This window comes from Streptomyces sp. NPDC001194 (assembly GCF_042896985.1).
Lineage (GTDB): Bacteria > Actinomycetota > Actinomycetes > Streptomycetales > Streptomycetaceae > Streptomyces.
On record NZ_JBIAXU010000019.1, the window covers coordinates 56,688 to 114,358 of the forward strand.

At 72.5% G+C, this 57,671-nt stretch carries 40 protein-coding genes (1 of these 40 only partly in view); 33 read left to right on the plus strand and 7 right to left on the minus strand.

The window, feature by feature from the left end:
• The 4 genes from dapF to hflX all read left to right on the plus strand — a co-directional run.
• Positions 1-79, plus strand: the 3' portion of a protein-coding gene (gene dapF / locus ACFY1T_RS29155) for a diaminopimelate epimerase (RefSeq protein ID WP_390790796.1). Its footprint begins 797 nt before the window's first position; 79 of the gene's 876 nt are visible here — the last part of the coding sequence; the start codon falls outside the window, past its left edge; it ends in the stop codon at positions 77-79.
• 140 nt (positions 80-219) lie between these two features.
• Positions 220-2,313 (plus strand): RelA/SpoT family protein, encoded by a 2,094-nt coding sequence (locus ACFY1T_RS29160; RefSeq protein WP_390790797.1) that lies wholly within the window; start codon positions 220-222, stop codon positions 2,311-2,313.
• A 132-nt stretch (positions 2,314-2,445) separates the two neighbouring features.
• Positions 2,446-3,891, plus strand: a complete 1,446-nt coding sequence (locus ACFY1T_RS29165) for a M1 family metallopeptidase (RefSeq protein ID WP_390790798.1) — start codon at positions 2,446-2,448, stop codon at positions 3,889-3,891.
• Between the two features lie 168 nt (positions 3,892-4,059).
• Complete coding sequence (hflX, locus tag ACFY1T_RS29170) at positions 4,060-5,565, plus strand: GTPase HflX (RefSeq protein ID WP_030859634.1); 1,506 nt, start codon at positions 4,060-4,062, stop codon at positions 5,563-5,565.
• 95 nt (positions 5,566-5,660) lie between these two features.
• Here the strand turns inward: hflX and ACFY1T_RS29175 are convergent, their stop codons facing one another.
• Positions 5,661-6,839 (minus strand): hypothetical protein, encoded by a 1,179-nt coding sequence (locus ACFY1T_RS29175; RefSeq protein ID WP_390790799.1) that lies wholly within the window; start codon positions 6,837-6,839, stop codon positions 5,661-5,663.
• A 395-nt stretch (positions 6,840-7,234) separates the two neighbouring features.
• On the opposite strand from ACFY1T_RS29175, the gene ACFY1T_RS29180 reads away from it, so the two are divergent.
• From ACFY1T_RS29180 to ACFY1T_RS29200, 5 genes are all read left to right on the plus strand, one after another.
• Positions 7,235-8,539: a diaminobutyrate--2-oxoglutarate transaminase family protein gene (locus ACFY1T_RS29180; protein ID WP_390790800.1), complete on the plus strand. Its 1,305-nt coding sequence runs from the start codon at positions 7,235-7,237 to the stop codon at positions 8,537-8,539.
• Between the two features lie 16 nt (positions 8,540-8,555).
• On the plus strand, positions 8,556-10,448 hold the full coding sequence (locus ACFY1T_RS29185) for an IucA/IucC family protein (RefSeq protein ID WP_390790801.1): 1,893 nt from the start codon (positions 8,556-8,558) through the stop codon (positions 10,446-10,448).
• Positions 10,449-10,454: 6 nt separating this feature from the next.
• Positions 10,455-11,228, plus strand: a complete 774-nt coding sequence (locus tag ACFY1T_RS29190) for a GNAT family N-acetyltransferase (RefSeq protein WP_390790802.1) — start codon at positions 10,455-10,457, stop codon at positions 11,226-11,228.
• An 81-nt stretch (positions 11,229-11,309) separates the two neighbouring features.
• Positions 11,310-13,190 (plus strand): IucA/IucC family protein, encoded by a 1,881-nt coding sequence (locus ACFY1T_RS29195; protein ID WP_390790803.1) that lies wholly within the window; start codon positions 11,310-11,312, stop codon positions 13,188-13,190.
• Between the two features lie 52 nt (positions 13,191-13,242).
• Positions 13,243-15,213 (plus strand): ATP-dependent DNA helicase, encoded by a 1,971-nt coding sequence (locus ACFY1T_RS29200; RefSeq protein WP_030859622.1) that lies wholly within the window; start codon positions 13,243-13,245, stop codon positions 15,211-15,213.
• A gap of 165 nt (positions 15,214-15,378) precedes the next feature.
• On the opposite strand, the gene lexA is transcribed toward ACFY1T_RS29200, so the two are convergent.
• On the minus strand, positions 15,379-16,170 hold the full coding sequence (lexA, locus tag ACFY1T_RS29205; protein ID WP_030859621.1) for a transcriptional repressor LexA: 792 nt from the start codon (positions 16,168-16,170) through the stop codon (positions 15,379-15,381).
• Between the two features lie 472 nt (positions 16,171-16,642).
• On the opposite strand from lexA, the gene nrdR reads away from it, so the two are divergent.
• From nrdR to ACFY1T_RS29245, 8 genes are all read left to right on the plus strand, one after another.
• Positions 16,643-17,155, plus strand: a complete 513-nt coding sequence (gene nrdR, locus ACFY1T_RS29210; RefSeq protein ID WP_030859618.1) for a transcriptional regulator NrdR — start codon at positions 16,643-16,645, stop codon at positions 17,153-17,155.
• A 132-nt stretch (positions 17,156-17,287) separates the two neighbouring features.
• On the plus strand, positions 17,288-20,176 hold the full coding sequence (locus ACFY1T_RS29215) for a vitamin B12-dependent ribonucleotide reductase (RefSeq protein WP_390790804.1): 2,889 nt from the start codon (positions 17,288-17,290) through the stop codon (positions 20,174-20,176).
• A gap of 230 nt (positions 20,177-20,406) precedes the next feature.
• A complete protein-coding gene (locus ACFY1T_RS29220) occupies positions 20,407-21,510 on the plus strand; it encodes a hypothetical protein (protein WP_390790805.1) in 1,104 nt (367 codons plus the stop codon).
• A gap of 147 nt (positions 21,511-21,657) precedes the next feature.
• Positions 21,658-22,509, plus strand: coding sequence for an arylamine N-acetyltransferase (locus ACFY1T_RS29225; protein WP_390790806.1), 852 nt, complete (start codon positions 21,658-21,660; stop codon positions 22,507-22,509).
• 32 nt (positions 22,510-22,541) lie between these two features.
• Positions 22,542-23,147 (plus strand): YdbC family protein, encoded by a 606-nt coding sequence (locus tag ACFY1T_RS29230; protein WP_030859610.1) that lies wholly within the window; start codon positions 22,542-22,544, stop codon positions 23,145-23,147.
• Positions 23,148-23,219: 72 nt separating this feature from the next.
• Positions 23,220-23,879, plus strand: coding sequence for a histidine phosphatase family protein (locus ACFY1T_RS29235; RefSeq protein WP_030859608.1), 660 nt, complete (start codon positions 23,220-23,222; stop codon positions 23,877-23,879).
• A gap of 11 nt (positions 23,880-23,890) precedes the next feature.
• Positions 23,891-24,808, plus strand: a complete 918-nt coding sequence (locus ACFY1T_RS29240) for an ADP-ribosylglycohydrolase family protein (protein WP_030859607.1) — start codon at positions 23,891-23,893, stop codon at positions 24,806-24,808.
• Positions 24,809-25,014: 206 nt separating this feature from the next.
• Positions 25,015-26,775, plus strand: coding sequence for a DUF4173 domain-containing protein (locus ACFY1T_RS29245; RefSeq protein WP_390790807.1), 1,761 nt, complete (start codon positions 25,015-25,017; stop codon positions 26,773-26,775).
• A 93-nt stretch (positions 26,776-26,868) separates the two neighbouring features.
• Here ACFY1T_RS29245 and ACFY1T_RS29250 read toward each other — a convergent pair whose 3' ends face one another.
• Complete coding sequence (locus ACFY1T_RS29250; protein ID WP_390790808.1) at positions 26,869-28,422, minus strand: MFS transporter; 1,554 nt, start codon at positions 28,420-28,422, stop codon at positions 26,869-26,871.
• A gap of 141 nt (positions 28,423-28,563) precedes the next feature.
• Between ACFY1T_RS29250 and ACFY1T_RS29255 the strand changes: the two genes are divergently transcribed.
• The 3 genes from ACFY1T_RS29255 to ACFY1T_RS29265 all read left to right on the plus strand — a co-directional run bounded on the left by ACFY1T_RS29255 (position 28,564) and on the right by ACFY1T_RS29265 (position 30,659).
• On the plus strand, positions 28,564-29,166 hold the full coding sequence (locus ACFY1T_RS29255; protein ID WP_390790856.1) for a TetR/AcrR family transcriptional regulator: 603 nt from the start codon (positions 28,564-28,566) through the stop codon (positions 29,164-29,166).
• A 69-nt stretch (positions 29,167-29,235) separates the two neighbouring features.
• The gene (locus ACFY1T_RS29260) at positions 29,236-29,946 is read left to right on the plus strand and encodes a ribonuclease HII (RefSeq protein ID WP_030859599.1); all 711 of its coding nucleotides are present in this window, start codon (positions 29,236-29,238) and stop codon (positions 29,944-29,946) included.
• 59 nt (positions 29,947-30,005) lie between these two features.
• Positions 30,006-30,659 carry a hypothetical protein gene (locus tag ACFY1T_RS29265; RefSeq protein ID WP_390790809.1) on the plus strand — a complete coding sequence of 218 codons (654 nt, stop codon included), beginning with the start codon at positions 30,006-30,008 and terminating at the stop codon, positions 30,657-30,659.
• Positions 30,660-30,893: 234 nt separating this feature from the next.
• Here the strand turns inward: ACFY1T_RS29265 and ACFY1T_RS29270 are convergent, their stop codons facing one another.
• On the minus strand, positions 30,894-31,526 hold the full coding sequence (locus ACFY1T_RS29270) for a hypothetical protein (RefSeq protein WP_030859595.1): 633 nt from the start codon (positions 31,524-31,526) through the stop codon (positions 30,894-30,896).
• Positions 31,527-31,894: 368 nt separating this feature from the next.
• Between ACFY1T_RS29270 and ACFY1T_RS29275 the strand changes: the two genes are divergently transcribed.
• From ACFY1T_RS29275 to ACFY1T_RS29310, 8 genes are all read left to right on the plus strand, one after another.
• Positions 31,895-34,054, plus strand: a complete 2,160-nt coding sequence (locus ACFY1T_RS29275) for a RecQ family ATP-dependent DNA helicase (protein WP_390790810.1) — start codon at positions 31,895-31,897, stop codon at positions 34,052-34,054.
• Positions 34,055-34,219: 165 nt separating this feature from the next.
• Positions 34,220-35,482, plus strand: coding sequence for a DUF4192 domain-containing protein (locus ACFY1T_RS29280; protein WP_390790811.1), 1,263 nt, complete (start codon positions 34,220-34,222; stop codon positions 35,480-35,482).
• Between the two features lie 233 nt (positions 35,483-35,715).
• The gene (locus ACFY1T_RS29285) at positions 35,716-37,683 is read left to right on the plus strand and encodes a glycogen debranching N-terminal domain-containing protein (protein ID WP_390790812.1); all 1,968 of its coding nucleotides are present in this window, start codon (positions 35,716-35,718) and stop codon (positions 37,681-37,683) included.
• Positions 37,684-37,752: 69 nt separating this feature from the next.
• Positions 37,753-38,499: an NUDIX domain-containing protein gene (locus ACFY1T_RS29290; RefSeq protein WP_030859587.1), complete on the plus strand. Its 747-nt coding sequence runs from the start codon at positions 37,753-37,755 to the stop codon at positions 38,497-38,499.
• Positions 38,500-38,615: 116 nt separating this feature from the next.
• Entirely contained in the window at positions 38,616-40,376 is a 1,761-nt protein-coding gene (locus tag ACFY1T_RS29295) for an ATP-binding cassette domain-containing protein (RefSeq protein ID WP_390790813.1), read from the plus strand.
• A 151-nt stretch (positions 40,377-40,527) separates the two neighbouring features.
• On the plus strand, positions 40,528-41,469 hold the full coding sequence (locus tag ACFY1T_RS29300) for a FadR/GntR family transcriptional regulator (protein WP_390790814.1): 942 nt from the start codon (positions 40,528-40,530) through the stop codon (positions 41,467-41,469).
• A 273-nt stretch (positions 41,470-41,742) separates the two neighbouring features.
• A complete protein-coding gene (locus ACFY1T_RS29305; RefSeq protein ID WP_390790815.1) occupies positions 41,743-43,317 on the plus strand; it encodes an RNA polymerase sigma factor in 1,575 nt (524 codons plus the stop codon).
• A gap of 122 nt (positions 43,318-43,439) precedes the next feature.
• Entirely contained in the window at positions 43,440-44,417 is a 978-nt protein-coding gene (locus ACFY1T_RS29310) for a serine protease (RefSeq protein WP_390790816.1), read from the plus strand.
• A 126-nt stretch (positions 44,418-44,543) separates the two neighbouring features.
• Here ACFY1T_RS29310 and ACFY1T_RS29315 read toward each other — a convergent pair whose 3' ends face one another.
• Positions 44,544-44,777 carry a hypothetical protein gene (locus ACFY1T_RS29315; protein ID WP_030154305.1) on the minus strand — a complete coding sequence of 78 codons (234 nt, stop codon included), beginning with the start codon at positions 44,775-44,777 and terminating at the stop codon, positions 44,544-44,546.
• Positions 44,778-45,222: 445 nt separating this feature from the next.
• Here ACFY1T_RS29315 and ACFY1T_RS29320 point away from each other — a divergent pair, with 445 nt between their 5' ends.
• The 3 genes from ACFY1T_RS29320 (at position 45,223) to ACFY1T_RS29330 (ending at position 49,580) form a co-directional block, all read left to right on the plus strand.
• A complete protein-coding gene (locus ACFY1T_RS29320) occupies positions 45,223-47,343 on the plus strand; it encodes a type IIA DNA topoisomerase subunit B (RefSeq protein ID WP_030859577.1) in 2,121 nt (706 codons plus the stop codon).
• 150 nt (positions 47,344-47,493) lie between these two features.
• Positions 47,494-47,991, plus strand: coding sequence for a DUF485 domain-containing protein (locus ACFY1T_RS29325; RefSeq protein WP_037845350.1), 498 nt, complete (start codon positions 47,494-47,496; stop codon positions 47,989-47,991).
• On the plus strand, positions 47,988-49,580 hold the full coding sequence (locus ACFY1T_RS29330; RefSeq protein WP_390790817.1) for a cation acetate symporter: 1,593 nt from the start codon (positions 47,988-47,990) through the stop codon (positions 49,578-49,580). Before ACFY1T_RS29325 ends, ACFY1T_RS29330 begins: the two co-directional genes overlap by 4 nt.
• A gap of 27 nt (positions 49,581-49,607) precedes the next feature.
• Here the strand turns inward: ACFY1T_RS29330 and ACFY1T_RS29335 are convergent, their stop codons facing one another.
• Together ACFY1T_RS29335 and ACFY1T_RS29340 are read right to left on the minus strand one after the other, a co-directional pair.
• Positions 49,608-50,315 carry a response regulator gene (locus ACFY1T_RS29335; RefSeq protein ID WP_390790818.1) on the minus strand — a complete coding sequence of 236 codons (708 nt, stop codon included), beginning with the start codon at positions 50,313-50,315 and terminating at the stop codon, positions 49,608-49,610.
• The gene (locus tag ACFY1T_RS29340; RefSeq protein ID WP_390790819.1) at positions 50,312-51,913 is read right to left on the minus strand and encodes an ATP-binding protein; all 1,602 of its coding nucleotides are present in this window, start codon (positions 51,911-51,913) and stop codon (positions 50,312-50,314) included. Before ACFY1T_RS29340 ends, ACFY1T_RS29335 begins: the two co-directional genes overlap by 4 nt.
• A gap of 230 nt (positions 51,914-52,143) precedes the next feature.
• On the opposite strand from ACFY1T_RS29340, the gene ACFY1T_RS29345 reads away from it, so the two are divergent.
• Both ACFY1T_RS29345 and ACFY1T_RS29350 read left to right on the plus strand, forming a co-directional pair.
• Positions 52,144-56,436, plus strand: a complete 4,293-nt coding sequence (locus ACFY1T_RS29345; RefSeq protein WP_390790820.1) for a discoidin domain-containing protein — start codon at positions 52,144-52,146, stop codon at positions 56,434-56,436.
• A 102-nt stretch (positions 56,437-56,538) separates the two neighbouring features.
• Positions 56,539-57,549, plus strand: coding sequence for a LacI family DNA-binding transcriptional regulator (locus ACFY1T_RS29350; RefSeq protein ID WP_390790821.1), 1,011 nt, complete (start codon positions 56,539-56,541; stop codon positions 57,547-57,549).
• Positions 57,550-57,671: the final 122 nt, after the last annotated feature.

Genomic DNA, 57,671 nt, shown 5'->3' on the forward strand with positions numbered 1-57,671 from the left:
CGACATGACGGGACCCGCCGTCATCGTCGCCGCGGGCGAGTTCGACACGGCCTGGCTCACCGAAACGGCTTTCGGCTGAGGGTTCCCTCTAATGGGTGATCCGTTTCACGCTGAGCGAGAGGCGGACTGCGCCACGTGGTGGGGTCGGTAGCATCAGGCACCGGCCCTGAGGGCTCACCCCATGCCCGCCACCGCCGGTCGAAGCCGCCGGAGGTGCCCATGAGTGCAGAGGCCACGAACCCCGAAGCACGTCCCGAAGCGCGCCCCGAACTCAGCAGACGGGGCCGAACCCGCCTTGACCTGCGACGACTCGGGCGCGCTGCCCTTCTCGGACCCGCATCCCGAGACCGGCTCCCCGATGCCATCGGCCACGTGGCCGAGGCGCACCGCGCCCACCACCCGGACGCGGACCTGTCCCTCCTGCGCCGCGCGTACGTGCTCGCGGAGTCCTCGCACCGCGGCCAGATGCGCAAAAGCGGTGAGCCGTACATCACACATCCGCTCGCCGTCACCCTGATCCTCGCCGAACTCGGCGCCGAGACAACGACCTTGACGGCCTCTCTGCTGCACGACACGGTCGAGGACACCGAAGTGACCCTCGATCAGGTCCGCGCGGAATTCGGCGACGAAGTCTGCTTCATCGTCGACGGCGTCACCAAGGTCGAGAAGATCGACTACGGCGCCGCCGCCGAGCCCGAGACCTTCCGCAAGATGCTCGTCGCCACCGGCAACGACGTCCGCGTCATGTCCATCAAACTCGCCGACCGGCTGCACAACATGCGCACCCTCGGCGTGATGCGCCCCGAGAAACAGGCGCGCATCGCCAAGGTCACCCGCGACGTCCTCATCCCGCTCGCCGAACGGCTCGGCGTACAGGCCCTCAAGACCGAGCTGGAAGACCTCGTCTTCGCGATCCTGCACCCCGAGGAGTACGAGCACACCCGCGCGCTCATCGCGGCCCACGCCGGCGAGCGCGACCCGCTCCCCGCCATCGCCGAGTCCGTACGCACCGTACTGCGGGAGGCCGGCATCGCCGCCGAGGTGGTCGTACGCCCCCGGCACTTCGTCTCCGTCCACCGGATCGCCCGGGGCCGCGGTGAGCTGCGCGGCTCCGACTTCGGCCGCATCCTGGTCCTCGTCGGCGAGAACGCCGACTGCTACGCCGTGCTGGGCGAGCTGCACACCTGCTTCACCCCGGTCGTCTCGGAGTTCAAGGACTTCATCGCCGCCCCCAAGTTCAACCTCTACCAGTCGCTGCACACCGCCGTCGCCACGCCCGAGGGGTACGTGGCCGAAGTCATCGTCCGCACCCGCCAGATGCACCGGGTCGCCGAAGCCGGCGTCGTCGCCCTCGGCAATCCGTACGCCACCGCCCCGGCCGCGGAGCCCGCCCCGGACTGCGACGAGGAGCGGGTCGACCCGACCCGGCCCGGCTGGCTCTCGCGGCTCCTCGACTGGCAGCAGTCCGCGCCCGACCCCGACACCTTCTGGAGCGTGCTCCGCGCCGAGCTGGCACAGGACCGGGAGATCACGGTGTTCCACGAGGACGGCAGGTCCTCCGGCACGCTGAGCCTGCCCGCCGGGGCCAGCTGCATCGACGCCGCCTACGCGCAGTACGGCGAGGCGGCCCACGGCTGTATCGGCGCCCGGGTCAACGGGCGCCTCACCTCCCTGGCCTCGCGGCTCTCCGACGGGGACACCGTCCAGCTGCTGCTCGCGCAGGACGCCTCCTCGGGGCCCGGCGCCGACTGGCTGGAGCACGCCAGGACCCCGGCCGCCCGGATCGCCATCGGCAGCTGGCTCCAGGCACACCCCGACATCGCGAAGCCCGCCGCCACCCCCGCCCGGGCGCCGCTGTCCGTGGTCGGCGCCCGGGGCGGCGGCGGCAATGCCGTCGCCGATCTGCCGGACGCCACCGTACGGCTGGCCGGCTGCTGTACGCCCGTGCCGCCGGACGCCGTGGCCGGGTTCGTCGTACGGGGCGGGGCCGTCACCGTCCACCGCATCCACTGCGCGGCGGTGGCCCAGATGCGCGCGCTGGGGCGGACCTCCGTCGCCGTGCACTGGCGGGCCACGGCGGACTGCCGGGTCACCCTGCTCGCCGAATCGTTCGGCCGCCCCCACCTCCTGGCCGACCTGACCGAAGCCATCGCCCGCGAGGGGGTCGAGGTGGTCTCCGCGACCGTGGAACCGCCCGTCGAGCAGCGGGTACGGCACACGTACACCCTGCAGCTGCCCGACGCGACGGGACTGCCGGCCCTGATGCGGGCGATGCGGGATGTACCCGGGGTCTACGACGTGCGCCGGGCGTAGGCCGGGCCCGCGCCGACCGTCCGGCCGCGAAGGGCCCGGGACCGGGCCGGGACCACGGCGGAAGGTCCCGTTCGGGTGGACCCGTCGCGCGTCGTGCCCGGCCGCGCGGCGGGCGCTGGTAAGCGATGGGGGATGCAGCTCTCCTCCCCGCGCCTGCGCGCCGCCCTGCTGGCCGCGGCCTCCCTCACCCTCGTCGCCGCCGTGCTGCCCCCGCCGAAGCCGCTGGGCATCGGCGACGTGCTGTTCCCGGAGCTCGGGAACCCCGGGTACGACGTCCTCTCGTACGACCTGTCCTTCACGTACAAGGACAACAAGAGCCCACTCGACGCGATCACCGTCATCGACGCCCGCGCGCTGGAGCCGCTGGAGCGGATCAACCTGGACTTCAGCCACGGCACGGTGGCCTCCGCCCGGGTCAACGGCGAGCCGGCGCACTTCGAGAGCGCCGGCGAGGACCTCGTGCTCACGCCGGCACGCCCGGTCACGGAGAACGTGCCGCTCCACATCGAGATCCGGCACACCAGCGATCCGCGCGGCATCGCCGACGGAGGCTGGCTGCCCACCGAGGACGGCCTGGCCATGGCCAACCAGGCCGACGCCGCCCACCGGGTCTTCCCGTGCAACGACCACCCCGCGGACAAGGCGTACTTCACCTTCCGGATCACCGCCCCGGCCGGCCTGACCGCCGTCGCCAACGGGGTGGCCGGCGCCCTCCCGGCCCGCCGGGCGGCGGGCGCGACCACCTGGACGTACCGGACCCTGCACCCCATGGCCACCGAGCTCGCGCAGGTCTCCATCGGCGAGTCGGCCGTGGTCGGGGCCACCGGTCCGCACGGGCTGCCGCTGCGCAGCGTGGTCCCGGCCGCTGACCGCAAGAGGCTGGAGCCCTGGCTGCGGAAGACCGCCGGGCACGTGCAGTGGATGGAGCAGCGCGTCGGCAGCTACCCGTTCGAGAACTACGGGGTGCTGATCGCCAAGGCGAAGACCGGGTTCGAGCTGGAGACCCAGACGCTCTCGCTCTTCGAGAACGGCCTGTTCTCCGGGGCGGGCTACCCCGCCTGGTACGTCGAGGCCGTGATGGTCCACGAGCTCGCCCACCAGTGGTTCGGCGACAGCGTCACCCCGCGGACCTGGTCCGACCTGTGGCTCAACGAGGGGCACGCCACCTGGTACGAGGCCCTGTACGCGGACGGCCTCGGCAAGTACTCCATGGAGCGGCGCATGCGCGAGGCGTACCAGCGCTCCGACCAGTGGCGGGCGGCGGGCGGGCCCCCGGCCGCGCCGAAGCCCCCGGCCGCCGGCGAGAAGGTCGGGCTGTTCCGGCCGGCGGTCTACGACGGGGCCGCGCTGATCCTGTACGCGCTGCGGCAGGAGATCGGGGAGAAGGCCTTCGACCGGGTCGAGCGGCGCTGGGTGGCGGAGAACAAGGACGCGACCGCCGGCACGGAGGACTTCGTACGCCTGGCCTCGGAGGTGGCCGGACGGGACCTCACGGCCTTCCTGAAGCCGTGGCTGTACGGGAAGACGACGCCGGCGATGCCCGGGCACCCGGAGTGGGGCGGCCCGAAAAGCGTGTGACCCCCGGGGAACGGGCATGTCACCATCGACAGGGCCGGTCGACGGAGCCGCACGCCGGGGGAATCTCCCGGCGACGTGACACGTTGGACGTGACAGAGTTAGGCCTCTCTCGCGCACGGCCAGGGCCGTGCGCGGCAGTGCCGCATTCGATATCGACGTAAGGATCCAATGACCTCCTCTTCTTCCCCTTCCCAGGACGCGCGGGACGCACGGGACGTGCCGGACTCGCAGAGCTTCACCGAGAGCCTTCGGGCCGACGCCCTGATGGAAGAGGACGTCGCCTGGAGCCACGAGGTCGACGGAGACCGGGACGGCGCGCAGTTCGAGCGCTCCGAGCGCGCGGCACTGCGCCGCGTGGCCGGCCTCTCCACCGAGCTCGAAGACGTCACCGAGGTCGAGTACCGGCAGCTGCGCCTGGAGCGCGTGGTGCTGGTGGGCGTGTGGACCTCCGGAACGGTGCAGGACGCCGAGAACTCCCTCGCGGAGCTCGCCGCCCTCGCCGAGACGGCGGGCGCCCTCGTACTCGACGGTGTGATCCAGCGCCGTGACAAGCCGGACCCGGCCACCTTCATCGGCTCGGGCAAGGCCCGCGAACTGCGCGACATCGTGATGGAGAGCGGAGCCGACACCGTCGTCTGCGACGGCGAGCTCAGCCCCGGCCAGCTCATCGCCCTCGAGGACGTCGTCAAGGTCAAGGTGGTCGACCGGACCGCCCTGATCCTCGACATCTTCGCCCAGCACGCCAAGTCCCGAGAGGGCAAGGCACAGGTCGCCCTCGCGCAGATGCAGTACATGCTGCCTCGACTGCGCGGCTGGGGTGCCTCGCTGTCCCGGCAGATGGGTGGCGGCGGCGGTGGCGGCATGGCCACCCGAGGCCCCGGTGAGACCAAGATCGAGACCGACCGGCGCCGGATCCGCGAGAAGATGGCGAAGATGCGCCGGGAGATCGCGGAGATGAAGACCGGCCGCGACATCAAGCGGCAGGAACGGCGCCGCAACAAGGTGCCCTCGGTCGCCATCGCCGGCTACACCAACGCGGGCAAGTCCTCGCTGCTCAACCGCCTCACGGGCGCGGGCGTGCTGGTGGAGAACGCACTGTTCGCCACCCTCGACCCGACCGTGCGCCGGGCCGAGACCCCCTCCGGCCGGATCTACACCCTGGCCGACACGGTCGGCTTCGTCCGGCACCTGCCCCACCACCTGGTCGAGGCGTTCCGCTCCACGATGGAGGAGGTCGGCGACTCCGACCTCATCCTGCACATCGTGGACGGCTCGCACCCGGCCCCGGAGGAGCAGCTGGCGGCGGTCCGCGAGGTCATCCGCGAGGTCGGCGCGGTCAACGTGCCCGAGATCGTGGTGATCAACAAGGCCGATGCCGCGGACCCGCTCGTACTGCAGCGGCTGCTGCGCATCGAGCGGCACTCCATCGCCGTCTCGGCGCGCACGGGGCAGGGCATCGCGGAGCTCCTCGCGCTGATCGACTCCGAGCTGCCGCGGCCCGAGGTCGAGGTCGAGGCGCTGGTGCCGTACACGCGCGGCTCGCTGGTCGCCCGGGCGCACGCCGAGGGCGAGGTGATCTCCGAGGAGCACACCCCGGAGGGCACCCTGCTGAAGGCGCGCGTCCACCAGGAGCTGGCGGCGGACCTGGCGCCGTACGTGCCGGCGAAGCAGTGAGCGACAGGCCGTAGCCGGCAAGCCGCGCACGAACGACGGAGGGCCCCCTGCGGTGCAGGGGGCCCTCCGTCGTTCGTGCGTGCGCCCGGGCAGGGCTACTTGAACTTGGAGCTCACCGCGTCGAAGATCCCCTTGGCTTCCGGGCCGAGCCGGGGTCCGGCCAGCCAGCCCGCCTTGGCGGGGCCGATCGAGGTGTTCGACACCAGCGCCGGCTTGCCGTCACTGCCGGCGGCCACCCAGCCGCCGCCGGAGGAGCCACCGGTCATCGTGCAGCCGATCCGGTACATCACCGGGGAGTTCGCGACCAGCGACAGCCGGCCCGGCTTGTCGGTGCACTGGAAGGCCTTCTGGCCGTCGAACGGAGCCGCCGCCGGGTAGCCGGTCGCCGTGATGCCCGCGACCTTCGACACCGCCGGGGCGTTGAACTCCACCGGGAGCGCCGCGCCGACGGTCTCCTCCAGCGACTTCCCGGTGCTCTTCTCCGGGGTCACGTGCAGTACCGCGAAGTCGTACGGGGCGCCCGCGCCACCGGTCGGGCCGCCGTTCGCGATCCACTGGTCCGAGGTCTGCGCCCAGTCGCTCCACCACACGCCGTACGGGGCCACCTGCTCGCGCGGGGCGCCCTTGAGCTGGGCGGCCGGCTTGCCCGCGTTGTTGTACGACGGGACGAAGGCGATGTTGCGGTACCAGCCGCCGGACTTGCCCGCGTGCACGCAGTGGCCGGCCGTCCAGACCATGTTGGACTTGCCCGGGTGGGCCGGGTCCTTCACCACGGTTGCCGAGCAGACCATGGAGCCCTCGGGGCCGTCGAAGAACACCTTGCCGGACACCGGAACACTGGTGTGGTACGGCGCGTTGGCGGCCTTGGCCTGCACCGGAGCCGGGGTCGGGTCGGTGACGCCCTGGTCCTTGCCGGCGTCCTGGTCGACGGCCGGGGGCTGCGGGGTCTTGTCGGCCTCACGCATCCGGTCCGGGTTCCACAGGTCCTCGATGATCGGGTTGACGTAGTCGCCCGCCTCGCGGAGCCAGTCCTCCTGCTTCCAGTTCTTCCACGCACCCCCCTTCCACTTGTCCAGGTCGAAGCCGTGCTCCTTGAGCCTCTCCTTGAGCTGGTCCGGGATCTTGACGGTCCCGTCGGCCTCGGTGGGGAGGCTCGCCGCCACGGTCGGCTTGGCGTCGCCGCCGGCCTCCCCGTCGCCGGGTCCGCAGGCCGCGGCGGTCATGGTGAGTGCCGCCGCGCACAGGATCGCGGTGACCGGTCGGTTCGGGCGCATGTCGTGAATCCCCCTGGTGATTCCGGATGTCAATCGCGGTGCAGTTGAGGTACTAGGGACACGCGGGGTGCGCGTCCCGAGTTCAGCACCCCACTATGCCGCTGCCGTTGGGGACGGCACAGCCCGGGGCCGCGGTTCCGGAAGCGGGGGACGCGGCGCGCCCGGGCACAACCGAAGCGAAGCCGCGGCGGACAAGGATCTTGCGGCCACCCGTGATCCGCCGCCGCCCCCGTCGTTGGTACGTACGGGGGACGGCGTTCATGTTCGAGGCGCAATCCGATGGAGCACTCCGTGCGGGAGGTCCGAGAGTCGTGGCTTTGACCGAGCAGGGCGCGGCTGCCGCGCAAGTGCCGCCGCAAGTACAGCCGCAGGTGCCGCCGCAGGGGAGCCGGGCAGTGGGGCCCGGCGCGGTGGAGGGCATCCTGCGCAGGCAGGCGATGCGGGAGTCCGCAGCCCGGACGTACGCCCGCTCGCTGCCCATCGTGCCGGTGCGCGCGCGGGGGCTGACCATCGAGGGCGCGGACGGGCGGCGCTACCTGGACTGCCTCTCCGGCGCCGGCACCCTCGCCCTGGGGCACAACCACCCCGTGGTGCTCGAAGCCGTACGGGACGTCCTGGACTCGGGGGCCCCGCTGCACGTCCTGGACCTCGCGACCCCGGTCAAGGACGCCTTCACCACGGAGCTGTTCGCCTGCCTCCCGCCGGAACTGGCCGCCGACGCCCGGATCCAGTTCTGCGGCCCCGCCGGCACCGACGCGGTCGAGGCCGCGCTCAAGCTGGTCCGGACCGCCACCGGGCGATCGGGACTGCTGGCCTTCACGGGGGCCTACCACGGGATGACCGCGGGGGCCCTCGGCGCCTCGGGGGGAGCGCCGGACGTACGGGTGACCCGGCTTCCCTTCCCCCAGGACTTCCGCTGCCCGTTCGGGGTCGGCGGCCCCGAGGGCGCGCGGCTCGGTGCCCGCTGGACCGAGAGCCTGCTGGACGACCCCAAGGGCGGGGTGCCGGCGCCCGCGGCGATGATCGTCGAGCCGGTGCAGGGGGAGGGCGGGGTTTTCCCGGCCCCCGACGCGTGGCTGCGCCGCATGCGCGACATCACACGGGCCCGGGACATCCCGCTGATCGCGGACGAGGTGCAGACGGGCGTGGGCCGCACCGGTGCCTTCTGGGGCGTCGACCATGCCGGGGTGGTGCCGGACGTGATGGTCCTGTCCAAGGCGATCGGCGGCAGCCTCCCGCTGGCGGTGATCGTCTACCGGTCGGGCCTGGACGTCTGGGCTCCGGGAGCCCATGCGGGCACCTTCCGGGGCAACCAATTGGCGATGGCGGCCGGGACGGCCACCTTGGCGTACGTACGGAAGAACCGTCTCGCCGAGCGCGCCGCGACCCTGGGTGAGCGGATGCTGACCGCGCTGCGCGGTCTGGCCTCCGCGCACCCCTGCATCGGGGAGGTCCGCGGCCGCGGACTCATGATCGGCATCGAACTCGTCGACCCGGAGACCGGGGCCGCGGCTCAGGCCCTCGCCGCGGCGGTCCGCCAGGAGTGCCTGAACCGCGGCCTGATCGTCGAACTCGGCGGCCGCGACTCCAGCGTCGTACGCCTGCTGCCCCCGCTGACCCTGACCGACGACCAGGCCGCGGCGGTCCTGGACCGCCTGTCGGACGCCATCCCGGCGGCCGCCTCCCGCCACCCCCACTGACCACAAGGACCCCGCCATGCCCGAAGCCACCCACCCCGCCACGACGCCGGTGAACTCCGCGGCCGCCCACTGGCCCGCACCCGGTTCCGGCGCTCCGAGCAGAGCCGGCGGCGTGCTGCGGCAGCTGGACGGACTGCCGCGGGCCGGGATCGGCGGCGGGTCCGGGGCGATGGCCGAGGTACTGGACCACCCGGATCCGGGAGTCGCCGCCGAAGGCGCCGCCGTGGAGAACCTGTTGAGGTGCTGGGTCCGGGAGAGCGGAACCCCGCACCCGGGCGCCGCTGCCGGGAGCAAGCTGCGCATCCCCCTGCCCGCATCGGGGACCGCCCTGCTCGTCGTCGTCCGGTACTGGTCCGCCACCGGCTGGCACCGCTTCGGCCCCGCCCGGCTCGAAGGCGCGCCCGCCTACGCCCCCTCCCTCGACGCCGTCACCCTCGCCTCGCTGCTCGCCCGCGAGGGCGACGCCCACGGCCGCGGTGGCGCCGACCTCGTCGGCCGGGTCGCCGACTCGGTGCGCCGCACAGCCGAGTTCATCGCCGACCGGCGCGAGCGGCCCACCCCTCCCGCACGCGTCGCCGGTGACCTCTTCCTCACCGCCGAACAGTCCCTCCTCCTGGGCCACCCCCTTCAGCCGGACCCGAAGAGCCGCGAAGGACTCTCCGAAGCCGAGGTCCGCCACTACTCACCCGAACTCCACGGCTCCTTCCCCCTGCACTGGCTCGCCGTCGCCCCTTCCGTCCTCGCCACCGACTCCGCCTGGACCGAACGCGGCCGCCCCGTCTCCGCCGCACGGCTCCTCGGCCGGCTCACCCCCGGACTCCCGCTGCCCGACGGCACGACCCCCCTTCCCCTGCACCCCTGGCAGGCCCGCGACCTGCTCCAGCGGCCCGCCGTCGCCGCCCTCCGCGACGCGGGACTCCTGCACGACCTGGGCCCCTTCGGCGAGCCCTGGCACCCCACCTCCTCCGTCCGCACCGTCCACCGCCCCGGCGCACCCGCGATGCTCAAGCTCTCCCTGGGCCTGCGCATCACCAACTCCCGCCGCGAGAACCTGCGCAAGGAACTCCACCGCGGCGTCGAGGTGCACCGGCTGCTCCGCACCGGCCTCGCGGAACAGTGGCAGGCGGCCCACCCCGGCTTCGACATCGTGCGCGACCCCGCCTGGATCGCCGTCGACGCCCCGGACGGCACCCCCGCCCCCGGACTCGACGCCGTGCTCCGGCACAACCCCTTCCGCTCCCACGACGACGCCGTCTGCATCGCCGCACTCACCTCGCCCCGCCCGTGGCCGGGCCGGACCACCATGCGTTCCCGGCTCGCCGAGACCGTCTCCCGGCTCGCCGCCGCCACCGGGCGCCCGACCGCCGCCGTCGCCGCCGAGTGGTTCCTGCGCTACCTCGACCACGTCGTCCTGCCGATCCTCGCCTTCGACGCGCTCGCCGGCATCGCCCTCGAAGCGCACCAGCAGAACACGCTGGTCCTCCTCGACCCGGCCGGCTGGCCGGTCGGCGGCCGCTACCGCGACAACCAGGGCTACTACTTCCGCGCCTCCCGCCGCGTGGAACTGGAGCGCCGGCTCCCCGGCATCGGCAGCGCCAGCGACACCTTCGTCTCCGACGCCGTCACCGACGAACGCTTCGCCTACTACCTCGGCATCAACAACGTGCTCGGCCTCATCGGCGCCTTCGGATCCCAGCAACTCGCCGACGAGCGCGTCCTGCTCGCCGCCTTCCGCCGGTTCCTCGGCAAGGCCTCCGGTCTCGGCCCGCTCCCCGCGCGACTGCTCGACTCACCCACCCTGAGGTGCAAGGCGAACCTGCTGACCCGCCTGGGCGGCCTCGACGAGCTCGTCGGCCCCGTGGACTCCCAGTCCGTCTACGTCACCATCGCCAACCCCCTTCACGATTGAGTGCCGATGCCCTCCACCGACACACCCACCTACGCGGCCACCTCGGCCTACGCGGCCACCTCCGCTTATGCGGCGACCTCCGCCTACGCGGCCACCTCCGCCTACGCGTCGACCGCCACTGCCACCGCCACCGTCGACTCCGCCACCACCGGCGCGCGCATCCCCGGCCGGCGGCTCACCGCCCGGGTGCTGCCGCTGCTCGCCGAGGCGGAACTGCTCGATTCCCCGGCCGGCTGGGGCGCCGCCGCCACCCCGGCCGGGTCCTTCCGCCTCGAACCCGTACGGCTCGGCCGCGACCTGGAGCTGCTGGCCGGCTGGATGAACGATCCCGAGGTGGCCACGTACTGGGAGCTCGCCGGTCCCGCCGCCGTCACCGCGGCCCACGTGCGGTCCCAGCTCGACGGAAACGGCCACAGCATCCCCTGCCTGGGCCTCCTCGACGGCACGCCGATGAGCTACTGGGAGATCTACCGGGCCGATCTCGACCCGCTCTCCCGCCACTACACCGCGCGCCCCCACGACACGGGTATCCACCTGCTCATCGGGGACGGCCCGAACCGCGGCCGCGGTCTGGGCACGGTCCTGCTGCGCGCCGTCGCCGACCTGGTGCTCGACAACCGCCCCCGCTGCACCCGCGTCATCGCCGAACCGGACATCCGCAACACCCCCTCCGTATCAGCCTTCCTCAACTCCGGATTCCGCTGTTCCGCGGAGATCGACCTCCCCGGGAAGCGGGCCGCACTGATGATCCGCGAGCGGGCCCTGCGCAATCTCATCTGATCCATCCGAGCCTCCCCGTCCACGCCTCACCCTTCGAAAACTCTGCGTCGCGCAGCAAAGTTCCCGATCCCGAGGAGTCCCGTGCCGAATTTCCCCGCCACCCCCGACTCCGCCGGCGCCCAGTTCACGGAAGCTTTCATTCCGTCATCACCCCAGCACCCCTGCACGCCGCCCGAACTCACCACCGCCACCTGGGAGTCCGCCGCCCGCCGGCTGCTCGCCAAGATGCTGGCCGAGTTCGCCTACGAGGAGATCATCAGCCCCCTCCAGGCCCCCGCACCGGCCACCGCCGCCGGTGACGCCTGGCAGCTGACCCTCGACGACGGCAGCAGCCTCGGCTTCCGGGCCCGCCGCCGCGCCTACGGCAGCTGGCACGTCGCCCCCGACACCATCGTGCTCACGCCGCCGCCCCCGTCCACGGAACCCCCGACCGCCTTCGGCGACCCGTACGCCTTCCTCCTGCGCACCCGGACCCTCCTCGGCCTCGACGGCTCCACCCTCGGCCACCTCGTCCGCGAGCTCAGCGCCACCCTCGCCGCCGACGCCCGCATCGACCACACCGCCCTCACCGCCGACGTCCTCGCCGATCTCGACCACTGCGAACTCGAAGGCCACCAGACCGGCCACCCCTGGCTCGTCCTCAACAAGGGCCGCATGGGACTGTCCGCCGCCGACACCGCCTCCTGGGCCCCCGAGGCCCGCACCCGCCAGCGACTGCCCTGGCTCGCCGTCCACACCTCCCTCGCGGCCTACCGCGGCACGGCCGGCCTGGAGGACCCGGCCCGCCTCTACGCCCAGGAGCTCGACCCCGTCACCCGCGCCGCCTTCGACCGGACCCTGCGCGCCCGCGGCCTCGACCCGATCGGCTACCTCTACCTCCCGGTCCACCCCTGGCAGTGGGACGAGGTCGTGCTCCCCCTCTTCGCCCCGGCCCTGGCCTCGGGCGCCCTGGTCCCGCTCCCCGCCGACCCCGACCTGCGCATCCCGCAGCAGTCGATCCGCACCTTCCTCAACCTCACCCGCCCCGACCGGCACAGCGTCAAACTGCCGCTCTCCGTCTTCAACACCCTCGTCTGGCGCGGCCTGCCCTCCGACCAGTCCGCCGCCGCCCCCGCCGTCACCGCATGGATCCGCTCGCTCCACGACGCGGACCCCTTCCTCCACGAGGAGTGCCGCGTGGTCCTCCTCGGCGAGGTCGCCTCGGTCACCGTGCGCCACCCCGTCTACGACGAGCTCCCCGAGGCCCCGTACCAGTACAGGGAGCTCCTCGGGGCGATCTGGCGCGAACCGCTGACCGGCCGCCTCGACCCCGGTGAGCGGGCCCGTACGCTCGCCTCGCTCCTCCACGTCGACCCGCGCGGCCGGTCCTTCACCGCCGAGCTCGTCGCCCGGTCAGGCCTCACCGCGGCCGCCTGGCTCCAGCGGCTCTTCTCCGCCCTGCTGCCCCCGCTGCTCCACTTCCTCTACCGCTACGGCACCGTCTTCTCCCCGCACGGCGAGAACACCACGGTGATCTTCGACGAGCGCGAGGTACCGGTCAGACTCGCCCTCAAGGACTTCGTGGGCGAGGTCAACATCTGCCGCGAGCCGCTGCCCGAGCTCGCCGCCGTTCCCGCCGAGGTGCGCGCCGCGCTGCGCGACAAGCCCGCGGACTTCCTGCCCCAGTACATCCACTCCGGTCTCTTCGTCGGCGTCTTCCGGTACCTCTCCGCCCTCTGCGAGGACCGCCTGGGTGTCCCGGAGCCGGAGTTCTGGTCGCTCGTACGGGCGGAGATCCTGCGGCACCAGGCGCGCTTCCCCGAGCTCAAGGAGCGCCACGAGCTCTTCGACCTGCTCGGGGAGCGGATCGGACGGCTCTGCCTGAACCGGAACCGGCTGTACGAGGACGGTTACCGCGACCGTCCCGACCGCCCGCACGCGGTGGAGTACGGCAGTGTGCCCAATCCCTTGTACCGGCCATGAATCACCGTCGTGGCGGTCACTGTCGGTGGCGCCCCGTAGGGTTGTCATTGCTATGACGAAGCCCTCCCTCCCCGACCTCCTGCACGCCGCCGTCTCCGCCGTCGGCGGCTCGGAGCGGCCCGGCCAGGTGGCCATGGCCGAAGCCGTCGCCGAAGCGATCGACGACAACACGCACCGGCTCATCCAGGCCGGCACCGGCACCGGAAAGTCCCTCGGCTACCTGGTGCCGGCCCTCGCGCACGGCGAGCGCGTGGTCGTGGCCACCGCCACCCTCGCCCTCCAGCGGCAGCTCGTCGAGCGCGACCTGCCCCGGACGGTGGACGCACTGCATCCGCAGCTGCGCCGCCGGCCGCAGTTCGCCATGCTCAAGGGCCGGTCCAACTACCTCTGCCTGCACCGGCTGCACGAAGGCGCGCCGCAGGACGAGGAGGAGGGCCTCTTCGACCAGTTCGAGGCCGCCGCCCCCACCAGCAAGCTGGGCCAGGACCTGCTGCGCCTGCGCGACTGGGCCGACGAGACGGAGACCGGCGACCGGGACGACCTGACGCCCGGCGTCTCCGACAAGGCCTGGGCGCAGATCTCCGTCTCCTCCCGGGAGTGCCTGGGCGCGACGAAGTGCGCCTACGGCGCCGAGTGCTTCGCCGAGGCCGCGCGCGAGCGGGCCAAGCTGGCCGACGTGGTCGTCACCAACCACGCGCTGCTCGCCATCGACGCCATCGAGGGCGCCCCGGTGCTGCCGCAGCACGAGGTGCTGATCGTGGACGAGGCGCACGAGCTGGTCTCCCGGGTGACCGGCGTCGCCACCGGTGAGCTCACCCCCGGCCAGGTCAACCGCGCCGTGAAGCGCGCGGCCAAGCTGGTCGACGAGAAGACGGCGGACTCGCTCCAGACGGCGTCCGAATCGTTCGAGCGGGTCATGGAGCTGGCCCTTCCGGGCCGGCTGGTGGAGGTCCCCGAGGACCTCGGCTACGCGCTGGCGGCCCTGCGGGACGCCGCGCGCAACGTCATCTCCGCCATGGGGGCGACCCGTGACAAGTCCGTCCACGACGAGGACGCCGTCCGCAAGCAGGCCCTGGCCGCGGTGGAGAGCGTCCACGGAGTGGCCGAGCGGATCCTGCTCGGCTCCGAGTACGACGTCGTCTGGTACGAGCGGCACGACCGCTTCGGGGCCACCCTGCGGGTCGCCCCGCTGTCGGTGTCCGGGCTGCTGCGCGAGAAGCTCTTCGAGGACCGCTCGGTGGTCCTGACCTCGGCGACCCTGAAGCTGGGCGGGGACTTCAACGGGGTCGCGGCCTCGCTGGGCCTGTCTCCCGAAGGGGTCGAGGCGGAGGACGCCCCGGTCTGGAAGGGCCTGGACGTGGGCTCGCCGTTCGACTACCCCAAGCAGGGCATCCTCTACGTCGCGAAGCACCTGGCCACGCCCGGCCGGGAGGGCACCCGGGGCGACATGATGGACGAGCTCGCCGAACTGATCGAGGCCGCCGGCGGCCGCACGCTCGGCCTGTTCTCCTCGATGCGGGGTGCCAAGGCGGCCGCCGAGGAGCTGCGCGGCCGGCTCGACAACCCGATCCTGCTCCAGGGCGAGGAGACGCTGGGTGAGCTGATCAAGGCGTTCGCGGCGGACCCGAAGACCTGCCTGTTCGGGACGCTGTCGCTCTGGCAGGGCGTGGACGTGCCCGGTCCGAGCTGTCAGCTCGTGGTGATGGACCGCATCCCGTTCCCGCGCCCGGACGATCCGCTGATGAGCGCCCGGCAGAAGTCGGTCGAGGAGCACGGGGGCAACGGCTTCATGGCCGTGGCGGCCACGCACGCCGCGCTGCTGATGGCCCAGGGTGCGGGCCGGCTCGTACGGGCCTCCGGCGATCGGGGTGTCGTCGCGGTCCTGGACCCCCGGCTGGCCACGGCCCGGTACGGGAGCTTCCTGCGGGCCACGTTGCCGGACTTCTGGTACACCACGGACCGCAACCAGGCCCGCCGCTCACTGGCCGCGATCGACGCGAAGGCCACGGCCGACGGCAAGTAGCCCGACGGCAAGCAGTCGGTCGACAAGCAGCCCGTCGGCAGGCGGTCCGCCGCCAAGTGGTCCGGAAGCAGTCCGAGAGGTCCCGCCGCTGGTCCCCGGAGGTACAAAAACAACCCCCGGGACCGGCGCAGTGGATCCCGGGGGCTGGCTAGGAAGCGGCGAGGGTCAGACTCGGCGCAGTACCGCGACGACCTTGCCGAGGATGGTCGCCTCGTCACCGGGGATCGGCTGGTAGGCGGCGTTGTGCGGGAGCAGCCAGACGTGCCCGTCCTCGCGCTTGAAGCGCTTGACCGTGGCCTCGCCGTCGAGCATCGCGGCCACGATGTCGCCGTTCTCCGCGACGGGCTGGCGGCGGACCGTGACCCAGTCCCCGTCACAGATGGCGGCCTCGATCATCGAGTCGCCGACGACCTTGAGGACGAAGAGCTCGCCGTCGCCGACGAGCTGGCGGGGGAGCGGGAACACGTCCTCCACCGACTCCTCGGCGAGGATCGGGCCGCCGGCCGCGATCCGGCCGACCAGGGGCACGTACGAGGCGGCGGGCTTGCCGGTGGTGTCCGTGGGCTGCGAGCTGGGCTGGTCGGAGCCGCGGACCTCGTACGCCCGGGGGCGGTGCGGGTCACGGCGCAGGAAGCCCTTGCGCTCCAGGGCCATCAGCTGGTGGGCCACCGACGACGTGCTGGACAGGCCGACCGCCTGGCCGATCTCCCGCATCGACGGCGGGTAGCCGCGCCGCTGCACCGAGTCGCGGATGACCTCGATGACCCTCCGCTGCCTGTCCGTGAGCCCGGAGCTGTCGGCGCGGATGCCTGGAGGTCGGCCGGGCAGCGAGCGCGCGGGGCGCGCGGGCTCCGGCTCCGGGTTCAGACTTGCGTCGTTCATGGGATGCACCGGCTCGAGTCGGCTCTGGGAGCGGTTCTGGGCAGTGATGGTGGCACTGTCTGCGGTGGTGGTCACGTCGGCGGCCCCTCTCGAAATGTTCTCCCTAGCTGGACAACGGTAGTTGCTTTCGAAAGGTTGCGCCAAACACACGTTCGAGTGAAAAATCGCGGATCGTCCAACCTGGGCACAACAAGGGGTGTATGGACGATCGGTCCGCCGAACGCGGGTTCGGTCCGGCGTCCGCTGTTTACGGTACCCTTCCCGCTCGGATCGCCACCTTCCGGTCCTGTGCCCAGTGTGGCACCGGGAAGGCCTCCGTCCGGGCATCGCGTGCGACGACACGCGGAACGAAGTAAATCCACCACAACCCAAGATCTAGTGGTTGGATGAGCGCTGCCGCCCAGAAGTTGTGGTCCCCGGTCCTCCGAGGCCCTCGGCATCGCATATGCTGGTGGCTGCTTCGCGAGCCCCCGACCGAGACCCGTCCCGGTCGCTCAGGGGCCCCGCGGGGTGATTCAGTCGTGCCAAGAGGGAGGGTGAGGGAACCATGCACTGCCCCTTCTGCAGGCACCCCGACAGCCGCGTCGTCGACAGCCGCACAACGGACGACGGCACGTCGATCCGCAGGCGCCGCCAGTGCCCCGACTGCTCCCGTCGTTTCACGACGGTGGAGACGGCCTCGCTGATGGTGATCAAGCGCAGCGGGGTGACCGAACCCTTCAGCCGTACCAAGGTCATCTCCGGCGTGCGCAAGGCGTGCCAGGGACGGCCGGTCACCGAGGACGCCCTCGCCAAGCTCGGCCAGCGGGTCGAGGAGGCGGTGCGCGCCACCGGGAGCGCCGAGCTGACCACCCACGACGTGGGTCTGGCCATACTCGGCCCGTTGCAGGAACTCGACCTGGTCGCATACCTGCGGTTCGCGTCCGTTTACAAGGCGTTCGACACGCTCGAAGACTTCGAGACCGCCATCGCGGAACTCCGCGTGCCGCGGCCTCACCCCCAAGAGTGCGAGCCCGGGGGGACCGTTCCGGTCCCCGTGCCCGCCTCCGCCGCCGACTGACCGGGCGGCCGCAGCGCAGCGCGGCCGCAGTCCGGGACAGCCAGGCGAGGAAACGTAGATACAAGACAGGCCGTGCCGCGGAATAACGCTGGCACTTTAGGGCGTTTTTGCCCGCATATGGGAGGAAGCGGCATGACAGAGACGGCGAGCGGCTCGGCACGAGGTTCCCGCGCCAAGGGGACCAAGACTGCCAAGGGCGGCCTTCGGATCGAGCGCATCCACACCACCCCCGGAGTGCACCCGTACGACGAGGTGAGCTGGGAGCGCCGTGACGTCGTCATGACCAACTGGCGTGACGGGTCGGTGAACTTCGAGCAGCGTGGCGTCGAGTTCCCCGACTTCTGGTCGGTCAATGCGGTCAACATCGTCACCAGCAAGTACTTCCGCGGCGCCGTCGGCACCCCGCAGCGCGAGACCGGTCTCAAGCAGCTCATCGACCGCATCGTGAAGACGTACACGAAGGCCGGCGAGGACTACGACTACTTCGCGTCCCCCGCCGACGCGGAGATCTTCGAGCACGAGCTGACCTACGCCCTCCTGCACCAGATCTTCAGCTTCAACTCCCCGGTGTGGTTCAACGTCGGCACGCCCCAGCCGCAGCAGGTCTCCGCCTGCTTCATCCTCGCCGTCGACGACTCCATGGAGTCGATCCTCGACTGGTACAAGGAAGAGGGCATGATCTTCAAGGGCGGCTCCGGCGCCGGCCTGAACCTCTCCCGCATCCGCTCCTCCAAGGAGCTCCTCTCCTCCGGCGGCAACGCCTCCGGTCCGGTCTCCTTCATGCGCGGCGCCGACGCGTCCGCCGGAACGATCAAGTCGGGCGGCGCCACCCGCCGCGCGGCCAAGATGGTCGTCCTGGACGTGGACCACCCGGACGTCGAGGACTTCATCGCCACCAAGGTGAAGGAAGAGGAGAAGATCCGCGCCCTGCGCGACGCGGGCTTCGACATGGACCTGGGCGGCGACGACATCACGTCCGTCCAGTACCAGAACGCCAACAACTCCGTCCGCGTGAACGACGAGTTCATGACGGCCGTCGAGAACGGCACCGAGTTCGGCCTGCGCGCCCGCATGACCGGCGAGGTCATCGAGAAGGTCGACGCCAAGGCGCTCTTCCGCAAGCTGGCCGAGGCCGCGTGGGCCTGCGCCGACCCGGGCATCCAGTACGACGGTGTGATCAACAACTGGCACACCTGCCCCGAGTCCGGCCGCATCACCGCGTCGAACCCGTGCAGCGAGTACATGCACCTGGACAACACGTCCTGCAACCTCGCCTCGCTGAACCTGATGAAGTTCCTGAACGACGACGGCAAGGGCGACCAGTCCTTCGACGCCGAGCGCTTCGCCAAGGTCGTCGAGCTCGTCATCACCGCGATGGACATCTCCATCTGCTTCGCGGACTTCCCGACGCAGAAGATCGGCGAGAACACCCGCGCCTTCCGCCAGCTGGGCATCGGCTACGCCAACCTCGGCGCCCTGCTGATGGCGACCGGCCACGCGTACGACTCGGACGGCGGCCGCACCCTCGCCGCGTCGATCACCTCGCTGATGACCGGCACCGCGTACAAGCGCTCCGCCGAGCTGGCCGCCATCGTCGGCCCGTACGACGGCTACGCCCGCAACGCCGAGGCGCACAAGCGCGTCATGAAGCAGCACGCCGACGCCAACGCCGTCGCGCCGCGCACCGACGACCTGGACAACTCGATCTGGGCCGCGGCCACCGAGGCCTGGCAGGACGTCCTGCGCCTCGGCGAGAAGAACGGCTTCCGCAACTCCCAGGCCTCCGTCCTCGCGCCGACCGGCACCATCGGTCTCGCGATGTCCTGCGACACCACCGGTGTCGAGCCGGACCTGGCCCTGGTCAAGTTCAAGAAGCTCGTCGGCGGCGGCTCGATGCAGATCGTCAACGGCACCGTCCCGCAGGCCCTGCGCCGCCTGGGCTACCAGGAGGAGCAGATCGAGGCGATCGTCGCCCACATCGCCGAGCACGGCGTGGTCGTCGACGCCCCCGGTCTGAAGACCGAGCACTACTCGGTCTTCGACTGTGCGATGGGCGAGCGTTCCATCTCCGCGATGGGCCACGTCCGCATGATGGCCGCGATCCAGCCCTGGATCTCCGGCGCGATCTCGAAGACGGTCAACATGCCGGAGACGGCGACCGTCGAGGAGATCGAGGAGATCTACTTCGAGGCGTGGAAGATGGGCGTCAAGGCGCTCGCGATCTACCGCGACAACTGCAAGGTCGGCCAGCCCCTCTCCGCGAAGAAGAAGGAAGAGGAGAAGGTGGAGGTCACCGCCAAGGCGGAGGACACCATCCGCGCGGCGGTCGAGAAGGTCATCGAGTACCGCCCCGTCCGCAAGCGACTCCCCAAGGGCCGCCCGGGCATCACCACCTCCTTCACCGTGGGTGGCGCCGAGGGCTACATGACCGCGAACTCCTACCCGGACGACGGCCTGGGCGAGGTCTTCCTGAAGATGTCCAAGCAGGGTTCGACCCTCGCGGGCATGATGGACGCCTTCTCGATCGCCGTCTCGGTCGGTCTGCAGTACGGCGTCCCGCTGGAGACGTACGTCTCGAAGTTCACGAACATGCGCTTCGAGCCGGCCGGCATGACGGACGACCCGGACGTGCGGATGGCGCAGTCGATCGTCGACTACATCTTCCGTCGCCTCGCGCTGGACTTCCTGCCCTTCGAGACCCGCTCCGCGCTCGGCATCCACACCGCCGAGGAGCGTCAGCGCCACCTGGACACCGGCTCGTACGAGCCGCTCGAGGAGGACCTCGACACGGAGTCCCTGGCCCAGTCCGCCCCGCTGGCCGCCGTCCCGACGGCGCCGAAGCCGGTCGCGGTCGTCGAGATCCAGGCCCCGAAGACGGCGCACTCCAACGCCGAACTGGTCGAGATGCAGCTCGGCGTCTCCGCCGACGCCCCGCTCTGCTTCTCGTGCGGTACGAAGATGCAGCGCGCCGGCTCCTGCTACATCTGCGAGGGCTGCGGCTCGACCAGCGGCTGCAGCTGACCCCGGGCGCGGTCGCGTCGGATGCGGCATCCGCCGTAGGCCGTGCGCGTGGCTGACCGGCAGCTCACGGAGGGGACCGACCACGGGTCGGTCCCCTTCGCCGTGCCCCGGCCCGGGCGGCGCACGGATCCGGAGCGGCAGCGCCGACGAAGGAAAACGCCTTGTGGCGCCGGGTCGGGTGGTGGCATGCTCCGGGCCATGATCAAGAGAATCGAGTCCTCCGTCCGCCGGTGAGCGAGACCACCGGGACGAACCCGCCCGGATCGCGGACGGCCCTGTTCGAGCACGCGCTGCGGCTCCACCGGCTTGCCGCGGCCGAGCCACTGCCGCGAGACGGGGAACCGTATCCCGACGAGGCCTCGCACCGAGGCCGGTCCGAGCCGAAGGCCCCGCGGGACCGGCGCTCCGCCGGCAGGGACGCGGCCCGCGTCCTGGACGCGTATTTCGCGCGCACCACGTCCCCTCCGGACGCATGGGCCGACGCCTTCCACGATGTCCACGTTCCGATCCACCCCGACGAGCACATCGCTGCCGCTGCCGCGCGGGCGCACGGGGAACACGTCCGCGAGACCGGCCGGCGGCTGGTCCGGCACGGAACCGATCGCTGCTCGGTCACCGTGGGCCTCGCCCTGATCGCCGCCACGGGCGAGGCAGAGGACATTCCCCTGATCCGGACGATCGGATTGCTGTCCGACCACTTCGGTCCCCTCGCGGCACACGCCTTGGAACGACTGCCCGGAGGCACCGAGGCACTTGTCTGGCTCGCTGACCGGGTCACCGGCTGGGGTCGGGTCTACGTCGTGGAAGCCCTCTGCCGACTCGGCGGACCCACGGCCCGGCACTGGCTCCTGCGCAGGGCCTGCGACGGTGATTTCCTCAACGGCTACTTCGCCGGCCGCGTCGCCCGGAGCACGGTCCTTCACGAGGCGGTCACCGGGCCCTGCATGGATGACGAGACGGCCGACCACACCGGCCGGCTGCTCCTGGTGATGACCTACAGCCAAGGCATGGGCACGACCCTCTCGGGCTATCCCCATGCCGAGGCGGTGCTGGCCGCGCACCTGCGCCACATCGAGCGTTCGGGGCCCTCCGCCGGTCGCTACTGCACCGCCGCGTGGCTGGCGAGCAGCCTCGGTGAGCGCGGCGACGCGGGTTCGATCGGGCCCGTTCAGCGATGGGAGCCCCATCGAAAGGGCTATCTGGCACTACTCGAGCGCGAGGACTGGTGCGTGGTCGCGAGGAACGCCCTCGCGGTGAAGGACCCCGGGATCGTCGGTCTCGCCGAGACGGCGTCAGGCCGTCGGCTGCGGGCGTTCGCCGAGGGACCGCCATAGGGCGGGCAACGGCGCCGTCGTGCGTGGCCGAAGGGCGGGTTGGTCTGCGGGGCGGTCACGGGGATCATGGTGTGGGGCGGGCAGGCGCCGTCGCCCGGGATGTGCCGGGAGCCGAGAGGCGGCCGGGGCGGATGGAGCGGGGGAGACATGTGGAGCGGTGAGCTGCTGGATCTGGATGCCTATCTGGCACGGATCGGATACGACGGACCGGTCGGGGAGGACGGGGAACTCCGGCCGGACCTCGAGACGTTGTACGCAGTGCACCGGGCCCACACCGGTGCCATCACCTTCGAGAACCTGGACGTGCTGCTCGGCCGCCCCGTCGAGCTGGGAGTCAAGGCTCTGGAGGACAAGCTCGTGCACGGCCGCCGCGGCGGCTACTGCTACGAGCAGAACTCGCTGCTGGCAGCCGCCCTGGAGCGGATCGGCTTCGAGGTCTCCGGGCGCGGCGCCCGCAACCGCACCCGGGGGGACACCCTGCTCGCGGTGACGCACGCCGTCCTCGTCGTCACCGTCGAGGGCGAACCCTGGCTGTGCGACGCCGGGTTCGGCCACCAGGGGCCGCGCGAGCCCGTCCCGCTCGCGCGGCCCGGAGCCGAAGTGGTGCAGGGGGAGTGGACGTACGCCGTCCGCGAGGAGGACGAGGGGATCCTCGCCCTGTCCATCCTGCGCGAGGGCATCTGGCGGGACCTGTACGCGTTCTCCCCGCAGCGCTACCACCCCGTCGACTACGTCCTGCTGAACCACTACAGCTCCACCCACCCCCGGTCCGTCTTCGTCGGGCGGGTGATCGTCCAGCACCCGGGCGACTTCGCCCACCACCCCGTCCGCCGGGCGCTCGTGGGCCGGGAGCTCAACCGGCTGCACGCGGACGGGCGGGCCGAGCGGCGCTCGGTGGACCCCGACGAGCTGCTCGCCCTGCTCGACCGGGAGTTCGGGCTTCGGCTGTCCGGGCGGGATGCGGAGGAACTGGTGCGGATCAACCGCGCTGAGGACTGACCGGGGCCGCGCCGGGCCCGTACGATGGCGCGGTGCTGGTCAAGTGGATTCGCTGCACGGTGACGGACCGACGCGGGTTCGAGCGCGGGCAGCGTAAATGGGCGGGGCTGCCTGGCGAGCCGGGATTCCGGGGACAGGGCGGCGGTTGGAGCCGGGGGCGACAGGGGGTCGCGCATGTCTTCGCGTTCTGGGAGAGCCGTTCCTTCTACGATTCCTTCATGGCCCGTTCGCACGACCGGCTGGCCGCGTCCCAGACCGGGACGTACACGAACGCGCGGGTCACGCTCTTCGACCACCGCTTCGACGTGAAGACCGGCTTCGAGCCGCGCTTCACCGACGCGGACGTCGTGCGGGTCGCCCACACCCGGGTGCGGGAAGGCCGCGTGGACCACTTCGCCCTCATGCAGGAGAAGGTGTGGAACCCGGCGATGGCCGGCTCACCCGGAATGATCCGGGGCCTGTTCGGTGAGGCCCCGGGCCGGGAGTTCCTGGTGCTCTCGATGTGGCATGCCGCCGCCGAACACGGCAAGTACCGGCAGGAACGGGTCGAGCGGCTCTCGCTGCGCGCCCAGACGGAGGCCGATGTGGAAGCCCTCACCGGTGACGTCGTCGACCTCGAACCCTCCTGGACGGTATGACCGTACGACGATCGGCGGGCCGACCGGCGAGCCCGGGTGCTCGGCCCGCCGGCCGCCGCATAGGGTCGGGGGATGGCACGACCACGGCGCATCGTCCTTGTCCGGCACGGGGAATCGGAGGGCAATGCCGATGACACGGTGTACGAACGGGAACCCGACCACGCCCTGCGGCTGACCCACCAGGGCCGCGGGCAGGCCGCGGAAGCGGGCGAACGGCTGCGCGAGCTGTTCGGCGACGAGGCCATCAGCGCGTACGTCTCCCCCTACCGCCGGACCCTCCAGACCTTCCGGGAACTGCGGCTGGACCCGGGGCGGGTCCGGATGCGCGAGGAGCCGAGACTGCGCGAGCAGGACTGGGGCAACTGGCAGGACCGCGACGACGTACGGCTGCAGAAGGCGTACCGCGACGCGTACGGGCACTTCTTCTACCGCTTCGCGCAGGGGGAGTCCGGCGCGGACGTCTACGACCGGGTCGGATCCTTCCTGGAGAGCCTCTACCGCAGCTTCGAGGCCCCGGACCACCCGCCGAACGTGCTGCTGGTGACGCACGGGCTGACGATGCGGCTCTTCTGCATGCGCTGGTTCCACTGGTCGGTGTCCGAGTTCGAAGCCCTGTCCAACCCCGGGAACGGTGAATTCAGGGTGCTCCTGCTGGGTCCGGACGGCCGCTACCGCATGGACCGCCCGTTTGAGAGGTGGACCACACCGGAGCCTTATGACCTGGACGGCTAAACTGACGCGGGATGACCGCTGACTCCGCTTCCGAACGGCGCTACGCACGCGCCATGGCCAGCCTCCGCGGGCTGGCTCTGGGTGACGCCCTGGGCTCCCAGTACTTCGTCCCCGTGAACTACCCCCTCCTCAAGCGCCGCGAGCTGCCCGTCGGCGGCGAGACCTGGCAGTGGACCGACGACACCGAGATGGCCTGCTCGGTGGTCGCCGTCCTCGCCTCGCACGGGCGCATCGACCAGGACGCCCTGGCGAGCTCCTTCGCCCACCACCACGACTTCGACCGCGGCTACGGTCCCGCCGTCAACCGGATGCTCCGCCTCGTCCGCGAGGGTGAGGACTGGCGCACGCTGGCCGCCGAGCTGTTCAACGGGCAGGGCTCCTGGGGCAACGGCGCGGCCATGCGGATCGCGCCGCTTGGCGCTTGGTACGCCGACGATCCGGAGCAGGCCACGCACCAGGCGGAGATCTCCGCTTACACCACGCACCAGCACCGCGAGGCGGTGTGCGGGGCCATGGCCGTGGCGGCGGCGGCCGCGCTCGCGGCGGATCCGGCCGGTCCGCCCAAGGCCGGCGACCTGCTGGACGGAGTGATCGCGCTGGTGCCGCGCAGTGCCGTGGGAGCGGGGCTGCGGCGGGCGCGGGACATGCTGGACTACGGCGATGCCACGACGGTCGCGGCCGTGCTGGGGTGCGGGCGGCGGACGAGCGCGCACGACACCGTGCCGTTCGCCCTGTGGTCGGCGGCCCGCTCGCTGGACGACTACGAGCGGGCGTTCTGGACCACCGCGCAGGTGGGCGGGGACGTGGACACGACCTGCGCCATCGTCGGCGGGGTGCTGGGGGCACGCGGCGACGCGGTGCTGCCGGCCGCTTGGCTGGCCCGTACGGAGGCCCTGCCGGCCTGGCTGCCGGAGACGGCGGCGCACTAGCCGGGCTCCCGGCGCCCGGGCGGCCTGGATGGCCGGGATGGCATGGATGGCCGGTCGGCGGGCCGGCGACAGGAGCCGTTCCGATTGTCACGGTCCTGCCACAGCGGCCTTCCGGCCGGGCTGACACCGCACGTCACGGGCCTAACCTGTCGGCGCTGCCGCCTCCGTCGTGACGACGAGGGCGGCCGACAGGGGAGGGGAACCCGATGCCAGAGAACACCGACGGCGAGCCCGGCGACGCGACCGGCGGTTCGCCTGCCGATCCCGAGCAGTCGGCCCAGTCGGCCCAGTCGGCCCAGTCGACCCAGCCGCCCGGCGAGCCGGAGGCCGCCGCCGACGGGCCCGCCGTCCCGGCGCAGGCCGCCGGCCGGCACGCGGGTGGGGCCGGCGCGGGACCGCCGCCCGGGTGGGACCCCAAGGCGTGGCAGGCCTACCAGGTCCGCCGGCAGCGGGCCACGTCCGGGGCGTGGTCCATCGTGCCGCTGGCCTGGGCCGAAGCCGCGCGGCCGGCTCCGGCCGGGCCCGTACCCACCGCCGTGCTGCTCGCCGCCGCGGCGGCCGGCCTCGCCTCGGGGCTGTTCCTCGGCGACGGCCTGGGCCTCGGGCTGCTGCTCGCCGTCGTGCCCGCCGCGGTCGGAGCGTACTTCGCCGCCCGGGCGGCCCGGCGCCGCGCGCGGCCCTGGAGCGTGGCCTGGGCGGTGGGCTGCGTCGCCCTCCTCGCCGTACCCGCCCTCCGCGACGCCGACTGGCCGTCCGCCCTGGCACTGCTCGCCGCCGTCCTGCTCGGCGCGCTGTCCCTGCACGGCAGCCGTACCTGGCCCGGTGTCCTGCTCAGCCCGTTCGGCTTCGTCGACTCCGCCGTGCTCGGGATCCGCTGGGCCTGGAGCGGGCTGCGCTCGCGCGGCAGCGGGGTCGACCGCGCCCGCTGGCTGCCCGTGGTCAAGGCCGCCGCCGTGGCCCTCGTCCTGCTGGTGCTGTTCGGCACCCTGTTCGCCTCCGCCGACGCCGCCTTCGCCGACCTCCTGGACGGGCTCACCCCGGAGATCTCCCTCGGCGACGGACCCGTACGCCTCGTGCTCTTCCTGCTCGGCGCCGTCCTCGCGCTCGCCGCCGCCCGCGCCGCCGCCGCGCCCTCGCGCTGGGACCGCATCCGGATCGCCCCCGGAAAGGCCCGCTCCCGCGTCGAATGGGCGCTTCCGCTCATCGTGCTCGACCTGCTCTTCGCCGGCTTCAACGCCGTCCAACTGGCGGTGCTGTTCGGCGGTTACGACAAGGTCCTGCGCAGCACCGGGCTCAGCTACGCCGAGTACGCCCGCCAGGGCTTCTGGCAGCTGCTCTGGGCCACCCTGCTCACCCTCGCCGTGATCGCGATCGCCCTGCGGTGGGCCCCTCGTTCCGGAGCCGGAGACCGCCGCTTCGTCCGCGTCGTGCTCGGCACGCTGTGCGTCCTGACCCTGGTCGTGGTCGCCTCCGCGCTGCGCCGCATGGACCTTTACGTGGACGCGTACGGGCTGACCCGGCTGCGCGTGTCGGTGGCGGCGATGGAGCTCTGGCTGGGACTGGTCATCGTACTGATCATGGCCGCCGGGGTGCTCGGCGCCCGCCGGCTGCCGCGCGCGTTCGCGGCCGGTGCGGCCGCCGCCGTCCTGGCCTTCGGGCTGCTGTCCCCGGACGGCATGGTCGCCGAGAGGAACGCGGCCCGCTTCGAGCAGACCGGCAAGCTCGACCTGGCGTACTTCCAATCCCTGTCGGCGGACGCCGTGCCCGCGCTGGACCGGCTGCCCGAACCCCGCCGCTCCTGTGCCCTGCGCGGGATCAACAACGACCTGTCGAGCCGCGGCCGGGTGCCCTGGTACGCGATGAGCCTCGGCGAGTACCGGGCCCGCCGGATCCTGCGCGAGCGTCCGGTGACGGCCTCGTACGAGGTGTGCCGCACCCTGGGCACCTTCCACAGCCGCACCGAGTAGCCGCCGCGGACGTACGGGGACCCCGGCGCGGAACCAGCTCCCGCGCCGGGGTCCCCGTACGCCGCGCCGCAGCGCTCGGGCGCGTCGCAGGGCTCAGGCCGCCGGACCGGCCTCCGCCACGGCGCCGTTCAGGGCTTCCAGGTCGCTCTTGCGCACCCGGATCACCAGCAGCGCGGTGGCCAGGGCGATTGCGGCCATGGCGACCGCGGCGGTGAACGCGGTGGAGATGCCCTGGGTGAGGACGAGGTCCCCCCAGGGGTCGGGAAGCCGCCCGGTCTCCTTGAACGCGGCCATCTGATCGGGGTCCGCGTGGGCCATGAAGTCCGGCACCTGGTTCGCGCCCTCGTTCCGGCTGGCCGTGCCGAAGACGGTGACCAGGATGGAGAGGCCGAGCGAGCCTCCCACCTGCTGGCTGGCGTTGAGCAGCCCGGAAGCCGCGCCCGCCTCCCGCTGGGCGACCCCGGAGACGGCGGTGAGGGTGAGCGTCACGAAGTTCAGGCCCATGCCGAAGCCGAAGAGCAGCATCGGCCCGAGCACCCCGGACACGTACGAGCTGTCGGTGCGGATGAGGGTCAGCCAGGCGAGGCCGATGCCGGTGAGGGCGGATCCGGCGACCATGAACGGTTTGGGGCCGAAGCGGGGCAGGAAGCGCTGCGAGAGTCCGGCGGCGGTGACGATCGCGACGGTCACCGGCAGGAAGCCGAGCCCGGACCGGATGGGGGAGAAGTCCAGCACGTTCTGGACGAACTGGACGATGAAGAAGAACATCCCGAACATCGCGGCGGCGAGACCGAGCATGATCAGGTAGGTGCCGGCGCGGTTGCGGTCGGCGAACATCCGCAGCGGGATGATCGGCTCGTGGGCCCGCGACTCGACGGCCACGAAGAGTCCCAGCAGGACGACGGCCACGGCGAAGGAGACGAGGGTGCCCCCGTCGCGCCAGCCGTCCTCGGACGCGCGGATGAATCCGTAGACCAGGGAGGCCATGCCGCCGGTGGAGGTGAGGGCCCCCGCGATGTCGAAGCGGCCCGGGTGCCGCTCGGACTCGGTGATGTAGAGCGGCGTGAGCACGGCGATCAGCAGGCCGATCGGCACGTTGACGAAGAACACCCAGCGCCAGTCGAGCCATTCGGTGAGCATGCCGCCCGTCAGCAGGCCGATCGCGCCGCCGCCCGCGGAGACGGCGGCGAACACGCCGAACGCGCGGTTGCGCTCCGGGCCTTCGGCGAACGTCGTGGTGATCAGGGCCAGCGAGGTCGGCGAGGCGATCGCGCCGCCGACCCCCTGGAGGGCCCGGGCGGCCAGCAGTTGCCAGGGCTCCTCGGCGAAGCCGCCGAGCAGGGAGGCCAGGGTGAAGAGCAGGATGCCGGTCAGGAACACGCGGCGCCGGCCGAGGATGTCGCCGGCCCGGCCGCCGAGCAGCAGGAGGCCGCCGAAGGCCAGGGTGTAGGCGCTGATCACCCAGGACAGGTCGGTGGTGGAGAAGGCGAGGGCGGTCTGGATGTGCGGGAGCGCGATGTTCACGATCGTCGCGTCGAGGACGACCATGAGCTGACAGGCGGCGATGACCGCGAGTGCCACGCCGGGCCGCCCTTCCCGGCGGGCCGCGCCCGGTATCCGGGGCGTGGCGAGTGGAGAGCTTTTCACCGAGGATCCCCCCATAGTGAAATAGTGAACGCAGCCGTTCACTGCGGCCCCACGGTAGGAGCCCCCGGTTAGTGAACGCAACCGTTCACTAAGGCTGAAAATGCGTACGAGGGGCGCGTGGGCGGGTCGAAGGTGGAGGTGATGGTGGGTTCGCGCTGGTCAGTGACGTCACCGGGGCGCAGGCGGGGTCCGGAGCTCGAACGGGCGATTCTCGACGCGGCGTTGGAGCAGCTGAGCACGGTCGGCTGGAACGGGCTCACCATGGAGGGGGTGGCGGCCCGCGCGCACACCGGCAAGGCGGCGGTGTACCGGCGGTGGCCCTCCAAGGCGGACCTGGTGGCCGAGGTGCTGCGGGCCGGGCTGCCGCCGATCGGTGAGATCGCCGACGGCGGATCGGTCCGGGGGGACCTCCTCCGGTTGTGTGTGCGGATGCGTGACGTGATGGAGTCGCGCGCTGGTCAGGCGCTGCGTGCGGTCCTTCACGAATGCGACCACACCCATGCGGGCCGGTTCCACGACGTCGTCCGGGCCGGGCTGCACGAGCCGGCCCATCGCCTGATCAGGGAGCTTGTGCAGCGCGGGATCGAGCGTGGCGACGTCCGACCGGACGCGACGACTCCGTTCGTCGCCGACGTCATTCCGGCCATGATGATGTACCGCGCGAAGGTGTGCGGGAGCGAATGGACGGATGCGGACATCACGGAAATGATCGATCAGGTGATGGTGCCGCTGCTCAGGGTGTGAGACGCCGTACGGACTCCACCCGGGGCGGGGTGTGCAGGCGGCGCGGGGCGGCGTACCCTTGCTGGCGCCATGCCGTACGAAGCACCCACCCACACCGTCGAACGCTCCCTCCGTGCAACCACCGGCGCCAAGGTCATCGCCGGGGTCGACGAAGTCGGACGAGGGGCCTGGGCCGGTCCCGTCACCGTGTGCGCGGCGATCACCGGTCTGCGCCGGCCGCCCGCAGGCCTCACCGACTCCAAACTGCTCACCCAGAAACGCCGCGACGCGCTCCTCGGCGTCCTGGAGGACTGGGTCACCGCGTACGCGCTGGGACACGCCTCCCCGGAGGAGATCGACGCACTCGGGATGACGGCCGCCCTGCGGCTCGCCGCGGAGCGCGCCCTGGAGGCGCTGCCCGTGCGGCCCGACGCGGTGATCCTCGACGGCAAGCACGACTACCTCGGCGCGCCCTGGCGGGTCCGTACGGTGATCAAGGGCGACCAGTCCTGCGTCGCCGTCGCCGCCGCCTCGGTGATCGCCAAGGTCAGGCGCGACCGGATGATGGCCGAGCTCGGCCAACAGGGCGGCGGATGCGCCGAGTTCGCCTTCGGCGACAACGCCGGATACCCCTCGCCGGTGCACCGGGCCGCGCTCGAGGAGCTGGGGCCCACCCCGTACCACCGGCTCTCGTGGTCGTACCTCGACGGGCTGCCCAAGTGGCGGCACCTCAAGAAGGTGCGGCGCAGCGAGGAAGCGACGGAGCTGGAAAACGGAGGCCAACTCGGCTTCGATTTCTGATCGCACCCACGTGCCACCCGCCGGTACGTTTCGTACCGGTGTTTGATAGACATCAACTCATGCCTCTCACCCCCGAGGAGCCTCAGATTCACGAGAGTGCCCAGGGTCCCCGCGTCACGCCGGCCGCGAGCCGCACCGCGCAGACCCCCCGCCCCGTACCTGGTCCGCGTCCCGCCGCCGTCCCGCGGCCCGGACGCCCCGGTCCCTCCCCCGCGGCGGCGAGCCGTGCGGGCGGGGCTCCCAGGCCCGTACCGCCCGCGCAGCGTGCGCCGCAGGCCACCCCCGGACCCGTAGCCCCCACCGCACCGTCCGTCTCCGCGGCGGTGCCCCAGATCCAGCTGATCCCGGCCTCCGCCGAGGGTGCGCTGGACGCGGCCGAAGAGGCCGTCGACCTGCTGCTCGACACCGGGCGCGCGCCCGGCGACATCCTGGTGCTCACCACCGGCGACCCGCACCCGTGGGCCGCGCACGAGCTGTCCTTCGGCGAGGCCGCGTACTGGGCCCTGCACGACGCCCGGGACGACGTCTTCTACGCGGACGCGGCGCAGGTCCAGCGCGCCGCGGGCCGTCCCGTCGTGGTCTTCGCGGCCAACGGCGGACCGGTCGGGGCGACCGCCGCCGCCCTGCCGACCGCGCTCGCGCGGGCCGGCGCCCTGCTGATCGTGTGCGGCGACGCACAGCAGATCAACTCCGTGCTGGGCACGGGCGTCTGACGCCCCGTACCCGGCGCGGGCAAGGGGCGGGGCCGGCCGGACCGGCCCCGCTGAAGCCCGAGGCCTGACCAGCCGTACGCCCGATCCAGGGTGTACGGCCCCGTGAGGGCTGCCCGCGTACGGAACGGCGCGCGGGCGGCTTCTCGGCGCGCGGCGGGCTTCGGCGCGCGGGTGGCTCCGGACGCACCGCGCGGGCTCCGGCGTCGGCAGGGCTTCGGCGTGCGGCGCGCGTCCTCAGCGTGCGGCGGTACGGCTCCGCATGACCTCGCTCGCGCCGCCGCCGGTGCGCAGGGTCACCGCGGGGAATTCGGCCACGCTGTCGCCGAGGCGCTCGGGCCGCGAGTCGGAGCTGGGATGCCTGCCGCCCCGGCCCTCGCCCAGCACCTGCCAGCCGCCGCGGGTCAGCGTGATGTACGCGCCGCAGCGCAGCCCGTGCAGGGTGCAGGCGTCCCGCAGCCCCCACATCCAGGCGCCGTCCTCCTCCGTCCACCGCTCGTCGCCCTCGCGGCAGTACAGCAGGACCGCGGTGCGCACCGGGGTCCGGCGCCGCAGGTCGTGCGGGATGACCCGGCGCAGCGCAGCGAGCAGGGCGTTGCGGTACTCCCAGCCGTCGGCCGAGGCCGAGCGGCGGGCGAAGGAGGCGCTCGCGACGAGCCGCTCCTCGGGGCCGAGCACGGCGATCACCGCGGTCGAGGGCGCCGGGCCGTGCCGGGAGTGCAGTCCGTGGACGACCTCGCGCGGATTGCGCAGCAGGGGGATGCCCGCCGCGGTCCACTCGGAGGGCTCCAGCAGTCTGCCGTGCCGGCTGGTGCCGCCGGCTGCCGTTGTCAGTGACGACGTCGAGGGCGGGGCGAATCCGAAGGCCACGGTCCTCCCTTCGGGTACACGCCCGCGGACGGGCACAGCTGTCGTGCGGGCGCGCCGCGGCGCGGCCTGTGGGAGCGCCGTCCGGCCGAGCGGGAGCATGCCAATTCTCGCGTGGCCCGTGAGCCTGCGGCAACGAGCAATTGGCGTCGCCGACCGGAATTCGCCGGTATGCCGTTCATATCCTTGCCCCGCCAAGCCGAAGATGACTCATCCGACCACGGCTGAAGCCCCAGTACCAGCGGAAACACCCCTTTGGGGACAGGATCGAGCCCGGGTGGAGCGTGCGTCCGACAGGTGGACGGTCCGCGACGCTCTTCTCACGCTGGGTGAATTGGCCGATTGTCCGTGCCATCCGGTTGCATGGGGGCATGGACAACCTGGAGCTCCGCACCGAAGCAGACGCCATCCTCGCTGAGCTCATCGGCGCCCCGGGGAGCGGGGCGAGGCTGCGGGAGGACCAGTGGCAGGCCGTGGCCGCCCTGGTGGAGGAGCGCCGGCGGGCCCTGGTGGTGCAGCGCACCGGTTGGGGCAAGTCGGCGGTGTACTTCGTCGCCACCGCACTGCTGCGCCGCCGCGGCTCCGGCCCCACGGTGATCATCTCGCCGCTGCTCGCGCTGATGCGCAACCAGGTCGAGGCGGCGGCCCGGGCCGGCATCCAGGCGCGCACCATCAACTCGGCCAACCCCGAGGAGTGGGACGCCATCTACGGGGAGGTGGAGCGCGGCGAGACGGACGTGCTCCTCGTCAGCCCCGAGCGCCTCAACTCCGTGGACTTCCGCGAGCAGGTGCTGCCCAAGCTCGCGGCCACGACCGGTCTGCTCGTGGTCGACGAGGCCCACTGCATCTCCGACTGGGGCCACGACTTCCGCCCCGACTACCGCCGGCTGCGGGCGATGCTCGCCGAGCTCGCCCCCGGTGTGCCGGTCCTGGCCACCACCGCGACCGCCAACGCCCGGGTCACCGCGGACGTCGCGGAGCAGCTGGGCACGGGTGCCGGCGAGGCCCTGGTGCTGCGCGGTCCGCTGGACCGGGAGAGCCTGCGCCTCGGCGTGGTCGAGCTGCCGGACGCCGCGCACCGGCTGGCGTGGCTCGCCGAGCACCTGGAGGAGCTGCCCGGCTCGGGGATCATCTACACGCTGACGGTGGCCGCGGCCGAGGAGGCCGCCGCCTTCCTGCGCCAGCGCGGTTTCCCGGTCGCCTCGTACACGGGCAAGACGGAGAACGCCGACCGGCTGCAGGCCGAGGACGACCTCCAGGCGAACCGGGTCAAGGCGCTGGTCGCGACCTCGGCGCTGGGCATGGGCTTCGACAAGCCCGACCTCGGCTTCGTGATCCACCTCGGCTCGCCGTCCTCGCCGATCGCCTACTACCAGCAGGTGGGCCGCGCCGGGCGCGGGGTGGAGCACGCAGAGGTCCTGCTGCTGCCGGGCATGGAGGACGAGGCCATCTGGCGCTACTTCGCCGACACCGCCTTCCCGCCCGAGGCCCAGGTGCGGCAGACCCTGTCGGCCCTCGCCGACGCGGGGCGGCCGCTGTCGGTGCCGGCCCTGGAGGCGGCGGTGGAGCTCCGGCGAACCCGGCTGGAGACGATGCTCAAGGTGCTCGACGTCGACGGAGCCGTGAAGCGGGTCAAGGGCGGCTGGACCTCCACCGGCCGGGAGTGGACGTACGACTCCGAGCGGTACGCCTGGGTCGCCCGCCAGCGGGCCGCCGAACAGCAGGCCATGCGCGACTACGTGGGCACCTCCGGATGCCGGATGGAGTTCCTGCGCCGGCAACTTGACGACGAGGGGGCGGCCCCCTGCGGCAGGTGCGACAACTGCGCGGGCGCCTGGGCCGATTCCTCCGTGTCGGCGGAGACCCTGACCGGCGCGGCGAAGGAACTGGAGCGCCCGGGCGTGGAGGTGGAGCCGCGCCGGATGTGGCCGACCGGCATGGCCGCCCTCGGCGTCAACGTCAAGGGACGCATCCCGGCCGGGGAGCAGTGCTCCACGGGGCGGGCCCTGGGCCGGCTCTCGGACATCGGCTGGGGCAACCGGCTGCGCCCGCTGCTCGCCGAGAACGCCCCCGACGGGCCGGTCCCCGAGGACGTCCTGCACGCCGCGGTGGCCGTGCTCGCCGACTGGGCGCGCTCCGCGGGCGGCTGGGCCCCCGGTGTCGCGGACGCCTCCGACCGGCCCGTGGGCGTCGTCGCCGTACCGTCCCTGGCCCGCCCGCAGCTCGTGGGCTCCCTCGCGGAGGGGATCGCGCGCATCGGCCGCCTCCCGTACCTGGGGACCCTGACGTACACCGGGCCGGACGGCGCGCACGCGGCGCGGCGCAGCAACTCCGCCCAGCGCCTCAGGGCCCTGTCCGGCACGTTCGCCGTCTCGCAGGAGCTGGCCGCGGCGCTGGCGCAGTCGCCCGGGCCGGTCCTCCTCGTCGACGACTACTCCGACTCCGGCTGGACCCTGGCCGTCGCCGCCCGGCTGATCCGCCAGGCGGGCGGCGGCCGGGTCCTCCCGCTGATCCTCGCGACGGCGGGCTGACCACCGGCCGGGCCGGAGACGGCGTGCGCGGCGACTCCGGCTTCGTGTCAAGGGCACGGGAAAGCCGGCACCGTGTCAAGGGCACGGAAATGCCTGTGGATGTTGAGCAATCAACAGTTATCCACAGGGCTTTCGGGATCTGATCGTCCGCGGGACCGTCGGGGCATGACGAACGACCGAGAATCACGCACCCCGTCCGACCGGCCCGCCATCGGCCCGTCCGAGCAGGCCCTCGCCCCCCGGATCACCTTGCGCAGCCCGGCCGAACTCGCCGACGCGCTGCCGTACATGCTCGGATTCCATCCGACCGACTCCCTCGTCATGGTCACCGTGCACGGCGAGGGCGGGCGCTTCGGCGGCCGGCTCCGCGTCGGCATCCCCACGGCCCCGGCCGAATGGGAGGACACCGCCCGGCAGGTGGCCGACTGCCTGGTCCGCGGCAGTGAACGGCGCGGCGCCAAGCCCGACGGCATCGTCGTCTTCCTCTGCCAGGATCCGGCGGACGGCGAGAGCGGCCAGCGGGTCATGACCCGGCTGCGGCCGCTGGCCCAGCGCATCCGGGTGGCCTGCGGCGCGCTCGACGTGCCCGTGATGGAGGCACTGTGCCTCTCCGCCGGCCGGTACTGGTCCTACTGCTGCCCCGACGAGCGGTGCTGCCCCGCGGAGGGCAGCCCGCTGGCCGCGACCGGCACCTCGGTGACGGCGGCGACGGCCACCTTCGCCGGACTCCGGGTCCGGGGCTCCCTCCGGGAGATCGAGGGCCGGATGGTCCCCCTGCGCGGCGGCGTCGCGGCGGAGATGGAACGGGCCCTGGACCGGGCGGCAGCCGCCCTCGTGCCGAAGATCCTCGACGGCGCCACCCGCGGGGAGGTGGGCGCGGAGACGGTCGCGCTGGCCCGCACCCTGATGCAGCGGATGACCCTCGCCCCACCCGTCGAGGGGGGACCGGGAGCCGACGACTGGGACGACGCGCTGCTGGGGCACGACGAGGCCGCCACCGTGATCCTCGGCCTCCAGGACCGCGAGATCCGCGACGTCGCCGCCGAGTGGATGGAGGGTGAGGAGGCGGCCCCCGCCCTGCGGCTGTGGCGGGCACTGGCCCGCCGTTGCGTCGGCGCCTACGGCGAGCACGCGGCGGCCCCGCTCACCCTCGCGGGCTGGGTCTCGTGGTCCACCGGGGACGAGCCGACGGCCCGCATCGCCCTCGGACTGGCCCTGCGGGCCGACGCCGAGTACCGCTTCGCCCAACTGCTCCACCACGCCTGCAACGAGGGCATCGACCCGGAGGGGCTGCGGGCCTGCCTGCGGGAGGAGCGACGGCGACGGGAACCGCGCCGCAGGCGCGTCGCGGCCACCACCCGCCCTCCGGGCCGCCGGGAGGCGAAGCCCCGCCGGGAGCCCCGCCGCGCCGCGGGGAGCGACCGGTGAGCCGGGACCGGGGCCGGGGTGCGGGGAGTTCCGTACGGCGGATCAGGGGCGCGGCCGCGGCCGTCCTGCGGCGCGGGCTCCGTCACCGGCACGGCCCGGTACGGGCGCAGCCGCCACCGGGGCCCGTGACCCGGGCGGGGGCCGGGCCGTTCAGCTGGAGGGTGGCGGGGGCCCGGCCGCGCCGCCGCCCAGCGAAACAGGCCGGAGCGCAGACAGCCCAGACAAGGCGACCCATGGCCCCCTCCGTACCGCCCGCCCGCAGGACCGAGTTGCCGCCCGTGCACGGCGCCATCATCTGCGTCGCCGCACCCTGCCTGGTCATCTCGCCGGAACACGGCCAGTTGACCGGGCGGGGGATCGACGGGATCTACCGCTCCGGGCGCAGGCTGCTCTCCCGCTGCGTGCTCCGCGTCGGCGGCCGGGACCCGGTCGCCGTCCAGGGGCGCAGCCTCGGCCCCGACCGGGCCTCCTTCACCGCCACCGTCCGCACCGGGGCCGACGGTGGCCCCGATCCCGACATCGGGGTGGAGAGGGTCCGGCACGCGGACGGCACCGAGCGGATCACCGTGCGGAGTTTCACGGCCCGGCCGCTGCGCCTGCCCGTGGAGCTGCTGCTCGGCACCGACCTGGCCGAGCTGGCCGCGGTGGCGGCCGGCCGGGCCGGGCCCGAGCTGCCGGCCGGGGTGCACGCCGCCGGGCTGCGCTGGACCAGCGGGGAGGCCCAGGCCGTCACCGCGGCCGAGCCGGCCCCGGACGACGCGCTGGCCTCGGCGGGGCTGCTGCGCTGGCAGCTCGAACTGGGGCCCGGTGAGTCCCGCACCATCGAGCTGCGGACCACGCAGGACCGCATCTCGCGGGCCCCCGCCGGGCTGGTGGCCAATCCGCTGGCCGGCGCCCGGGCCGAGGGGGACGACCCGCGGGTCGAGGTCTGGTTCCGCCGCAGCGTCGAGGACCTCGGCGCGCTGCTGATGCGGGACCGGGAGGAGCCGGCCGACGCCTTCGTCGCCGCCGGGGTGCCGTGGCGGCTCGGGCTGGCTCCGGCGGAGTCCCTCTGGGCCGCCAGGATGGCGCTGCCGCTCGGCACCGGGCTCGCGGCGGCCACCCTGCGGACCCTGGCCCGGACCCAGAGCGGCGGCCCGGGCCCCGACGCCGGGAAGATTCCGGGGCCGCTGCGCGGGGCGGGGCCGCAGCTGCCGCCCGGGTGCACCGGCACCGAGGCGACCCTCGCCTTCCCGGCGGTGCTCGCCGAGGCCCGGCGCTGGGGGATGCCCGAGGAGGAGGTGGCCCGGCTCCTCCCGGCGGCCGAGCGGTGCCTGGACTGGATGCGCGGGGCCCTGGGGGCGGACGGCTTCCTGGCCGATCCCGATCCGGGGCCGCGGCGCTGCGAGACCCAGGCCCACGCCCACCGGGCCGCGCTGCTCGGGGCCGACCTGCTCGCCAGATGCGGGCGGCCCGGCGCCGAGGAGTGGCGGGAGTGGGCGGCCGCACTCGGCAAGCGCTTCCGGGACGGGTTCTGGATCGACGGCCCGGACGGAGGCCGGCCCGCGGCTGCCCTGCACCCCGACGGGAGACCGCTGCCGCGGCTGACGGGAAGCGCGGCCCATCTCCTGGACACCGGTCTCCTGGGAGGCGGCCTGCTCGCACCCGGGCTGCTGGACCGGGTCCGCACGGAACAGCTCGCCCGCCTCCTCGGGGCCCCCGCCATGGACTCCGGCTGGGGCCTGCGGAGCATGGCGACCCGGGAGCCGGGCCACAACCCCTTCGGCCACCGCTCCGGAGCGGTGCGCGCGTACGAGAGCGCCGTGGCGGTCGCCGGGCTCGCCCAGGCCGGCTTCGAGAAGGAGGCCGCCGGTCTGCTGCGGGGTCTGCTCGACGCCGCGGAGAGCTTCGGGTACCGGCTGCCGGAGATGTACGCCGCCGAGCAGCGCACCGCGGGCAGCGCGCCCCTCCCGCATCCGGCGGCCTGCCGTCCCGCCGCGGTGGCCGCGGCCGCCGGGGTGCACGCCCTGACGGCCCTCGCCGGGATCCGCCCCGACGCCCCCGCGGGGACCGTCGCCGTCGTCCCGCTGCCGGGTGCTCCCCTCGGCGCCCTGCGCCTTTGCGACCTGCGGGTCTCTGGGCAACCGTTCGCCGTCCGGATCAGCCGGCTCGGCCTGGGCATGGTGGAGGAGGCGGCCGATGCGCTCCAACTGGGCGGGTAGCCTGGGGACCGCCGCCTCCGGGATCACCAAAGCTCTGTTTATCGTCAAGCAGACGACTATGATCGCGGCATGTCGCCCTACGACCCGTCGGCCTATCCGCCCTTCGCTGTCACCGTCGACCTGGTCGTGCTCACCGTGCGGCGACACGCGCTCTGCGCGCTGGTCGTCCGGCGGGGCGAGCAGCCGTTCCAGGGACGCTGGGCCCTGCCCGGCGGTTTCGTCCGCGGAGACGAGGACCTGTCCGCGGCCGCCGCCCGCGAGCTCTCCGAGGAAACCGGCCTGTGCGCGCACGACCCGGCCGATCCGGGCGCGGGCAACGGGGCGCACCTCGAGCAGCTGGCCACGTACGGGGATCCGAAGCGCGATCCGCGCATGCGCGTCGTCAGCGTCGCGCATCTGGTCCTGGCTCCGGACCTGCCCGCACCCCGGGCGGGCGGAGACGCCAACAGCGCGCGCTGGGCCCCCGTCGACGAACTCCTGGTGGCCTCGGACGAGGCCGCCGCGGGGCTGGCCTTCGACCACGCCCGGATCCTCGCCGACGGCGTGGAGCGCGCCAGGTCCAAGATCGAGTACTCCTCGCTGGCCACGGCCTTCTGCCCGCCCGCGTTCACGGTCGGCGAGCTGCGCCGGGTCTACGAGGCCGTGTGGGGCGTGGCCCTCGACCCGCGCAACTTCCACCGCAAGGTCACCGGGACCCCCGGGTTCCTGGTACCGGCCGGAGGGACGACGACCCGTCAGGGCGGCCGCCCCGCCCAGCTGTTCCGGGCCGGCGGGGCGACCCTGCTCAACCCGCCGATGCTGCGCCCCGAAGTCTGACGCGTCGACACGGGTGCGAACGCACCCCGGCTACCCAGAAAATCGGATATATCGCGTTATCTTGTTTGCGGTACTCACATTGCCGCAGAGCGGTCTCACCCCCCGCGAGAGAAGCGATGCTCCAGGCCATCGGACTCACCAGCACACCCCGTCGAGACCTCCCTCCCCTGGTGGACGACCTCACCCTCGAGGCCCGCCCGGGAACCGTGACCGCCCTCCTCGGCGAACCGGGATCGGGCAAGACCACCGCACTGCGGCTCATGCTCGAACTCGAACCGGGCCGCGGCGTCACCTACTTCCGCGGCCGCCCGCTGCACCGGATCGCCCATCCCGGCCGTGAGGTCGGGGTGGTGCTCGCAGACGTGCCCGGCAACCCGTCGCGGACCGTCCTGAGCCAGCTGCGGATGCTGTGCGCCGCCGCCGGGGTGCCGGCCTCCCGGGCCGACACCATGCTGGAGGTGGTCGGCATCGGGGGCCTGCGCGACCAGCGGCTCGGCTCGCTCTCGCTCGGCATGGAGCGCCGGGTGGCACTGGCCGCGGCCCTGCTCGCCGACCCGTGCACGCTGCTCCTCGACGAGCCCACCGCCGGACTCTCGCCCCGCGAACACGGCTGGCTCCACGGGCTGCTGCGCGGACACGCCTCCCAGGGCGGAGCGGTGCTCTTCACCACCGCCGACGCCAAGGAGGCCGCCCGCAGCGCGGACCGGGTCGTCAGCATCGCGGCGGGCCGGCTGGTCGCCGACCAGGACGCGGCCGAGTTCGCCCGGACCCGGCTGCGGCCCCGCGTCGCCGTCCGCAGCCCGTACGCCGGCCGGCTGGCCGACGTGCTCGGCCGGGAGGCCAGGGCCGCCCAGCGCGCGGTGGAAATCGTGGAGGAGAGCGGCAGCCGCCTGTCGGTGTACGGCAGCAGCTGCGCGGAGGTGGGCGAGGCCGCGTTCCGGCACGGCGTGCTGGTCCACCAGCTCGCCGACGAGACCGGGGACGCGGGCGCGCCGCGCCCGCCGGTGCCGCAGGCGCGCACCGAGCCGGACGGCGCGGACCAGACGCCCGGGAGCGCCGCCGCCACCTCCGGCGGTACGCGGCCCGCCTCCGCGGTGCGCCGGGTGGGCGGGCCGCTGCGGCCGCTGCGCTACGAGCTGTGCCGGGTCTTCGGCACCGCCGTGCCCCTCCTGACCGCGGCCCTGGTCGTCGCCGTCTCCGCCGTCACCGCACTGGTGCTGGCCCGGGCCGGCGGCACCCCGCAGAACCGGCTGCTCGCTGCCTGGCCGGAGCTGCTGCCCCTGCCCCCCGCCGCCCTCGGCGCCGGGCTGCTCGGCGCCCTGGCCTTCGGCGAGGAGTACCGCTACCCCGCGCTCGCCGCCGACCGCGGCACCGTGCCGCGCCGCCTGGGCCTGCTCGCCGCCAAGCTCGCGGTCTGCGGCGCCCTCGCCCTGGCCTTCGGCGCGCTCGTGGTCACCGCCGACGCCGCCGCGCTGAAGCTGGTCTTCGACCGCGGCCCGCTGCGCGCCCCCGGGGAATGGCTCTCCCCGGCGGTGAGTTGGGCCGGACTGCTCGTCGGCTGCGCCTGGGCCGGGGTGCTGGCCTCCGGGGTCTTCCGGTCGGCGGTCGCGGGCCTGGCCGCCGTGCTCGCCGTACCGGTCATCGTCGTGCCGCTCGTGCGCAAGGCGCTGGACGGGCCGTCCGCGTACGCGGCGAGCGGGCTCGCGGCCCGGCTGCGCGGGCTGGCCTGGGCGCAGTGGCCCCCCGAGGCGGACCGCCTGGTCCTGGGGGCCCTGCGGGTGATGGCCCAACCCGTCGGCACGGCGCTGCTGTTGTCGCTGACGGTTCTGTTGTGCGCCTATGCGTTCACAGGACTGCGCAGCCGCGTCCGTTGGTAAAGGACCGTTGCTGATCGATGTGGTGCCGGAGATGGCCTGAAGGGGATCGATCCGGTCCGCATCACGTGAACCGGACCACAACTCCCCGCAAAGAGCCCGGTTCTTTACGATAAGTCGTCAATTGCGTAGGTGGCACCGATCACCCTTTCGTGTGCTTTTCACCAAAGACCTCAAGGGTCATCCAGGCACGGCCGACAAAGGATTCGTGAGTACCCTTGCGCACACCATGATGACCGCCGCCCGCCATGCAGACTCCGGCCTCGCCGGCCCGGGCGAACTCGACCGCTACCCCTACGCGGAGACCTCCGGGACCGACCGCGTCGCAGCGCCCCACTGGGACGGCGCCGACGTGGAGTTGAGCCGGGTGGGCCGCCGCGCGGCAGGCAGCCGCGGCCGCGGACTGCACGGCCAACTCGTCCAGCAGCTCGGCCAGATGATCGTCTCCGGCGACCTCGGCGCAGACCGCCCCCTGGTCCCCGAGGAGATCGGCCAGCGCTTCGAGGTCTCCCGCACGGTGGTCCGCGAATCGCTGCGCGTGCTGGAGGCCAAGGGCCTCGTCAGCGCCCGCCCCAACGTCGGCACCCGCGTCCGGCCGGTCGCCGACTGGAACCTGCTCGACCCCGACATCATCGAGTGGCGCGCCTTCGGCCCCCAGCGCGACGACCAGCGCCGCGAGCTGAACGAGCTCCGCTGGACCATCGAGCCGCTCGCCGCCCGCCTCGCCGCCGGCCACGGGCGCCCGGACATCCAGCAGCGCCTCGCCGACATGGTCGAGATCATGGGCCACGCCCTCGGCCAGGGCGACGCGATCACCTTCGCACGCGCCGACAACGAGTTCCACGCGCTCCTCATCCAGGTCGCGGGCAACCGCATGCTGGAGCACCTCTCCGGCATCGTCTCCGCCGCCCTGCAGGTCTCCGGCAGCCCCATCACCGCCTGCGACCGTCCGAGCGAGACGTGCGTCGCGCACCACGCGCGCATGGTCGAGGCCCTCGCGGCAGGCGACGCCGTGGGCGCCGAGAACGCCATGCGCCAGCTCCTGACGGTGCACCCGGAGGTCGAGCGCGTGGTCCCCGCCCCGCGCGAGCACTGACGCGCAGAGGCGCGGCGGCGCGGGCGGCGGGGCGGTCGGGCGGTCGGGGTGTGACTCGGGCCACGAAGATTGGGCGTAACACTCCGCGAGGTCGAACGATGACCTAGAGAGGTGATGGCCGACGGAGGGAAGACAGCAGCCCTTGCGGGTGCTGTGCAGCTCCCCGGCCCCTGCCCGCGCCCCCGGCCCATCCCCAGTCGGTGGTCGTCGGCTCCGGTTCAGCACCATCCGGCCGGGGTCGGAAGCCGTTTCCATCGTTCCGAGAGGTTGTTCGTGTCGGCCAGCACATCCCGTACGCTCCCGCCGGAGATCGCCGATTCCGAGTCTGTGATGGCGCTCATCGAGCGGGGCAAGGCCGAGGGGCAGATCGCCGGCGATGACGTGCGTCGGGCCTTCGAGGCTGACCAGATTCCTGCGACCCAGTGGAAGAATGTTCTGCGCAGCCTCAACCAGATCCTCGAGGAAGAGGGTGTGACGCTGATGGTCAGTGCCGCGGAGTCGCCCAAGCGCACCACCCGCAAGAGCGTCGCAGCGAAGACCCCGGCCAAGCGGACGGCCACGAAGACCGTCGCGGCGAAGACGACGGCCGCGCAGACCGTCGCCGCCGCGGCACCCGCTGCCGAGACGGTGGACCCGGAGCCCGTGGACGCTCTCGCGGAGGAGCCCGGCGCGGAGCCGGCCGCGAAGAAGACCGCGGCGAAGAAGACGGCGGCCAAGAAGGCGGCCCCTGCCAAGAAGACCGCCGCCAAGAAGACCGCGGCGAAGAAGACCGCCGCCAAGAAGGACGCCGACGAGGCCGGCGAGGAGGAGTCCTCCGAGGAGGGCCCCGGCGCGGTCAAGGCGGAGGGCGAGGAGGAAGAGGACGGCGGCGAGAGCAAGGGCTTCGTCATCTCCGACGACGAGGACGACGCCCCGGCCCAGCAGGTCGCCGTGGCCGGTGCCACCGCCGACCCGGTCAAGGACTACCTCAAGCAGATCGGCAAGGTCCCCCTCCTCAACGCCGAGCAGGAGGTCGAGCTCGCCAAGCGCATCGAGGCGGGCCTGTTCGCCGAGGACAAGCTGGCCAACTCCGACAAGCTGGCGCCCAAGCTCAAGCGCGAGCTGGAGATCATCGCCGAGGACGGCCGCCGCGCCAAGAACCACCTGCTGGAGGCCAACCTCCGCCTCGTCGTCTCCCTGGCCAAGCGCTACACCGGCCGCGGCATGCTCTTCCTGGACCTGATCCAGGAGGGCAACCTGGGCCTGATCCGCGCGGTCGAGAAGTTCGACTACACCAAGGGCTACAAGTTCTCCACGTACGCGACCTGGTGGATCCGCCAGGCGATCACGCGTGCCATGGCCGACCAGGCCCGCACCATCCGCATCCCGGTGCACATGGTCGAGGTCATCAACAAGCTGGCCCGTGTGCAGCGCCAGATGCTCCAGGACCTGGGCCGCGAGCCCACCCCGGAGGAGCTGGCCAAGGAACTCGACATGACCCCCGAGAAGGTCATCGAGGTCCAGAAGTACGGCCGTGAGCCGATCTCCCTGCACACCCCGCTCGGCGAGGACGGCGACAGCGAGTTCGGTGACCTCATCGAGGACTCCGAGGCGGTCGTCCCGGCCGACGCCGTGAGCTTCACGCTCCTCCAGGAGCAGCTGCACTCGGTGCTCGACACCCTGAGCGAGCGCGAGGCCGGCGTGGTCTCGATGCGCTTCGGCCTCACCGACGGCCAGCCGAAGACCCTCGACGAGATCGGCAAGGTCTACGGCGTCACGCGCGAGCGGATCCGTCAGATCGAGTCCAAGACGATGTCGAAGCTGCGCCACCCGTCGCGCTCGCAGGTCCTGCGCGACTACCTGGACTGATCCGGACCGGCCGGACACGCGGTCCGGCCGGGGCCGTACGGAGGTGGCCGTGCGCGGGTGCGCACGGCCACTTGGCGTCCCACTCTGGGTGGAGTCATGCACACTCGGAGTCAGGAGGCCTCATGCGTCGTCCCTTTTCCCGTGCTCTGGCGGGCGCGCTGACCCTGGTGGCGGGGGCGGCCGCGGCGCCGCTGGCCCAGGCGCCGCAGGCAGCCGCGGACAGTGTGGTGATCGGCGGGAAGCCGGTGAAGGCGGCCGACAGCCCGTGGGTGGTGGCCCTCGCCAGCCGTGACCGGTTCGGGGGTACGCGGGGCGGCCAGTTCTGCGGCGGCGTCATCGTGGGCCCGACCAAGGTCCTGACCGCCGCCCACTGCCTGGGCCGCCAGGTGCTGGGCGGCCCGGTCGCGTCCGTCCCCGACTTCCGGGTGATCACCGGGCGTACGGAGCTGCGGGCGGACGAGGGCCGCGAGATCCCGATCCGCTCGGCCCGTGTGAACCCGGCCTACGACGCCCGCAGCAACGCCGGGGACCTGGCCGTACTGGAGCTGGCCGAGGCCGTGCCCGCCCACTACGTGCTCCCCATGGCCGGGGCGGGGCATCCGGGCTACGCGGCGGGCGGCGAGGCGGCCGTGTACGGCTGGGGGGACACGAGCGGATTCGGCGACTACGCGTACGCGCTGCGGGCCGCCCGCGTGACCGTGCTGGCGGACGACGTCTGCCGGCGTGCGTATCCGGGGGACGCCGACGGGCAGTACCGGCCCGACTCCATGGTGTGCGCGGGACACCGCGACGGCGGCCGGGACGCCTGCCAGGGGGACAGCGGCGGGCCGCTCGTCGCCCAGGGCAGGCTCATCGGGCTCGTGTCCTGGGGGCGCGGCTGCGGGCGCCCCGACAGCCCGGGGGTGTACACGAAGATCGCGCCGCTCACGGGGTTCGTGACGGCCCCGGAGACGGCCCCGCGGCGAAGCGACGGCCACGACATCGCGTGGGGTGCCGAACGGCGCTCCGGACCCGCTGCACGGCCCGTACAGGGGCATGTGGCGCAGGAGCCGCAGGGTTCCGCGGGAGCACCGGGGCGCATCAGGCCCGGGGGGCGTTAGGGCACCGGGGCCGGTCCGGCCCCGGCTCCGGACGTGAGGACGGGCGGCACTCCTGGGTCTCAGGGGTGCCGCCCGTCGACCGGCCTGGCCGGTCCTGGCTCGTCGGATGCGAGGTATAGGCCTGTGTCAGCGGTCCTCGGTGTCGGCATTGGCCGTCGGAGCGGACGTGAGCCGCTCGGTCTCATCCTGTATATCCGCGGCGATCTTCTTGAGTTCCGGCTCGAACTTGCGCCCGTGGTGGGCGCAGAACAGCAGTTCGCCGCCGCTCAGCAGGACGACGCGCAGATATGCCTGGGCGCCGCAACGGTCGCATCGGTCAGCGGCCGTCAGCGGGGTCGCGGGTGTCAGAACAGTAGTCACGTCGCCTCTTCTCTAGCTCGACGAGCTGTCGTACCAGGGTCAACATCCAACCAGGCCGAAAACGTTCCCGCTCGCGGCTTTTCCTCGAAACTTCCTTCCGAAGCTGGCCGGCTGCTGCCGGTTGGCGGCGAAGGAGCCGTATTGCGTTGCTTTACGGTTTCGCGTTGTCAGTCGTTCGCTTGTTGCAGTTCCGTCCTCCCCGGCGGAGTGCCGGGTTGTTCATGAGGACGTGCCCGAACACTAAATGGTTCATGCCTGGAAGGGAACGTGATGTTTGCTTCACCCGACCGGGGGATCGAACACCCGTGCGGTCCTGCACTAGGCTGATGAAGGCGCGAGGGTGGCGTTGCATCGGCTCTACCAGGCCTCGGTACCCTTCGACGGGCAACCGAGCCACCCTGCGCCCGACGGGCCAGAAAAAGAAATTCAGCGAGGAGCGAACTGCGTGACCGCCGACACGTCCGTGCCTTCCAGCGCGCTGCTGTCCGGAGCAGACCGGGACGGCTCCAACTACACCGCGCGGCACCTGCTCGTCCTCGAAGGCCTCGAGGCCGTCCGCAAGCGCCCCGGCATGTATATCGGGTCCACCGACTCCCGAGGCCTCATGCACTGCCTCTGGGAGATCATCGACAACGCCGTGGACGAGGCCCTGGGGGGCTACTGCGACCACATCGAGGTGATCCTCCACGAGGACACCTCGGTCGAGGTCCGGGACAACGGCCGCGGCATCCCCGTCGACGTCGAGCCCAAGACCGGGCTGTCCGGCGTCGAGGTCGTCATGACCAAGCTGCACGCCGGCGGCAAGTTCGGCGGGGGCTCGTACGCGGCCTCCGGCGGCCTGCACGGCGTCGGCGCCTCCGTGGTCAACGCCCTCTCCGCCCGGCTGGACGTCGAGGTGGACCGGGGCAGCTCCACCCACGGGATCAGCTTCCGCCGCGGCGTCCCGGGCATGTTCACCGAGCAGGGCCCCGACAGCCCGTTCGACCCCGCCAACGGCCTGCGCAAGATCAAGCGCGTCGCCAAGGGCAAGACCGGCACCCGGGTCCGCTACTGGGCCGACCGGCAGATCTTCCTCAAGGACGCCCGGCTCACCCTGGACACGCTCTACCAGCGTGCCCGCCAGACCGCCTTCCTCGTCCCCGGCCTGACCATCGTCGTCCGCGACGAGCGCGCCATCGACGGGGCCGGCAAGACGGAGGAGACCTTCCGCTTCGACGGGGGCATCAGCGAGTTCTGCGAGTACCTCGCGCAGGACAAGGCCGTCTGCGACGTGCTGCGCCTGACCGGTCAGGGCACCTTCAAGGAGACCGTCCCCGTCCTCGACGAGCGCGGACACATGACCCCCACCGAGGTCACCCGCGAGCTCGGCGTGGACATCGCCCTGCGCTGGGGCACCGGGTACGAGACCCAGGTCAAGTCCTTCGTCAACATCATCGCCACGCCCAAGGGCGGCACCCACATCACGGGCTTCGAGCGCTCGGTCGCCAAGACCGTGAACGAGGTGCTCCGCTCGGCGAAGCTGCTGCGCGTGGCCGAGGACGACGTGGTCAAGGACGACGCGATGGAGGGCCTGACGGCGGTCGTCACCGTCCGGCTGGCCGAGCCGCAGTTCGAAGGGCAGACCAAGGAGGTGCTCGGCACCTCGGCGGCCGCCCGGATCGTCGCGGCCGTGGTCGCCAAGGAACTCAAGGCCTTCCTGACCAGCACGAAGCGCGACGACAAGCAGCAGGCCCGCGCCGTGATGGAGAAGATCGTCGCGGCTGCCCGGACCCGGATCGCCGCCCGCCAGCACAAGGAGGCGCAGCGCCGCAAGACCGCGCTGGAGACCTCCTCGCTGCCCGCGAAGCTGGCCGACTGCCGCAGCGACGACGTGGAGCGCAGCGAGCTCTTCATCGTCGAGGGCGACTCCGCGCTCGGTACCGCCAAGCTCGCGCGGAATTCGGAATTCCAGGCGCTCCTGCCGATCCGCGGCAAGATCCTGAACGTCCAGAAGTCCTCGGTCTCGGACATGCTCAAGAACGCCGAGTGCGGGGCGATCATCCAGGTCATAGGGGCCGGCTCGGGTCGGACCTTCGACATCGACGCCGCGCGCTACGGCAAGATCGTCCTGCTCGTCGACGCCGATGTCGACGGCGCGCACATCCGCTGCCTGCTGCTCACGCTCTTCCAGCGGTACATGCGGCCGATGGTCGAGGCCGGCCGGGTGTTCGCCGCGGTGCCGCCGCTGCACCGGATCGAACTCGTCCAGCCCAAGAAGGGCCAGGACAAGTACGTCTACACGTACTCGGACAACGAGCTGCGCCAGACCCTGCTCGAATTCCAGCGCAAGAACGTCCGGTACAAGGATTCGATCCAGCGCTACAAGGGTCTCGGCGAGATGGACGCGGACCAGCTGGCGGAGACCACCATGGACCCGCGCTTCCGCACGCTGCGCCGGATCAACATCGGCGACCTGGACTCCGCCGAGCAGGTCTTCGACCTGCTGATGGGCAACGAGGTGGCGCCGCGCAAGGAGTTCATCACGAGCTCCGCGGCGACCCTGGACCGCTCGCGCATCGACGCCTGACCGGGACGCACACCGGGACCACGGCACACCGGTGCTCTTCGCTCCATCACCTGTTGGAGTGAAGAGCACCGGGACACCAGTCCGGAAAACGTCCATACCGCACATCCTTGTGGGCACGCGGCCAATGCGGCAGCGGACAAGGAGAGTTCGGTGGACAAGCACGAAGGTCCCGATGCCGGAACGATCCGGCTCGACGACCCCTGGTACGACGCGCTCGCCGTCGGCTGGGGGGAGGGCGAGGGCGGCGATCCGCCGCCCCCGCGTCCGGCGGCCGGAGGCCGGGCGGCGCCCGGGGCATCAGACATCTACCTGGAAGTGCAGCGCAGCGCCGCCTTCCAGGAGGTCCGCAGCCGCTACCGCGGGTTCGTCGTCCCCGCGACCGCCGGATTCCTCCTCTGGTACGTCGCCTACGTGGTCGCGGCGACCATGGCGCCCGGCCTCATGGCCCGGCCCGTGTTCGGCGCCGTCAACGTGGCGCTGCTGGCGGGCCTCGGCCAGTTCCTCAGCACCTTCCTGCTGACCTGGGCGTACGCCCGGCACGCGCGGCTGCGCCGGGACCGGGCGGCGCTCGACCTGCGCTGGACGGTCTTCGAGCAGGAGCGCGACCAGGAGCGGAACCGGAACCAGGGCCGGGGGTCCGGCCGGTGACCACCGAACACCAGATGCTCGCCCTGATCCTGTTCAGCCTCTTCATCGCGGTCACCCTGGGCATCACCACCTGGGTCAGCCGCAACCGGCACGGCTCCGCCGAGGAGTTCTACGTCGGAGGAAGGCTGTTCTCCCCGATGGAGAACGGTTTCGCCATCGCCGGCGACTACATGTCCGCCGCCTCCTTCCTCGGCATCTCCGGCCTCATCGCCCTGTTCGGCTACGACGGCCTGCTGTACTCGGTGGGCTTCCTGGTCGCCTGGCTCGTCGTGCTCTTCCTCGTCGCCGAACTGGTCCGCAACTGCGGGCGCTTCACCCTCGCCGACGTGGTCGCGGCCCGGATGAGCGAGCGGCCCGTACGGATCGCGGCCGGAGCCTCCTCCGTCACCGTCTCGGTGCTGTACCTCGTCGCGCAGATGGTCGGCGCGGGCAGCCTGGTGGGCCTGCTGCTGGGCGATTCGGGCACCGCCGCCCGGACGCTGACGGTGATCGGGGTCGGCGCGCTGATGGTGGTCTACGTGTCCTTCGGGGGCATGCGGGCCACCACCTGGATCCAGATCGTGAAGGCCGTGCTGCTCATGGGCGGGGCCGTCACCCTCACCGTGCTCGTACTCCTGCGCTTCCACGGGGACTTCGGCCAGCTGCTCACCAGCGCCGCCGAGCGCAGCGGCCACGGGCGGCGGTTCCTGAGCCCGGGGCTCAAGTACGGCGCCGACTGGACCTCCCGCTTCGACTTCATGAGCCTCGGTCTCGCGCTGGTGCTGGGTACGGCCGGGCTGCCGCACATCCTGTCGCGCTTCTACACGGTCCCCACGGCGCGGGCCGCCCGCAGGTCGGTGGTGTGGGCGATCGCGCTGATCGGCGGCTTCTACCTGATGACCATCGTGCTCGGCTTCGGGGCGGCCGCGCTGGTGGGCCCGGAGGAGGTACGGGCCTCCAACGCCTCGGGGAACACGGCCGTCCCGCTGCTCGCGGCCTTCCTGGGCGGTGGGGCCGAGTCGACCGGGGGAGCGGTGCTGTTCGCCATCGTGGCGGCGATCGCCTTCGCCACGATCCTGGCCGTGGTCGCCGGGATCACGCTGGCCTCCTCGGCCTCGGTGGCACACGATCTGTACGCCTCGCTCAAGCGCCGGCACGCGCGCCAGCGCAGCGAGGTGGCCGTGGCCCGGGTCGCGGCCGTGGGGATCGGTGCGGTGGCCATCGCCCTGGGGCTGCTCGCCCAGGACCTGAACGTGGCGTTCCTGGTGGGTCTGGCCTTCGCGGTGGCGGCCTCGGCCAATCTGCCGGTGCTGCTGTACTCGCTGTTCTGGCGGGCGTTCACCACGCGCGGCGCCGTCTGGTCGGTGTACGGGGGCCTGGTGCCGGCGGTGGTGCTGGTGCTCCTGTCGCCGGTGGTCTCCGGCAGCCCGGAATCCCTGTTCCCGGGCGTGAGCTTCCAGTTCTTCCCGCTGCAGAACCCGGGCCTGGTCTCGATCCCGCTGGGCTTCCTGGCGGGCTGGATGGGCACGGTCACCTCGGCCGAGGAGCCGGACGAGGCGAAGCACGCGGAGACGGAGGTCCGCTCGCTGACGGGGGCCGGTGCCGTCTGAGCGGGGCGCCCGTCCCCGCCCGGCGGGTCACGGGCCCTCGGAAGGCAGCCAGGAGTAGCGGTGTTCCGGGCGGCCCGTCTCGCCGTAGCGCAGGGCCAGGGTGACCCGGCCGGTGCGCTCCAGGAGCTTCAGGTAGCGCTGTGCGGTCTGGCGGCTGATGCCGGCGCGGTCGGCGATCTGCTGGGTGGAGAGCGGGCCTTCGGCGGAGCGGAGGACCTGGCGGACCAGCTCGGCGGTGGTGGCCGAGTGGCCCTTGGGCAGCTCGTTCGGGGAGCCGGCCGCGGCGAGGGCGCCGAAGATCCGGTCCACCTCGGCCTGTTCGGCCTCGCCGCCCGTCTCCAGGGTGCGGCGCAGGGAGCCGTACGCCTCCAGCCGGGAGCGCAGTCCGGCGAAGGTGAAGGGTTTGACCAGGTACTGGAGGGCGCCGAGGCGCATGGCGGACTGCACGGTGGCCAGGTCGCGGGCGGCCGTGACCATGATCACGTCGGTGCGGTGGCCGAGCTGGCGCAGCCGGCGGACCAGGTCCAGGCCGTTCTGGTCCGGCAGGTAGTGGTCGAGCAGGATCAGGTCCACGGTGCGGGAGTCGAGGCAGGCCAGCGCCTCGGCCGCGGAATGGGCCTGGGCGACGACGCGGAAGCCGGGAACCTTCGCCACGTAGGCCGCGTTGATCCGGGCAACGCGCACGTCGTCGTCGACGACCAATACGTGGATGTCGTGGACCGGGATCTCCTTCATCGCAGGGCCTCCGGGAGTACGACGGAGAACTCCGCCCCTCCGTCCGCTGTCTCGCCGGCCCGGGCCGTGCCGCCCTGCCGCTCCGCGAGGCGGCGTACGAGTGCCAGACCCAGTCCGCGCTCGCGGTGCGCCTTGGGCTGCTTGGTCGACCAGCCCTCGGTGAAGATCTCCTCGCGTCGGGCGGCCGGGACGCCGGGGCCGCTGTCCCGCACCCGCAGGATCGCCGTACGGCCTTCGGCGCGCAGCTCGACCTCGACCAGGGGCGCGGCGGAGCCCGCTGCCGCGTCCAGGGCGTTGTCCACGAGGTTGCCCGTGATGGTGACGAGCCCGCCGGGGTCGACGAGGCCGTCGGGCAGGAAAGTGGCGTCGGCGAGCCGCAGTGGGACGCCTCGTTCGGCCGCGACGGTCGCCTTGCCCACCAGGAGGGCGGCCAGCAGGGGGTCGTGGACCTTCTCGGTGACCTGTTCGGCGGTGCTGCGGTGCACGCCGACGACCTCGGTGACGAACTCCACCGCCTCCTCGTGCAGGCCCAGCTCCAGCAGGCCGAGGAGGGTGTGGAGGCGGTTGGCGTGTTCGTGGTCCTGCGCGCGCAGGGCGTCGATCAGGCCCTTGGTGGAGTCGAGCTCGCGGCCGAGGTGTTCCAGCTCGGTGCGGTCGCGCAGGGTGGCGACGGCGCCTCCGTCCTCGGTGGGCATCCGGTTGGCGACCAGTACCCGGGGGCCCTGGACGGTGAGCAGATCGTGGCCGGTGACGCGGCCGGCGAGGACGTCGGTGGTGCGGCCGGCGCCCAGTACCTCGTCCAGCGGCCGCCCGGCGACGGTGGCGGCCGTGTCGGGAGCCAGGCCCAGAAGCCGGGCGGCCTCGTCGTTGACCAGGCGGACCCGGCCGCCGCGGTCGAGGGCGACCACGCCCTCGCGGATGGAGTGCAGCATCGCCTCGCGCTCGGCGAGCAGTCCCGCGATATCGGAGAAGGCCAGGTCGCGGGTCTGCCGCTGGATGCGGCGGGACAGCAGGTAGGCGGCGAGCGCACCGGCCGCGAGGGCGCCGCCCGCGTAGGCGAGCAGGCCCGGGATCGAGCCGAGGAGCCGGTCGCGGACGCTGTCGTAGGCGATGCCGACGGAGACCGCGCCGACGATCTCCCCGTCGGCCGCGACGAGGGGGACCTTGCCGCGGGCGGAGCGGCCGAGCGTGCCCTCGTCGATCTCCATGACCTCGTGGCCCGAGAGGGCCTCGCTCGGGTCGGTGGAGACGGGCAGTCCGATCCGGTCGGCGCCGGGGTGCGAGCGGCGGATGCCGTCCAGGTCCATGACGACCACGTACTCGGCGCCCGTGGCCCGCCGGATCCGCTCGGCCGCGGCCTGCACCGGGCTGTCGGCCGTCGGCCCGGAGTCCAGGAGGTCCGCGGCCAGCGACGGGTCCGCGGCCGCGCTCTGGGCGATGGCCAGGGCACGCCGCATGGCCTGGTCGTCGAGCTGCGCGCCGAGCGGGGCCAGGAAGAGTCCGGTGGCCAGCACGACGACCCCGGCGGCGATGGCCAGCTGGGTGAGCAGGATCTGCGAGACGGCCCGTCTGGGCAGCCCGAGGCGCCGAGCGCTCATGTGGAGGAACCGCATGACCAGCAACGGTAGGTCGCCTTCGGCCGAAGCGGAATTTCCCATGTGCACGCAAATGGCTTGCGTGATTTGCGTCCAGCTTGCGCAAGAGATGGCGGCATGAAAGTGCGGTCAGAGCAGTAGACGACTCGGCAAAGCTCTGCAACTCTCGCACGGCACGACGCAAATTCCTATCTCACCTGGTTCAGAAAACTCATGCCGAGGGACGAGGACATATGAGAAGGCTCCACTGGAGAGGACGGGCGCTGGCCGCCCTGACCGCCACGGCCCTGCTGATGCTGGGATGGCCCGCCCTGAGCGCCGAGGCCGCCGGCGGCCCGAGCGTCTCGGCCGGCCGCCCCGCCGCGGCGAGCAGCAGCAACGGCGCCTACACGGCCGCCAACGCCACCGACGGCAACCAGTCCACCTACTGGGAGAGCGGCGGCGGCGCGCTTCCGCAATGGGTGCAGACCGATCTCGGCGCCACCGCCCGCGTCGACCAGGTGGTGCTCAAGCTCCCCGCGGCCTGGGAGAGCCGCAACCAGACCCTCTCCGTCCAGGGCAGCGCCGACGGCACCGCCTTCACCACCCTGGTGAGCTCGGCGACGTACACCTTCGGGCAGGGCGGCGGGAACACCGTCACGATCACCTTCCCGGCCGCCCAGACCCGCTACGTCCGCATCGACATCACCGCGAACACCGGCTGGCAGGCGGCCCAGCTCTCCGAGCTGGAGGTACGCGCCGCCGGCGAGTCCTCGGCCAACCTGGCCCTCGGCAAGACCCTGACCGCGAGCAGCAGCACCCAGGCCTACCTCCCGGCCAACGCCAACGACGGCAATGCGGCCAGCTACTGGGAGAGCGCCAACAACGCCCTGCCCCAGTGGCTCCAGGCCGACCTCGGCGCGTCCGTCCGCGTGGACCGCGTAGTGCTGCGCCTGCCCGAGGGCTGGGGCGCCCGCACCCAGACGCTGAAGCTCCAGGGCAGCGCCAACGGCACCGACTTCACCGACCTGAGCGCGTCCAAGACGTACGCGTTCGACCCGGCGGCCGGCGCCAACGCGGTGACGATCACCTTCGACGCCGCCACCACACGCCACCTGCGGGTCCTGATCTCGGCGAACTCCGTACAGCCCGGCGGGCAGATGGCGGAGCTGGAGATCTACGGGCCGCGGACCGGGGACACCCAGCCCCCGACCGCCCCCGCCGAACTCGCCTACACCGAGCCGGCCACCGGCCAGATCAAGCTCACGTGGAAGGCCGCCACCGACAACACCGCCGTCACCGGCTACGACGTGTACGCGAACAACCAGCTGCGCACCAGCGTGGCCGGCGACGTCACCACCTACACCGACACGCAGCCCACCGGCACCAGCGTCACCTACCGCGTCCGGGCCAGGGACGCGGCGGGCAACCAGTCGCCCGACAGCAACAGCGTGACCCGCGCCGCGGACACCGGGGACACCCAGGCGCCCACCGCCCCCGGCGCCCTGACCCTCACCGAGCCGGCCGCCGGCCAGGTCAAGCTGGCCTGGCAGGCCTCCACCGACAACGTCGGCGTCACCGGCTACGAGGTGTACGCGAACAACGTGCTGCGGACCACGGTGGCCGGCAGCGCCACCACGTACACCGACAGCCAGCCGGCCGACGCCACCGTCGGCTACTTCGTGCGCGCCAAGGACGCGGCGGGCAACCGCTCCGGCGACAGCAACACCGTGATCCGCAACGGCACCGGAGGCGGCGGCTCCAACCTGGCGGTCGGCAAGCCGATCACCGGCTCTTCCGTGATCCACACCTTCGTCGCGGAGAACGCCAACGACAACAGCACCTCCACCTACTGGGAGGGCGCGGCCGGGGCCTACCCGAGCACCCTCACGGTCAAGCTCGGAGCCAACGCCGACGTCGACCGCCTGGTCCTCAAACTCAACCCGGACAGCAGCTGGGGCACGCGCACCCAGAACATCCAGGTCCTGGGACGGGAGCAGAGCGCCCCGGGAGCCACCGGCCTGGTCGCCGCGAAGGACTACGTCTTCGACCCGGCGTCCGGAGCCAACACCGTCACCATCCCGGTGCACGCCCGCGTCGCGGACGTACAGCTGCGCTTCGGCTCCAACACCGGGGCCTCCAACGGCCAGATCGCCGAGTTCCAGGTCGTCGGCGTCCCCGCCCCCAACCCCGACCTGGTGGTCACCGGCCTGAGCGCCGCTCCGGCGGCCCCCGTCGAATCGGACTCCGTCACGCTGTCCGCCACCGTCCGCAACAGCGGCACGGCCCCGGCGGCCGCCACCGCCGTCACCTTCCGGCTCGGCGGCAGCCCGGTGGGTACGGCGAACGTGCCCGCCCTGGCAGCGGGCGCCACGGCCACCGTCACCGCCGGCATCGGCCCGCGCGACGCCGGCACCTACCCGCTGAGCGCGATCGTCGACGAGGCGAACGCGGTCGTCGAGCAGAACGACACCAACAACACCTTCACCGCCGCCCCGCTGGTGGTCCGCCCGGTCGACAGCTCCGACCTGGTCGCCTCCTCGGTGAGCTGGTCCCCGAGCGCCCCGTCCGCCGGCCGGCCGGTCGACTTCACCGTCACCGTCCGCAACCAGGGCACCGTCGCGGCGGCCTCCGGCGCGCACGGCGTCACCCTCACCCTCCAGGACGCGGCCGGCGCCACCGTCCGTACGCTCACCGGCTCCTTCAGCGGAGCCCTCGCCCCCGGAGCCTCGACCGCCCCGATCGCGCTCGGCAGCTGGCCGGCCGTGAACGGCAAGTACACGGTCAAGACGGTCCTCGCCGACGACGCCAACGAGCTTCCGGTCAAGCGCGCGAACAACACCTCCACCAAGCCCTTCTTCGTGGGCCGCGGGGCGAACATGCCCTTCGAGATGTACGAGGCGGAGGATGCCGCGGTCGGCGGGGGAGCCACCGTCGTCGGCCCCAACCGCACCGTCGGCGACATCGCGGGCGAGGCCTCCGGCCGCAAGGCGGTCACCCTCGACGCGACGGGCGAGTACGTCGAGTTCACCACCCGCGCCGCCACCAACACCCTGGTCACCCGCTTCTCCATCCCGGACGCCCCGGGCGGCGGCGGCATCGACTCCACCATCGACGTCTACGTCAACGGCACCTTCAAGAAGGCCCTGCCGCTGACCTCCAAGTACGCCTGGCTGTACGGGGCCGAGGCCTCCCCGGGCAACTCCCCGGGCTCCGGCGCCCCGCGGCACGTCTACGACGAGGCCAACCTGCTGCTGGGGGAGACCGTCCCGGCGGGCAGCCGGATCCGCCTCCAGAAGGACGCGGCCAACACCACCAGCTACGCCATCGACTTCGTCAGCCTCGAACAGGCCGTCGCCGCGCCCAACCCGGACCCGGCGACGTACACCGTGCCCGCCGGATTCAGCCACCAGGACGTGCAGAACGCCCTGGACAAGGTCCGCATGGACACCACCGGAAAACTCGTCGGCGTCTACCTGCCGCCCGGCGAGTACGAGACGGCGAGCAAGTTCCAGGTGTACGGAAAGGCCGTCCAGGTGCTCGGCGCCGGACCCTGGTTCACCCGCTTCCACGCCCCGTCCACGCAGGACAACACGGACGTCGGCTGGCGTGCGGAGGCCAGTGCCAAGGGGTCCTCCTTCGCCGGATTCGCCTACTTCGGCAACTACACCTCGCGCATCGACGGCCCCGGCAAGGTGTTCGACTTCTCCAACGTCAGCGACATCACCATCGACGACGTCTGGAACGAGCACACCGTGTGCCTTTACTGGGGCGCCAACACCGACCGCATCACGATCAAGAACTCCCGGATCCGCGACACGTTCGCCGACGGCATCAACATGACCAACGGCAGCACGGACAACCTCGTGTCCAACAACGAGGCGCGGTCCACGGGCGACGACAGCTTCGCGCTGTTCTCCGCGATCGACGCGGGCGGCGCGGACATGAAGAACAACCTGTACGAGAACCTGACCGCGATCCTGACCTGGCGCGCGGCCGGTGTGGCCGTCTACGGCGGCTACGACAACACCTTCCGCAACATCCACATCGCCGACACCCTCGTCTACTCGGGCGTCACCGTCAGCTCGCTGGACTTCGGGTACCCGATGAACGGGTTCGGTACCGATCCGACGACCTTCGAGAACGTCTCGATCGTCCGGTCCGGCGGCCATTTCTGGGGTGCGCAGACGTTCCCCGGGATCTGGCTGTTCTCGGCCTCGAAGGTGTTCCAGGGCATCAGGATCAACAACGTCGACATCGTCGATCCGACCTACAGCGGCATCATGTTCCAGACGCAGTACGTCGGCGGCCGGCCGGTCAACCCGATCACGGACACCGTCCTGAAGGACATCACCATCACCGGGGCGAAGAAGAGCGGGGACGCCTTCGACGCCAAGTCCGGCTTCGGACTCTGGGCGAACGAGATGCCCGAGGACGGGCAGGGCCCGGCAGTCGGTGAGGTCACCATCCACAACCTGAAGACCAGCGACAACGCCGTGGACGTACGGAACACGACCTCGACGTTCAGGATCAACCAACTGCCGTAGCCCGGCAGCCCGAAGACGGGCGGCGGAGCGGCTCCGGGGCACTCCCGGGGCCGCTCCACCGAGCCGCAAGCGACTTGCATTTCTTGCGCTAGTCTTGCGCGCATGACGCGACGACTTGCTCAAGTGGCGAAGAAGGTGGGGGTCAGCGAGGCAACGGTCAGCCGGGTGCTCAACGGCAAGCCGGGCGTCTCGGAGGCCACCCGCCAGTCCGTGCTCACCGCCCTCGACGTCCTCGGGTACGAGCGGCCCACGCAGCTGCGCGGGGAGCGCGCCCGGCTGGTCGGCCTGGTCCTGCCGGAGCTGCAGAATCCGATCTTCCCCGCGTTCGCCGAGGTCATCGGCGGCGCACTGGCCCAGCAGGGGCTGACCCCGGTGCTGTGCACGCAGACCACCGGCGGGGTCTCCGAGGCCGACTACGTCGAGCTCCTCCTCCAGCAGCAGGTGTCCGGGGTCGTCTTCGCCGGCGGCCTCTTCGCCCAGGCCGACGCCCCGCACGGGCACTACCGGCTGCTGTCCGACCGCAAGGTCCCGGTGGTGCTCATCAACGCCTCCATAGAGGACCTCGGCTTCCCCTGCGTGGCCTGCGACGACGCCGTCGCCGTCGAGCAGGCCTGGCGCCACCTGGCCTCCCTGGGGCACGAGCGCATCGGCCTGGTGCTGGGCCCGCCCGACCACATCCCGTCCCTGCGCAAGCTGACGGCCGCCCAGGCCGTCGCCGCCGCGGCCGGCACCGAGCTGCCCCCCGCCCACGTGGAGCGGGCGCTGTTCTCGCTGGAGGGGGGCCACGCGGCGGCCGCCCGGCTGCTCGACCGCGGGGTCACCGGCATCATCTGCGCCAGCGACCCGCTCGCGCTGGGCGCCGTACGGGCGGCCCGCCGCCGGGGTCTGGACGTGCCGCGGGAGGTCTCCGTGGTCGGCTACGACGACTCGGCGTTCATGAACTGCACCGAGCCCCCGCTGACCACCGTCCGCCAGCCCATCGAGGCCATGGGCCGGGCCGCCGTCGAGCTGCTGACCGCGCAGATCCAGGGCGCCGCCGTGCAACCCGGCGAGCTGCTCTTCGAGCCCGAGCTGGTGGTCCGCGGCTCCACGGCGCAGGCTCCGCGCAGGTAGCCCCGTACCGGCCGCGCCCGTACGGCGAAGGGCTCCGGAACGTCCCCTGGGCGGTCCGGAGCCCTTTTTGCGTCTCGCGTCCGGCATCGCAATGTCAATCTCTTACGAAATCTGCGCGCGAT

Bases quoted from the DNA above. Each gene is read 5' to 3' on its own strand.
- hflX (WP_030859634.1), top strand. From the start codon at position 4,060: ATGACCTCCTCTTCTTCCCCTTCCCAGGACGCGCGGGACGCACGGGAC.
- ACFY1T_RS29280 (WP_390790811.1), top strand. From the start codon at position 34,220: ATGACGAACGACCGAGAATCACGCACCCCGTCCGACCGGCCCGCCATC.
- ACFY1T_RS29345 (WP_390790820.1), top strand. From the start codon at position 52,144: ATGAGAAGGCTCCACTGGAGAGGACGGGCGCTGGCCGCCCTGACCGCC.
- ACFY1T_RS29335 (WP_390790818.1), bottom strand. From the start codon at position 50,315: ATGAAGGAGATCCCGGTCCACGACATCCACGTATTGGTCGTCGACGAC.
- ACFY1T_RS29310 (WP_390790816.1), top strand. From the start codon at position 43,440: ATGCGTCGTCCCTTTTCCCGTGCTCTGGCGGGCGCGCTGACCCTGGTG.
- ACFY1T_RS29290 (WP_030859587.1), top strand. From the start codon at position 37,753: ATGTCGCCCTACGACCCGTCGGCCTATCCGCCCTTCGCTGTCACCGTC.
- ACFY1T_RS29255 (WP_390790856.1), top strand. From the start codon at position 28,564: ATGGTGGGTTCGCGCTGGTCAGTGACGTCACCGGGGCGCAGGCGGGGT.
- ACFY1T_RS29245 (WP_390790807.1), top strand. From the start codon at position 25,015: ATGCCAGAGAACACCGACGGCGAGCCCGGCGACGCGACCGGCGGTTCG.
- ACFY1T_RS29185 (WP_390790801.1), top strand. From the start codon at position 8,556: ATGCCCGAAGCCACCCACCCCGCCACGACGCCGGTGAACTCCGCGGCC.
- ACFY1T_RS29160 (WP_390790797.1), top strand. From the start codon at position 220: ATGAGTGCAGAGGCCACGAACCCCGAAGCACGTCCCGAAGCGCGCCCC.
- ACFY1T_RS29275 (WP_390790810.1), top strand. From the start codon at position 31,895: ATGGACAACCTGGAGCTCCGCACCGAAGCAGACGCCATCCTCGCTGAG.
- ACFY1T_RS29165 (WP_390790798.1), top strand. From the start codon at position 2,446: ATGCAGCTCTCCTCCCCGCGCCTGCGCGCCGCCCTGCTGGCCGCGGCC.
- ACFY1T_RS29265 (WP_390790809.1), top strand. From the start codon at position 30,006: ATGCCTCTCACCCCCGAGGAGCCTCAGATTCACGAGAGTGCCCAGGGT.
- ACFY1T_RS29190 (WP_390790802.1), top strand. From the start codon at position 10,455: ATGCCCTCCACCGACACACCCACCTACGCGGCCACCTCGGCCTACGCG.
- ACFY1T_RS29175 (WP_390790799.1), bottom strand. From the start codon at position 6,839: ATGCGCCCGAACCGACCGGTCACCGCGATCCTGTGCGCGGCGGCACTC.
- ACFY1T_RS29350 (WP_390790821.1), top strand. From the start codon at position 56,539: ATGACGCGACGACTTGCTCAAGTGGCGAAGAAGGTGGGGGTCAGCGAG.
- ACFY1T_RS29215 (WP_390790804.1), top strand. From the start codon at position 17,288: ATGACAGAGACGGCGAGCGGCTCGGCACGAGGTTCCCGCGCCAAGGGG.
- ACFY1T_RS29200 (WP_030859622.1), top strand. From the start codon at position 13,243: ATGACGAAGCCCTCCCTCCCCGACCTCCTGCACGCCGCCGTCTCCGCC.
- ACFY1T_RS29225 (WP_390790806.1), top strand. From the start codon at position 21,658: ATGTGGAGCGGTGAGCTGCTGGATCTGGATGCCTATCTGGCACGGATC.
- ACFY1T_RS29295 (WP_390790813.1), top strand. From the start codon at position 38,616: ATGCTCCAGGCCATCGGACTCACCAGCACACCCCGTCGAGACCTCCCT.
- ACFY1T_RS29260 (WP_030859599.1), top strand. From the start codon at position 29,236: ATGCCGTACGAAGCACCCACCCACACCGTCGAACGCTCCCTCCGTGCA.
- nrdR (WP_030859618.1), top strand. From the start codon at position 16,643: ATGCACTGCCCCTTCTGCAGGCACCCCGACAGCCGCGTCGTCGACAGC.
- ACFY1T_RS29235 (WP_030859608.1), top strand. From the start codon at position 23,220: ATGGCACGACCACGGCGCATCGTCCTTGTCCGGCACGGGGAATCGGAG.
- ACFY1T_RS29240 (WP_030859607.1), top strand. From the start codon at position 23,891: ATGACCGCTGACTCCGCTTCCGAACGGCGCTACGCACGCGCCATGGCC.
- ACFY1T_RS29340 (WP_390790819.1), bottom strand. From the start codon at position 51,913: ATGAGCGCTCGGCGCCTCGGGCTGCCCAGACGGGCCGTCTCGCAGATC.
- ACFY1T_RS29285 (WP_390790812.1), top strand. From the start codon at position 35,716: ATGGCCCCCTCCGTACCGCCCGCCCGCAGGACCGAGTTGCCGCCCGTG.